This is a genomic window from Neisseria sp. P0001.S007, from assembly GCF_051963655.1.
GTDB classification, from domain to species: Bacteria; Pseudomonadota; Gammaproteobacteria; order Burkholderiales; family Neisseriaceae; genus Neisseria; species Neisseria subflava_A.
In genome coordinates this window covers 1-56,966 of sequence record NZ_JBQCUB010000003.1, presented here as the reverse complement: position 1 = coordinate 56,966, position 56,966 = coordinate 1, and the positions used below count along the sequence as shown (strand labels likewise).

The 56,966-nt window shown below is 51.1% G+C and carries 52 protein-coding genes, 2 tRNA genes, 1 pseudogene and 1 riboswitch (1 of these 56 running past the window's edge); of the genes and pseudogenes, 33 read left to right on the top strand and 22 right to left on the bottom strand.

Annotation, left to right across the window (positions count from 1 at the left end):
- Positions 1-303, bottom strand: the 5' portion of a protein-coding gene (queD, locus tag ACTHRE_RS04345; RefSeq protein ID WP_377073651.1) for a 6-carboxytetrahydropterin synthase QueD. 120 nt of this gene lie to the left of the window's left edge; 303 of the gene's 423 nt are visible here — the first part of the coding sequence; it begins with the start codon at positions 301-303; its stop codon lies off the left edge, out of view.
- Positions 304-366: 63 nt separating this feature from the next.
- The gene (gene orn, locus ACTHRE_RS04340; RefSeq protein ID WP_293203717.1) at positions 367-924 is read right to left on the bottom strand and encodes an oligoribonuclease; all 558 of its coding nucleotides are present in this window, start codon (positions 922-924) and stop codon (positions 367-369) included.
- A gap of 133 nt (positions 925-1,057) precedes the next feature.
- Between orn and dxs the strand changes: the two genes are divergently transcribed.
- From dxs to ACTHRE_RS04325, 3 genes are read left to right on the top strand one after another with little or no spacing between them, the layout of a single operon-like run.
- Positions 1,058-2,947 (top strand): 1-deoxy-D-xylulose-5-phosphate synthase, encoded by a 1,890-nt coding sequence (gene dxs / locus ACTHRE_RS04335; protein ID WP_377073650.1) that lies wholly within the window; start codon positions 1,058-1,060, stop codon positions 2,945-2,947.
- A gap of 35 nt (positions 2,948-2,982) precedes the next feature.
- The gene (locus ACTHRE_RS04330) at positions 2,983-3,993 is read left to right on the top strand and encodes a glycosyltransferase family 2 protein (RefSeq protein WP_285071403.1); all 1,011 of its coding nucleotides are present in this window, start codon (positions 2,983-2,985) and stop codon (positions 3,991-3,993) included.
- A 35-nt stretch (positions 3,994-4,028) separates the two neighbouring features.
- Entirely contained in the window at positions 4,029-5,429 is a 1,401-nt protein-coding gene (locus ACTHRE_RS04325) for an L-serine ammonia-lyase (protein WP_377073649.1), read from the top strand.
- 80 nt (positions 5,430-5,509) lie between these two features.
- Here ACTHRE_RS04325 and ACTHRE_RS04320 read toward each other — a convergent pair whose 3' ends face one another.
- Positions 5,510-5,731 carry a hypothetical protein gene (locus ACTHRE_RS04320; RefSeq protein ID WP_004519529.1) on the bottom strand — a complete coding sequence of 74 codons (222 nt, stop codon included), beginning with the start codon at positions 5,729-5,731 and terminating at the stop codon, positions 5,510-5,512.
- An 8-nt stretch (positions 5,732-5,739) separates the two neighbouring features.
- Positions 5,740-6,369 carry a C40 family peptidase gene (locus ACTHRE_RS04315; RefSeq protein WP_070646619.1) on the bottom strand — a complete coding sequence of 210 codons (630 nt, stop codon included), beginning with the start codon at positions 6,367-6,369 and terminating at the stop codon, positions 5,740-5,742.
- A 260-nt stretch (positions 6,370-6,629) separates the two neighbouring features.
- On the opposite strand from ACTHRE_RS04315, the gene hslO reads away from it, so the two are divergent.
- Positions 6,630-7,526: an Hsp33 family molecular chaperone HslO gene (gene hslO, locus ACTHRE_RS04310; protein WP_440344869.1), complete on the top strand. Its 897-nt coding sequence runs from the start codon at positions 6,630-6,632 to the stop codon at positions 7,524-7,526.
- A gap of 172 nt (positions 7,527-7,698) precedes the next feature.
- Here hslO and tyrS read toward each other — a convergent pair whose 3' ends face one another.
- The 5 genes from tyrS to ppc form a co-directional block, all read right to left on the bottom strand.
- On the bottom strand, positions 7,699-8,994 hold the full coding sequence (gene tyrS, locus ACTHRE_RS04305) for a tyrosine--tRNA ligase (protein WP_440344870.1): 1,296 nt from the start codon (positions 8,992-8,994) through the stop codon (positions 7,699-7,701).
- Positions 8,995-9,069: 75 nt separating this feature from the next.
- Positions 9,070-10,929: an acyltransferase family protein gene (locus ACTHRE_RS04300; RefSeq protein ID WP_314575960.1), complete on the bottom strand. Its 1,860-nt coding sequence runs from the start codon at positions 10,927-10,929 to the stop codon at positions 9,070-9,072.
- Between the two features lie 485 nt (positions 10,930-11,414).
- Positions 11,415-12,506: a redox-regulated ATPase YchF gene (gene ychF, locus ACTHRE_RS04295; RefSeq protein ID WP_049330669.1), complete on the bottom strand. Its 1,092-nt coding sequence runs from the start codon at positions 12,504-12,506 to the stop codon at positions 11,415-11,417.
- 124 nt (positions 12,507-12,630) lie between these two features.
- Positions 12,631-13,020, bottom strand: a complete 390-nt coding sequence (locus ACTHRE_RS04290) for a hypothetical protein (RefSeq protein ID WP_377073645.1) — start codon at positions 13,018-13,020, stop codon at positions 12,631-12,633.
- Between the two features lie 353 nt (positions 13,021-13,373).
- On the bottom strand, positions 13,374-16,076 hold the full coding sequence (ppc, locus tag ACTHRE_RS04285; RefSeq protein ID WP_377073644.1) for a phosphoenolpyruvate carboxylase: 2,703 nt from the start codon (positions 16,074-16,076) through the stop codon (positions 13,374-13,376).
- 187 nt (positions 16,077-16,263) lie between these two features.
- Between ppc and ACTHRE_RS04280 the strand changes: the two genes are divergently transcribed.
- From ACTHRE_RS04280 to ACTHRE_RS04255, 6 genes are all read left to right on the top strand, one after another.
- Complete coding sequence (locus ACTHRE_RS04280; protein WP_377073643.1) at positions 16,264-16,728, top strand: cyclic pyranopterin monophosphate synthase MoaC; 465 nt, start codon at positions 16,264-16,266, stop codon at positions 16,726-16,728.
- 49 nt (positions 16,729-16,777) lie between these two features.
- On the top strand, positions 16,778-17,524 hold the full coding sequence (locus ACTHRE_RS04275) for a HesA/MoeB/ThiF family protein (RefSeq protein WP_377073727.1): 747 nt from the start codon (positions 16,778-16,780) through the stop codon (positions 17,522-17,524).
- Between the two features lie 185 nt (positions 17,525-17,709).
- Complete coding sequence (locus ACTHRE_RS04270) at positions 17,710-18,054, top strand: CidA/LrgA family protein (protein WP_107848900.1); 345 nt, start codon at positions 17,710-17,712, stop codon at positions 18,052-18,054.
- Positions 18,054-18,752: an LrgB family protein gene (locus tag ACTHRE_RS04265; protein WP_070460368.1), complete on the top strand. Its 699-nt coding sequence runs from the start codon at positions 18,054-18,056 to the stop codon at positions 18,750-18,752. Before ACTHRE_RS04270 ends, ACTHRE_RS04265 begins: the two co-directional genes overlap by 1 nt.
- A gap of 43 nt (positions 18,753-18,795) precedes the next feature.
- On the top strand, positions 18,796-20,016 hold the full coding sequence (gene argJ / locus ACTHRE_RS04260; RefSeq protein ID WP_377073642.1) for a bifunctional glutamate N-acetyltransferase/amino-acid acetyltransferase ArgJ: 1,221 nt from the start codon (positions 18,796-18,798) through the stop codon (positions 20,014-20,016).
- A 77-nt stretch (positions 20,017-20,093) separates the two neighbouring features.
- Positions 20,094-21,464 carry a chloride channel protein gene (locus ACTHRE_RS04255; RefSeq protein WP_377073726.1) on the top strand — a complete coding sequence of 457 codons (1,371 nt, stop codon included), beginning with the start codon at positions 20,094-20,096 and terminating at the stop codon, positions 21,462-21,464.
- 74 nt (positions 21,465-21,538) lie between these two features.
- On the opposite strand, the gene ubiB is transcribed toward ACTHRE_RS04255, so the two are convergent.
- The gene (gene ubiB / locus ACTHRE_RS04250) at positions 21,539-23,050 is read right to left on the bottom strand and encodes a ubiquinone biosynthesis regulatory protein kinase UbiB (protein WP_070649421.1); all 1,512 of its coding nucleotides are present in this window, start codon (positions 23,048-23,050) and stop codon (positions 21,539-21,541) included.
- A gap of 206 nt (positions 23,051-23,256) precedes the next feature.
- Positions 23,257-23,354: riboswitch (glycine riboswitch) on the top strand.
- 210 nt (positions 23,355-23,564) lie between these two features.
- Between ubiB and gcvT the strand changes: the two genes are divergently transcribed.
- The 15 genes from gcvT to ACTHRE_RS04175 all read left to right on the top strand — a co-directional run bounded on the left by gcvT (position 23,565) and on the right by ACTHRE_RS04175 (position 39,101).
- A complete protein-coding gene (gcvT, locus tag ACTHRE_RS04245; RefSeq protein WP_440344871.1) occupies positions 23,565-24,665 on the top strand; it encodes a glycine cleavage system aminomethyltransferase GcvT in 1,101 nt (366 codons plus the stop codon).
- Between the two features lie 133 nt (positions 24,666-24,798).
- Positions 24,799-25,197 carry a glycine cleavage system protein GcvH gene (gene gcvH, locus ACTHRE_RS04240; RefSeq protein WP_070713536.1) on the top strand — a complete coding sequence of 133 codons (399 nt, stop codon included), beginning with the start codon at positions 24,799-24,801 and terminating at the stop codon, positions 25,195-25,197.
- Between the two features lie 107 nt (positions 25,198-25,304).
- Positions 25,305-25,856: a DNA-3-methyladenine glycosylase I gene (locus ACTHRE_RS04235; RefSeq protein ID WP_070734735.1), complete on the top strand. Its 552-nt coding sequence runs from the start codon at positions 25,305-25,307 to the stop codon at positions 25,854-25,856.
- A 55-nt stretch (positions 25,857-25,911) separates the two neighbouring features.
- Complete coding sequence (gcvP, locus tag ACTHRE_RS04230) at positions 25,912-28,764, top strand: aminomethyl-transferring glycine dehydrogenase (RefSeq protein WP_440344872.1); 2,853 nt, start codon at positions 25,912-25,914, stop codon at positions 28,762-28,764.
- 224 nt (positions 28,765-28,988) lie between these two features.
- The gene (thiD, locus tag ACTHRE_RS04225; protein ID WP_049328565.1) at positions 28,989-29,798 is read left to right on the top strand and encodes a bifunctional hydroxymethylpyrimidine kinase/phosphomethylpyrimidine kinase; all 810 of its coding nucleotides are present in this window, start codon (positions 28,989-28,991) and stop codon (positions 29,796-29,798) included.
- A gap of 111 nt (positions 29,799-29,909) precedes the next feature.
- Complete coding sequence (locus ACTHRE_RS04220; RefSeq protein WP_003679886.1) at positions 29,910-30,329, top strand: OsmC family protein; 420 nt, start codon at positions 29,910-29,912, stop codon at positions 30,327-30,329.
- Positions 30,330-30,590: 261 nt separating this feature from the next.
- Complete coding sequence (locus ACTHRE_RS04215) at positions 30,591-31,304, top strand: GntR family transcriptional regulator (protein ID WP_107810448.1); 714 nt, start codon at positions 30,591-30,593, stop codon at positions 31,302-31,304.
- 72 nt (positions 31,305-31,376) lie between these two features.
- Positions 31,377-32,156, top strand: a complete 780-nt coding sequence (locus ACTHRE_RS04210) for a DeoR/GlpR family DNA-binding transcription regulator (RefSeq protein WP_377073640.1) — start codon at positions 31,377-31,379, stop codon at positions 32,154-32,156.
- Positions 32,157-32,261: 105 nt separating this feature from the next.
- Positions 32,262-33,950, top strand: coding sequence for a glutamine--tRNA ligase/YqeY domain fusion protein (locus ACTHRE_RS04205; RefSeq protein WP_440344873.1), 1,689 nt, complete (start codon positions 32,262-32,264; stop codon positions 33,948-33,950).
- A gap of 82 nt (positions 33,951-34,032) precedes the next feature.
- Positions 34,033-34,935: a DMT family transporter gene (locus tag ACTHRE_RS04200; RefSeq protein WP_377073638.1), complete on the top strand. Its 903-nt coding sequence runs from the start codon at positions 34,033-34,035 to the stop codon at positions 34,933-34,935.
- Between the two features lie 245 nt (positions 34,936-35,180).
- Positions 35,181-36,440: a transcription termination factor Rho gene (gene rho, locus ACTHRE_RS04195; RefSeq protein WP_003680905.1), complete on the top strand. Its 1,260-nt coding sequence runs from the start codon at positions 35,181-35,183 to the stop codon at positions 36,438-36,440.
- Positions 36,441-36,496: 56 nt separating this feature from the next.
- Positions 36,497-37,855, top strand: coding sequence for a deoxyguanosinetriphosphate triphosphohydrolase (locus ACTHRE_RS04190; protein ID WP_377073637.1), 1,359 nt, complete (start codon positions 36,497-36,499; stop codon positions 37,853-37,855).
- Positions 37,856-37,987: 132 nt separating this feature from the next.
- Positions 37,988-38,064: transfer RNA gene (locus tag ACTHRE_RS04185), tRNA-Arg, on the top strand.
- Positions 38,065-38,076: 12 nt separating this feature from the next.
- Positions 38,077-38,151: transfer RNA gene (locus ACTHRE_RS04180), tRNA-Glu, on the top strand.
- Positions 38,152-38,543: 392 nt separating this feature from the next.
- Positions 38,544-39,101 carry a hypothetical protein gene (locus ACTHRE_RS04175; protein ID WP_070646681.1) on the top strand — a complete coding sequence of 186 codons (558 nt, stop codon included), beginning with the start codon at positions 38,544-38,546 and terminating at the stop codon, positions 39,099-39,101.
- A gap of 83 nt (positions 39,102-39,184) precedes the next feature.
- Here the strand turns inward: ACTHRE_RS04175 and ACTHRE_RS04170 are convergent, their stop codons facing one another.
- The 3 genes from ACTHRE_RS04170 to ACTHRE_RS04160 form a co-directional block, all read right to left on the bottom strand.
- Complete coding sequence (locus ACTHRE_RS04170; protein WP_377073636.1) at positions 39,185-40,495, bottom strand: NCS2 family permease; 1,311 nt, start codon at positions 40,493-40,495, stop codon at positions 39,185-39,187.
- A gap of 227 nt (positions 40,496-40,722) precedes the next feature.
- Positions 40,723-42,045, bottom strand: coding sequence for a tRNA (N6-isopentenyl adenosine(37)-C2)-methylthiotransferase MiaB (miaB, locus tag ACTHRE_RS04165; protein ID WP_107792313.1), 1,323 nt, complete (start codon positions 42,043-42,045; stop codon positions 40,723-40,725).
- Between the two features lie 71 nt (positions 42,046-42,116).
- Positions 42,117-42,512, bottom strand: coding sequence for a hypothetical protein (locus ACTHRE_RS04160; RefSeq protein ID WP_070646639.1), 396 nt, complete (start codon positions 42,510-42,512; stop codon positions 42,117-42,119).
- Between the two features lie 198 nt (positions 42,513-42,710).
- Here ACTHRE_RS04160 and hemL point away from each other — a divergent pair, with 198 nt between their 5' ends.
- A complete protein-coding gene (gene hemL / locus ACTHRE_RS04155) occupies positions 42,711-43,994 on the top strand; it encodes a glutamate-1-semialdehyde 2,1-aminomutase (RefSeq protein WP_070646640.1) in 1,284 nt (427 codons plus the stop codon).
- A 78-nt stretch (positions 43,995-44,072) separates the two neighbouring features.
- Here hemL and ACTHRE_RS04150 read toward each other — a convergent pair whose 3' ends face one another.
- Positions 44,073-44,537, bottom strand: a complete 465-nt coding sequence (locus ACTHRE_RS04150; RefSeq protein WP_003680896.1) for a universal stress protein — start codon at positions 44,535-44,537, stop codon at positions 44,073-44,075.
- A 186-nt stretch (positions 44,538-44,723) separates the two neighbouring features.
- On the opposite strand from ACTHRE_RS04150, the gene ACTHRE_RS04145 reads away from it, so the two are divergent.
- The 6 genes from ACTHRE_RS04145 to rpmG all read left to right on the top strand — a co-directional run bounded on the left by ACTHRE_RS04145 (position 44,724) and on the right by rpmG (position 48,970).
- On the top strand, positions 44,724-45,500 hold the full coding sequence (locus tag ACTHRE_RS04145) for a tRNA threonylcarbamoyladenosine dehydratase (protein ID WP_003748819.1): 777 nt from the start codon (positions 44,724-44,726) through the stop codon (positions 45,498-45,500).
- Positions 45,501-45,513: 13 nt separating this feature from the next.
- Positions 45,514-45,981 (top strand): hypothetical protein, encoded by a 468-nt coding sequence (locus ACTHRE_RS04140; RefSeq protein ID WP_070460336.1) that lies wholly within the window; start codon positions 45,514-45,516, stop codon positions 45,979-45,981.
- A gap of 92 nt (positions 45,982-46,073) precedes the next feature.
- Positions 46,074-46,970, top strand: coding sequence for a segregation and condensation protein A (locus ACTHRE_RS04135; RefSeq protein WP_377073632.1), 897 nt, complete (start codon positions 46,074-46,076; stop codon positions 46,968-46,970).
- A gap of 1 nt (position 46,971) precedes the next feature.
- Positions 46,972-48,300, top strand: coding sequence for a branched-chain amino acid transport system II carrier protein (gene brnQ, locus ACTHRE_RS04130; protein ID WP_377073630.1), 1,329 nt, complete (start codon positions 46,972-46,974; stop codon positions 48,298-48,300).
- Between the two features lie 250 nt (positions 48,301-48,550).
- Positions 48,551-48,784, top strand: coding sequence for a 50S ribosomal protein L28 (gene rpmB / locus ACTHRE_RS04125; RefSeq protein ID WP_002216391.1), 234 nt, complete (start codon positions 48,551-48,553; stop codon positions 48,782-48,784).
- A 30-nt stretch (positions 48,785-48,814) separates the two neighbouring features.
- On the top strand, positions 48,815-48,970 hold the full coding sequence (gene rpmG / locus ACTHRE_RS04120) for a 50S ribosomal protein L33 (RefSeq protein ID WP_003684373.1): 156 nt from the start codon (positions 48,815-48,817) through the stop codon (positions 48,968-48,970).
- A 222-nt stretch (positions 48,971-49,192) separates the two neighbouring features.
- Here rpmG and nqrM read toward each other — a convergent pair whose 3' ends face one another.
- From nqrM to ACTHRE_RS04080, 8 genes are all read right to left on the bottom strand, one after another.
- On the bottom strand, positions 49,193-49,414 hold the full coding sequence (nqrM, locus tag ACTHRE_RS04115) for a (Na+)-NQR maturation NqrM (protein ID WP_003680888.1): 222 nt from the start codon (positions 49,412-49,414) through the stop codon (positions 49,193-49,195).
- Between the two features lie 17 nt (positions 49,415-49,431).
- On the bottom strand, positions 49,432-50,502 hold the full coding sequence (locus ACTHRE_RS04110) for an FAD:protein FMN transferase (RefSeq protein WP_377073628.1): 1,071 nt from the start codon (positions 50,500-50,502) through the stop codon (positions 49,432-49,434).
- 132 nt (positions 50,503-50,634) lie between these two features.
- Positions 50,635-51,852, bottom strand: coding sequence for an NADH:ubiquinone reductase (Na(+)-transporting) subunit F (gene nqrF, locus ACTHRE_RS04105; RefSeq protein WP_003748808.1), 1,218 nt, complete (start codon positions 51,850-51,852; stop codon positions 50,635-50,637).
- A gap of 13 nt (positions 51,853-51,865) precedes the next feature.
- Positions 51,866-52,459, bottom strand: a complete 594-nt coding sequence (gene nqrE, locus ACTHRE_RS04100; protein WP_003684365.1) for an NADH:ubiquinone reductase (Na(+)-transporting) subunit E — start codon at positions 52,457-52,459, stop codon at positions 51,866-51,868.
- A gap of 3 nt (positions 52,460-52,462) precedes the next feature.
- On the bottom strand, positions 52,463-53,089 hold the full coding sequence (locus ACTHRE_RS04095) for an NADH:ubiquinone reductase (Na(+)-transporting) subunit D (RefSeq protein ID WP_003684313.1): 627 nt from the start codon (positions 53,087-53,089) through the stop codon (positions 52,463-52,465).
- Positions 53,089-53,865: a Na(+)-translocating NADH-quinone reductase subunit C gene (locus tag ACTHRE_RS04090; RefSeq protein WP_003748805.1), complete on the bottom strand. Its 777-nt coding sequence runs from the start codon at positions 53,863-53,865 to the stop codon at positions 53,089-53,091. Before ACTHRE_RS04090 ends, ACTHRE_RS04095 begins: the two co-directional genes overlap by 1 nt.
- Positions 53,858-55,090 (bottom strand): NADH:ubiquinone reductase (Na(+)-transporting) subunit B, encoded by a 1,233-nt coding sequence (locus tag ACTHRE_RS04085; protein WP_377073625.1) that lies wholly within the window; start codon positions 55,088-55,090, stop codon positions 53,858-53,860. Before ACTHRE_RS04085 ends, ACTHRE_RS04090 begins: the two co-directional genes overlap by 8 nt.
- A gap of 2 nt (positions 55,091-55,092) precedes the next feature.
- Positions 55,093-56,436, bottom strand: coding sequence for a Na(+)-translocating NADH-quinone reductase subunit A (locus tag ACTHRE_RS04080; protein ID WP_440344874.1), 1,344 nt, complete (start codon positions 56,434-56,436; stop codon positions 55,093-55,095).
- A 328-nt stretch (positions 56,437-56,764) separates the two neighbouring features.
- Here ACTHRE_RS04080 and ACTHRE_RS04075 point away from each other — a divergent pair.
- Positions 56,765-56,966 (top strand): annotated as a pseudogene (locus ACTHRE_RS04075) (IS5/IS1182 family transposase); the annotation flags it as partial.

The window sequence follows — 56,966 nt, the reverse complement described above, 5'->3', positions numbered from 1 at the left end:
GCGGCAGGGCAGGCGCAGGGTTTTCATGTTCCAGCCTTCCAAAAGCGCGGCGATTTGGCTTTCGCGTTCGTTGTTGCCGTGATAGATGAAGGCATGGTCGAACGGGTCGGTAATGTGTTGTTTGACGATGGCTTTCAGGTCGGTAAAGTCCATCACCATGCCGTCTTTTGCGCCGCCTTGGATAACGGGTGCGGAGACGGTGATTTCGAGTTTGTAGGTGTGGCCGTGAAGGTTTTGGCACTTGCCGTCATGCCCGTCGAGCATGTGCGAGGAATCGAAGGTAAAGATTTTGGTGATTTTCATGAGATGAAGGAAGCCGATGAGGCCGTCTGAACGGTGTAAAACCTGTTTCAGACGGCCTTAAGATTATTGTTCGGAAGGGAGTTTGAGGAAATGCTCACGATAATGGCGCATTTCTTCAATGCTTTCGAGAATGTCGTCCAATGCCTTGTGAGAACCGCGTTTGACCACGCTTTTGGCAACGGCCGGATTCCAGCGTTTGGCCAATTCTTTCAGCGTGGATACGTCTAAGTTACGGTAGTGGAAATAGGTTTCCAAACGCGGCATGTATTTGACCATGAAGCGGCGGTCTTGATGGATGGAGTTGCCGCACATGGGCGTGGATTTCTCGGGTATCCATGCGGACATGAAGTCCAACAGGTTTTGCTCGACTTCGGCTTCGGTCAGTTTGGATTCGCGCACGCGTTGGGTCAGGCCGGTGCGGCCGTGGGTGGCGGTGTTCCACTCGTCCATGCCGTCGAGCAACTCGTCGCTTTGATGGATGACGTAAACGTCCGACTGCGCCAGTACGTTCAAATCGGAATCGGTAATGATCATGGCGACTTCGATAATGCGGTCGTGTTCCGGGTTGAGGCCGGTCATTTCCATATCGATCCAGCAGAGATTGTTTGCGTTTTGGGTCATTTCAGACGGCCTTGTGTTTTCAGTTGGCAGTATTATAAAGGATAAAGGTTCGGGCCGTCTGAAAGCATTTGTAACAAGTTGTGCAATCTCTTGATATAATCGTCCGTTACACAAAAATTCACCGCCAAAAATCATGAACCCAAGCCCTTTGCTCGATATTATCGATACGCCTCAGGATTTGCGCCGTCTGGAGAAAAAACAGCTGCCGCAAGTCGCCGCCGAATTGCGCGAATTTCTGTTGGATTCCGTCGGTAAGACGGGCGGCCATTTCGCCAGTAACTTGGGCGCGGTCGAGCTGACGGTGGCACTGCATTATGTGTACGACACGCCCGAAGACCATCTGGTCTGGGATGTCGGCCATCAAAGCTATCCGCACAAAATCCTAACCGGCCGCAAAAATCAAATGCACACCATGCGCCAATACGGCGGTTTGGCGGGTTTTCCGAAACGCAGCGAGTCGGAATACGACGCGTTCGGCGTAGGACATTCTTCCACATCCATCGGCGCGGCATTGGGTATGGCCGTTGCCGACAAACAGTTGGGCAACAACCGCCACAGCGTCGCCATCATCGGCGATGGAGCCATGACGGCAGGTCAGGCGTTTGAAGCCCTGAACTGCGCAGGCGATATGGATGTCGATTTGCTGGTCATCCTCAACGACAACGAAATGTCGATTTCCCCCAATGTCGGCGCGCTGCCGAAATATCTTGCCAGCAACGTCGTGCGCGATATGCACGGCCTATTGAGCACCATCAAAGCCCAATCGAGCAAAGTATTGGATAAATTGCCCGGCGCGATGGAGCTTGCCCAAAAAGTCGAAAACAAAATCAAAACCTTGGCAGGAGAAGCGGAACACGCCAAACAGTCGCTGTCTTTGTTTGAAAACTTCGGTTTCCGTTACACCGGCCCGGTTGACGGCCACAACGTTGAAAATCTGGTGGACGTATTAAAAGACTTGCGTGGCCGCAAAGGCCCTCAGTTGCTGCACGTCATCACCAAAAAAGGCAACGGCTACAAATTCGCCGAAAACGATCCTGTCAAATACCACGCTGTCGCCAAGCTGCCGAGCGAAGTGCCTGCCCCGGAAGTGAAACCTGCCGCGGCCAAACCGACTTATACGCAAGTATTCGGCCAATGGCTGTGCGACCAAGCGGCGGCTGACGAGCGTTTGGTTGCCATCACGCCTGCCATGCGCGAGGGTAGCGGCTTGGTTGAGTTTGAACAGCAATTCCCCGACCGCTATTTCGACGTCGGAATCGCCGAGCAACACGCCGTTACCTTTGCGGGCGGTTTGGCATGTGAAGGCATCAAGCCCGTCGTGGCGATTTACTCCACTTTCCTGCAACGCGCTTACGACCAGTTGGTACACGACGTTGCCTTGCAAAACCTGCCTGTTTTGTTCGCTATCGACCGTGCAGGTATTGTCGGTGCAGACGGCCCGACCCATGCCGGTTTGTACGACTTGAGCTTTTTGCGTTGCGTGCCGAACATGATTATTGCCGCACCAAGCGACGAAAACGAATGCCGCCTGCTGCTCTCAACCTGCTATCAGGCAAATTCGCCGTCCGCCGTCCGTTATCCGCGCGGTACAGGTATGGGTGCAACCGTTTCAGACGGCCTGGAAACCGTTGAAATCGGCAAAGGCATCATCCGTCGCGAAGGCGAGAAAATTGCCGTTATCGCCTTTGGCAGCATGGTTACCCCATCATTGGCCGCTGCCGACAAGCTGAACGCGACCGTTGCCGATATGCGCTTTGTCAAACCGATAGACGAAGAACTGATCGTCCGTCTCGCCCGAAGCCATGACTACATCGTTACTGTCGAAGAAAATGCCGAACAAGGTGGCGCAGGCAGCGCGGTGTTGGAAGTGTTGGCGAAACATGGCATCTGCAAACCGGTATTGCTGCTGGGTGTAGAAGACAAAGTTACCGAACACGGCGACCCGAAAAAACTCTTAGCCGATTTGGGGCTGAATGCCGAATCCGTTGAAAAACGGATTGCCGGTTGGATAGAGGCCGTCTGAAAAATATTAAAATATCTCAATACATTGCGTAATTTATGGGAAAAAAATTAATCAGCATCAGTATGGTGCGCAACGAAAACGACGTTATCGAATCGTTTGTCCGTCATAATCTCGAGCTGATGGATGAAATGCACATCATCGATCATGGCAGCAGCGATGGCACAAGGGAAATCCTGATTCAATTGAAAGAAGAAGGTTTACCGGTATTTATCTATCAATATCAAGCGCTCAAGTTCAATCAAGACCAATTGGTAAACCTGCTTATGAAGCAGCTTGTAGCAAAAGATGAAGCGATAGATTTCGTTTTTCCGCTGGATGCGGACGAATTTATTTCATGTCCTAGCCGTACCATGCTGGAACAACTCTTGGATGTCATCGGTGAATACAAGATCGGCATGTATCTTTGGCGCGGCTATTTGCCGACATCGTTGCAATACAACCCTGATTTCACCACTCAATTTACCGAGCAACGCCTCGAAACGCTCTTTACCCCTAAAGTCATTATTCCCAGATGGGCTGCCGAATCTTGCAGCGTGATTATCGGCTGCCATTACATGTTGGATAAAGATGGCAACAAGGTTGAATCAACCCTGTTTCATTCGCCGAATTATCGAGGTTTACATTCCTGGTTTATCGAGCAGTTTTCCGCACAATTTGCAGAGACCGATTTGTTGTGGCTGGGGCATTTCCCAATCCGCTCCTTGAACCAGCACATCAAAAAAATCCTCGAAAAGTCCATCTTGATTGCCATTAAAGACGGAAGCAACGATATTGCCTGGGAAAACCAGTTGCGCGAATTGTTGGATAACGGCATGAAGATGGACTTGAACGATTTACGGCTGTTGGCATACAGATACCGCTCCGGCTCTACAAGTTTGGAAGACCCGCATTGTAAAGTCAGCCGTTACGAACCCTTGCGTAAAAAACCGCTGATGCTGAAATACACCTCGCCGGAAGCAGGTGATCCTTTGATGACTGTCGGACATCTGGTACTTGCATTGGCAAGCGGCGCACAAGATTCCTCTTTAGGCCTTAAGGCCGTCTGAAAAACACAGACCGCACACACAATAATAGGAAAATTATGATCAGCATCTTTGATATTTTCAAAATCGGCATCGGCCCGTCCAGCTCGCACACCGTTGGCCCGATGAAGGCCGCGGCCGCTTTTGCCGATTTGCTGAATGCCGAAAACTTGGATACACAAGTGGCGCGCATTGTCATTGAAGTGTACGGCTCGCTTGCTTTAACCGGTATCGGACACGGTACATTCGATGCATTATTGCTTGGTTTGGAAGGCAGCCTGCCGCACGATATTCCGCTGGCAGACATCCCTCAACGCTTGGAACGCATCCGCACACAACACGTTTTAAAACTCAACGGCCGCGAAATGGCCTTCAATCCTGAAAAAGATTTGGATATCCGCGGCGACAAAGTGTTGCCTAAACATCCGAACGGCCTGAACTTTATCGCCTATAATTCAGACGGCCTGAAGCTGAAAGAGCAGATCTATTATTCGGTCGGCGGCGGTTTTATCGTAACAGACGAAGGGTTTGCACAAGAAGCGCAGGAAAATTCAGACGTGCCATATCCTTACAAAAACTGCGACGAGCTGCTGGCACAATGCCGTCTGAACCAGTTGAATATTTCCGAAGTCGTGTTGGCCAATGAAGCGGCGTTGGCAGGTTGCGATGAAGCGGAAGTACGCCGCCGTGTGGCTGCCGTGGCCGATGTGATGGAAAACTGCATCAAGCGCGGCTTGGGTGCGGAAGGGCAGCTGCCGGGCGGCTTGAACGTCCGCCGCCGCGCGCCGCAGTTGGCGGCCAAACTCAAAGTCCTGCGTGAGAGCGAAATCGTCAATACCCAACTTTGGCCGATGGTGTACGCCATGGCGGTTAATGAAGAAAACGCCGCCGGCGGCCGTGTTGTAACTGCACCCACCAACGGCGCGGCAGGCATCATTCCTGCCGTTTTGCACTATTTCCGCAAATTTAATCCGCACGCCAACCAATCGCGTGTCGAGGATTTCCTGCTGACTGCCGGTGCCATCGGTATTTTGTATAAAACCAATGCGTCGATTTCTGGTGCGGACGTTGGTTGCCAAGGCGAAGTCGGCGTGGCATGTTCCATGGCTGCGGGCGCATACGCCGAAGTCATCGGCGGCACGCCCAAACAAGTGGAAAACGCCGCCGAAATGGCGATGGAACACCATTTGGGCCTGACCTGCGACCCTGTCGGTGGCTTGGTGCAAATCCCCTGTATCGAGCGCAACGGCATCGCCGCCGAAAAAGCCCTCAAACTCGCCACCCTCGCGCTTTTGGAAGATGGTACAGACAAAAAAGTTTCACTTGATGAAGTGATTCAAACCATGTTGCAAACCGGCCGCGATATGAAGGCAACCTACAAAGAAACCTCACTCGCCGGTCTAGCAATTACCTTGCAGAAAAAAGCCATACCGGTATCCGTGCGCGTTGTGGAATGTTAGCAATAGGGTAAGGGATCGGCACGATAAAAAAAGGCCGTCTGAAAAACTTTCAGACGGCCTTTTTTGTATGGATCGAATAACTAACCGTTTTTTTGATAAGGGTTTTCCAGTCCGGCCATTAAGTCGCGGAAGTATTCGCGCAACTGTTTTTCGGAGCAACCCATCAGCAGCGCGTCTTCAAATGCGTCCTGCGCTATTTGGTACAGTTCGTTTAAGTTTTCGGTCATGACTTTGACTTTTTCGGTGCAGGAAACAATCTGACCGTCGTCGTCATACCATTTGGGCATTTGCGGCATCGCCATCGTGCACCTCAATTCAAGAAACGGGATGGATCGTTTTTCTTCACGCGGCGGGCAAAGGCGTATTTTCCGTTCCAATATTTGTGGCCGAGGCTGGTAATTTCGATACGTTTGCCCGTTCTCGGCGCGTGAATGAAATTGTTGTTGCCGATGTAAAGGCCGACGTGGGAAATACGGCCGCGACCCATGGTGCGGAAAAAGACCATGTCGCCCGGCTGCAACTCGGAACGGTTCACGGCAACGCCCATTTGTGCCTGTTCGGCAGAGGTGCGCGGCAGGTTTACACCCATGGCGCGTTTAAAGATGTGTTGCATGAAGCCGCTGCAGTCAAAGCCGGTAGAGGCTGATGTGCCGCCGTAGCGGTAGGCCACGCCGAGCAAGCCCATGGCGCTGCCGATCAATTCGTCTGAATTACCTGAAGGTGCGCGCGTATTGTTGCTTGGGGCTGGACGTGTATTGACGGGGTGGACAGGGGTTGCCTGACGCGTATTGCCGTAAACGTTGGCGTTGTCGTTGAATTGGTTTAAAACATGCTGACGGGTGGTAATCAGGTTTTCCAAATCATCGGCGTAAGAAAAATTGACGCTCGCGAGCATGGCGACCGAAGTCCAAACTGCTGCGAGCCGGAGTAAAAAATTCATTATAAAAACTTCCGTTTCAGAAGGCATTCCCTGCCGATTGCAGGCACATTGCCGGTTTCTGAGATGTTATCCCGTATCATTCTCTTGTTATCTGCTTGATTGTATTCAAAAACCGTCTTTTTGGCAAAAAAACTGCTGTTATTTTGCGTTAAACCCTTGTTTCCAAACAAACTAGAAAAACATTAAACGCGGTTTCGCTTGATTTATCCGCCGCTGCAACCATATAAGTGGCATTCATTGATTTATTTTCAGAGACTGACATGACACAAAATCACAGCGATATCCGTACACGCTTTATCTTTGACGATATGCCTATCCGCGGTATGCACATCCGCCTCGAAAAAGTTTGGCACCACATCGTCAACCAAAAACATTATCCTGTCGCTATCCGTCGCGCATTGGGCGAATTGTTGGCCGCCGGTTCTTTATTGTCTGCCAACCTTAAAAATGAAGGCACGCTGATTGTTCAGGTTCAAGGTCAGGGCCGTCTGAAAATGTTGGTGGTGGAAGCGACTTCTGAAAATACTGTCCGTGCTACCGCGCGTTGGGACGAAACTGCTGAAATTCGTGATGATGAAAGCCTGACTGCGCTGTTGGGCGAAAACAGCGTGTTCGTTTTGACCCATCAGCCTAAAGATGCCGACCCATGGCAAGGTGTTGTCCCTCTAGAAGGCGACAGCATTGCGCAAATGCTGGTTAACTATATGAAACGTTCCGAGCAGCTCGATACCTATATTACGCTTGCTGCCGATGACCAAGCCGCAGGTGCATTATTGTTGCAACGTCTGCCGGAAGAAGAATTGGATGATGTCGCGTGGGAACATGTGACCACGCTTGCGCAAACGCTTACTCCGCAAGAATTGACCGGTTTGGACGCGCATCACGCCCTTTACCGTCTTTACCATGAAACCCCGCCCCGCGTTTTTGAGCCGGAAGCCATTGAATTTGCCTGCACCTGTTCCCGCGGCAAAGTCAGCGATATGCTGTTGATGCTTGGCGGTCAGGAAGTCGGCGGCGTGGTGGCAGAACAAGGCAGCATTCAAATCGATTGCGATTTCTGCCATAGCAAGTATGTGTTTGATGAAACCGATGTCAACGCTTTGTTTGGCGCGGATGTGGTGAATGCCGTACGCCAAGAAAATGAGCGTTTGCAGTAATCACGGGATAAAAGTTTCTTAAAGAAATTGGCTTAATAGAAGGGCAGGTGTAATACCTGTCCTTTCTTTTTGGGAAAACTGAATATCATCAATAGAAAATGCCGTCTGAAAAAAGCGTGGGCTGATTTCAGACGGCATGATTATTTTAAACGATGCGTTTAATGTTTAAAGATTATTTCCAAACCAACAAAGCGTGGTTGCGTTTGCCGCGGCGGACGATGGTGTATTTGCCGAAACGTTTGTGTTCGTCGGTCAGCATATAGGCATCGTCAGGTTTTTCAGCGGCATGGTTCGGATTGTTGGCTTCAGCAGGTTTGCCGTTGAGCAAAACCGCTTTGCTGTTGACAAAACCGCGCGCTTCTTTGTTGGAAGACGCCAAACCGGTTTTCACCAAAGTCTCAACCACGTTGAGGCTCTCGGAAACTTCAAAAGTCGGCAGGCCGTCGAGAGCGAGCTGTTCAAAGTCGCTTTCGGTCAGGCTGCTTTGGTCTTCGGCAAACAGACTTTCGGAAATGCGCTGCGCGGCTTTCAGGGCGGCTTTGCCGTGAACCAGGCGGGTCATTTCTTCGGCAAGGATGCGTTGCGCTTCGGGCTTGGTACCGCTGGCTTTGTCTTTGGCTTCGATGGCGTCGATTTTTTTGATAGACAGGAAGGTGAAGTATTTCAGGAATTTATACACATCGGCATCGGCGACTTTCAGCCAGAATTGGTAGAACTGATACGGTGAGGTTTTCTTCGCGTTTAACCATACTGCGCCGCCTTCGGTTTTGCCGAATTTGGTGCCGTCTGATTTGGTTACCAAAGGCAGGGTCAGGCCGAATACTTGTTTTTGATGCAGACGGCGGGTTAAGTCGATACCGGCAATGATGTTGCCCCATTGGTCGGAGCCGCCAATTTCCAAAACCGCGCCATGACGTTTGTTCAATTCGGCAAAGTCGTAGCCTTGCAGCAGGGAGTAGGCGAACTCGGTGAAGGAAATGCCCACGTCGTCGCGCTCGATACGCTGTTTTACGGACTCTTTGTTCAGCATGGCATTGACGGAGAAATGCTTGCCGATGTCGCGCAGGAAGTCGAGGCAGTTCATGCTGCCGAACCAGTCGGCATTGTTCGCCATAATGGCGGCGTTTTTGCCTGTAAAGTTCAAAAACGGTTTCAGTTGGTTGCGGATACTTTCTACCCAGCCGGCAACGGTTTCGGCGGAATTCAAGCTGCGTTCTACCGCTTTGAAGCTGGGGTCACCGATCATGCCGGTCGCGCCGCCCACCAAAGCAATCGGCGTATGTCCTGCCTTTTGGAAACGGCGCAATGCCAACACGGGCAGCAAGTGGCCGATGTGCAGGCTGTCTGCTGTCGGGTCAAAACCGCAATAGAGGGAAATTTTTTGTTCGTTTAGCAAAGCGTCTAAGGCTTCGATGTCGGTAGTTTGCGCGATTAAGCCACGCGATTGTAGGTCTTTGATGACGCTCATTGTTATCTTCCAAAAAAATTAGCAGTTTTACAAACTGCTAATTGTAACAAATTTCATCGGATGAATGGCTATGGCTTACTGAAGAAGCGTGTGTTTTTCAGAAAAACGCTTGGCCAGTTCTCTGCCGCCGTAAGGGTTGATGTGGTCTCTATCGGAATAAACCGGCAATCCATTGATTTTGAAATTTTCCGGAATATAGGTAGTGGCATCGATAATGTGTACATTGGCATATTTTTCTGCCAATTCTTTGATGCGTTCATTTCCTTTTGAAGTGACTGTTTCATCAATGGCAAGATTCTGACTAAATCCCGGTATGCGGTAAGACAGAATATAGGCGCGCAAGCCGTTGTATGACAAATTAGGGTTGTCTATCATCAGGTAAACCGCTTGTTTTTCCGAAGAAAGTTTTTGCAACATGAGGTCGAATTTTTTGAAAAAATCGGCATCGTAAGCAAGGGAATGGCTGTTTTCAGGCATTTGGCTGCCCCAGCGCATGGCTAAAAGCACTTTTGAGTATTGGGGCAGATGCTCTTTGGCATACTGATAAACGGCACGGCAGGAGGCGTTTTTCTTGAATACGGGTGCGGCATAATCTTCTACATAGGCGCAACTGTCCGCAGAAACCATCGTTGCCGACCATTTTTCTTTTTTGCCGACGGTATCAAAAAACGTTTTATATTGGTCGGCATGCGAATCGCCTAGAATCAGTAATTCCGGCTGTTTGTCTGTATCGCCCCAAATACACTGTTTGTCGGTATTGTTGTGACAAGAAGTGTAGGAACGTGCCAATCCCATACGGTCGTATTGCTGCATAAACGGGAGCTTCATGGCAAGAAAAGGCGTAATGGCCAAAACAAGCATGGGGACGGCATAAACCCATGTCACAGATTGTGCAAAAGAGCCTTTCCAGTTTTTAAACGGCTTCTCGACAAAATAATAAGAAAGCAGGGAGAGTGCAAACATTAAGACAATCGCGGCTGCAGTCGAATACGAAGGCAGATTGTTTGAACCGATGTATCTCATAAAAGCCAATACAGGCCAATGCCACAGATACAGTGAATAGGAAATCAAGCCTATACCGACAGTAATCTTCCATTGGAAAAATTTTTTCAGCCGGTGTTCAAATTGATTGAAATAAATGAATGCGGCAGCGGCCAAACAAGGAATGATGGCGGCAGGCCCTGGAAAATAGGCAGTTTTTTCCGTATAGGTAAACAGGCAGGCAAACAGTACGCATACGGAAAGTAATGCGCCTGCCGCTGCATATTGTTTGCCGGTATCCAGCCCTTGTTGTTGCCGATATTGCATCCATACTGCCGTCAGCGAGCCGATCAGCATTTCGCAGGCGCGCAGATGGGGAAGGTAATATTTATCCAGTGCAGTTGGCATAAAAGAAGCCAAAATGCTGAATACGCATAGCGTGATGAGGAAGGCAAACTGAGTGCGCCAGCTTTTGCGGACTACCAGTAACAGCAATATCGGGAAGACGAAATAATATTGTTCTTCGACCGATAAAGACCAAATGTGAAGCAAAGGTTTTTCTTCTTGTATGGGATCGAAATAGCCCTGACCCTTGGCAAAAAAGATATTGGAGATGAACCCCAAGGTGGACAGAGCTGTCCTCCATAAAAGGAAGAAATCATCTTTGGTGAATAAAAGAAAGCCGCATATCAACGTTACCGTCAAGACGGTAAAAAATGCGGGCAGTATCCGCTTGATACGGCGGATGTAAAATTTTTTGAACGAGAAAATCCCGCTACTCATTTCACGATGAATAATCATCGTGATCAGAAAGCCGGAAATGACAAAAAAGATATCAACACCAAGAAAGCCGCCAGGCAGCCAGTTTTTTTCAATATGGAAAACGACAACGGATAGAACAGCAACGGCACGCAATGTATCAATATCTGGGCGGTAAGATAAAACTTTGCTCATAATATTTTGATTTTAATTAGTTTATTTTAATGGCGTCGTCTGAAAAGTGATTCCTGCCGAGAGTGGGGGCATTTCGGAGGTCGGCCATCGTTTGTCAGTACTGGGCAGTTTGTTTGCCTTCTTAGAATGATTGCTGATGATATGCGTTTGAATAGTAATAGATTAGAGTAGGAATACGGTTAATAGTTTCAACATAATGTTTAATATGTTGTTTTTATAATGAATCAATACGATGTGGTATTGTTTAATTATTTATTGTCATATCAGTGGTATTGTTATTGATGATGTAATCTTGCGCTATTTTTAGGTAAGGCGTCGACAAGAAATGAGAGATTTTAAGAAAGAAAAATTACGGGCTATGCCCGCATTTATTATGGAGATGATGTTTTGTTTTGTTGATATTTCAAGACATAAGGCCGTCTGAAAATAAATTCAGACGGCCTTAATCTTAGAAAAGGCCGTCTGAAAAAAGCGGGACGCTGGGTTTATACGTTAAACAGGAAGTGCATCACATCGCCGTCTTGTACGACGTATTCTTTGCCTTCCACACGCATTTTACCGGCTTCTTTGGCTTTGGCTTCGCCGCCTAAAGCGATGAAATCTTCGTAGGAGATAACTTGGGCACGGATGAAGCCGCGTTCAAAGTCGGTATGAATCACGCCGGCGGCTTGTGGTGCAGTGTCGCCTTTGTGGATGGTCCAAGCGCGGACTTCTTTGACACCGGCGGTGAAGTAGGTTTGCAGGCCCAAGAGGTCGTAGCCGGCACGAATCAGGCGGTTCAGGCCCGGTTCTTCCAAGCCCATTTCGGCGAGGAATTCGGCTTTTTCGTCGTCTTCCAATTCGGCGATTTCGCTTTCCATTGCGGCGCAAACGGCCACAACCGGCGCGTTCTCTTTTGCAGCCAATTCTTTCAGGCGGTCGAGGTGTGGGTTGTTTTCAAAACCGTCTTCAGAAACGTTGCCGACGTACATGGCAGGTTTGGCGGTCAGCAGGAACAGCGGTTTGAGCATGGCAAGTTCTTCTGCGTCTAAGCCGAAGGAGCGTACAGGCTTACCTTCGTCCAGATGAGGCAGCAGTTTTTTGCACAGATCGACCAGCTTTTGCGCGTCTTTATCGCCTGAGCGTGCACGTTTTTCTTCGCGGACGATGGCTTTTTCGACGCTGGCCAAGTCAGCCAGTGCCAATTCGGTGCCGATGGTTTCGATGTCGGCAATCGGATCGACTTTGCCTGCAACGTGAACGATGTTGTCGTCGTCAAAGCAACGCACGACGTTAACAATCGCGTCAGTTTCGCGGATGTTGGCGAGGAACTGGTTGCCCAGGCCTTCGCCTTTGCTCGCACCTGCAACCAAACCGGCGATATCGACGAATTCGACGATGGCAGGCTGCATTTTTTGCGGATTGACGATTTTTGCCAATTCAGCCATACGCGGATCAGGGACTTCAACGATGCCGACGTTGGGTTCGATGGTACAGAAAGGATAGTTTGCTGCTTCGATACCCGATTGGGTCAGCGCGTTAAAGAGGGTGGATTTGCCGACGTTGGGCAAACCGACGATGCCGCATTTCAAGCTCATGGTTTTTCCTGAAAAGATAAAAGTTTAACGGCAGATTATAGCATATTGTGGAGGCACTCAAAACAGCCGCAATGCTGGTGTGTTCTTATGATAAAAGGCCGTCTGAAAAAAGAGGGGTAGGCATTCAGCTTATTGTTCTTCCGAAGAATGAGTAAATGAATAAAGCCGTTAAATAAAACAATTTTTCAGACAGGAGGCTTAAGATCAAACCCAAAAGAATGCCCAGTACCCAATAAATCATCTGCCGGTGTTTCGGGTTGGATGCGGTACGTAACATTTTGAAATACAAAACCAGACAGCCGAACATGCAGATTGTTTGAAACAGAATGAGGGGGAGGCTGTCAATGGCTCCGGAAATCGAATCATGAAGGATGATTATCCCTATGCGTATGCATAAATAAATTAAAGCCGAGCCTGCCGCCGAATGCCCAAAAGGGACGGGCGTGTCGGATGAATCGGGTGTTTTGTGGGGCTGAAGCCTGCCGAATAACAAGATAAATACAATGTCAAACATAATGATAGTTGCCTTGGTGTGAGATGTTTTTGTTTTTCAGACGGCCTCAGGGTTGTCTGAAAGCGTATTGTGCGGCGATATGCGATGGTGCCGCAGTAAGGTATGTCAGTAGGTCGACCATCCACCATGCTGAAGCAGTTGCCATACTTAAGTGAACATATTGATTTAGCAGAGGGTTATCTGCTATTTCTCCAAATAGTCTGAAATACAGGGTAAGTTAAATGAATAGGGTCAGAGTGGCAAGCAGGTTGAGAAACAGTATGGAGTTTGTGGGTAAATACTTTGCCGCGGTTCGCAGTTAGTTTAAAGGCCGTCTGAAAAACTGTTTCAGACGGCCTTTTTTCCGTACTGACTTAACCGGTATTACGCAAACCTTGCGCCACGCCGTTGATGGTCAGGTGAACCATCAGCAGTGCGTGCGGATTATCGGGCTCTTTGCGCAGGCGTTTGAGCATGGCGACTTGCAGGCCGTTGAGAGCGTTCAGGTATGGAATCCTCAAGGCAAGCGAACGGGCGAGGCTGCGGTTGTCGCGCAGGAGCTCTTCGGTTTGCAGCAAGTCGAGCAGTGCTTTGCGGCTGCGTTGGTATTCTTCTTTGATCATGCCGAAGATGACTTTTGCTTTATCGGGCGATTCGCTCAAGCCGGCATAGTTTTCCGCCAAGGTGATGTCGGTTTTCGCCATCACTTGCTCCATATTGGAGAGCATGGCTTGGAAGAACGGGTTGCTTTGGGCATGTTCGCGCAGGGCGGCCAGTGTGTCGGGTTTGCCTTCGCACAAGGTTTCCACTGCGCTGCCGAAACCGTACCAAGCCGGCAGCATGAGGCGGTTTTGCATCCATGAGAATACCCACGGAATCGCGCGCAAGTCCTGAATCCGTGCCAAGGTTTTGCGGCTGGCAGGACGGCTGCCGAGGTTGAGGGTGGCGATTTCCTGAATCGGGCTGGTTTGCAGGAAGTAGTCGATGAAGTCGGGGTGGGTAATCAGTTCGCGGTAGTATTTGAACGATACGTCCGACAAATCCTGCATCAGTTTGGCATCAGGGTCTTTTTTATCCGGCAGGATGCTGGCTTCCAAAGTCGCGGCAACCAAGGTTTCCAAGTTGCGTTGGGCATTGCCCGGGTCGGCGTATTTGGCGGTAATGACTTCGCCTTGCTCGGTAATGCGGATTTGTCCGGCAACGCTGCCTGCAGGTTGCGCCAAAATGGCTTGGTAAGAAGGGCCGCCGCCGCGACCTACGCTGCCGCCGCGGCCGTGGAACAGGCGCATGCGGACATCGTATTTTTTGAAGAGTTCGACCAAGCCCAATTCGGCCTGATACAGACACCATGAGCTGGTAACGTAGCCGCCGTCTTTGTTGGAGTCGGAGTAGCCGAGCATGATTTCTTGGATATTGCCGCGGCTTTCGAGTAGGGCATCATACCAGTCGAGGCGGAACATGGTTTCCATGACAGGACAGGCGTTTTCGAGTGCTTCGATGGTTTCAAACAGAGGCACGATATTGATGCGGCTGTGCGGTTTGCCGTTTTCCACCACCAACAGGCCGCTTTCTTTCAGCAGCAATGCCAAGGCGAGCAGGTCGCTGGGTTGTTCGCAGTTGGAAATAATGCTTTGTGTAACGGCATCTTCGCCAAATTCGTCTTTGATTTTGCGCGCTTCGTTGAAAATTGCCAGTTCGTGGCGGGTATGGTCGCTGTATGTGATGAACGGGCTGTACAGCGGACGTTGATGGCTCAATTCGCGCAACAGGGCGGCTTGTTTTTGCTCTTCGTTCAGGCTGTTGTAGTCTTCCAAGCCTGCGTGTTGGAAAAGCTCGGCAACCACATCGGCGTGTTTGCCTGCGTGTTGGCGCAGGTCGAGCGGCATCATGTGGAAGCCAAACACGGATACGCTGCGGATAATGTCGGCCAGACGGCCTTCTGCCAGCAGTTGGCTGCCGTTTTCGTGGAGCGAGCGTTGCAGTTTTTTCAGGTCGTTGAGGAACTCTTCGACTGTGGCATAAGGCTCGAGGAAGCCGAATTTGCAGCCCATGCCCAAACCGAGTGAGCGTGCCTTGCCCATGGCGCGTGCCATGATGTAGGCGATGGCGCGGCGGTAGGGTTCTTCGGTACGGGCGATTTCTTCGTCAGGCGAGAGGGCGGCCAATGCCATCACATCGTCGTTGACTTTGACGCGGCGGATGGAGAGCGGCAATTCGCGGTAGAGTTTGTCGAGTTCGCCACGATAGAAACGGAACACTGCGTCGGCATGCCGTCTGAACGCAAAACGCAAGGTTTCGGCAGAAACGAACGGGTTGCCGTCGCGGTCGCCGCCGATCCAGCCGCCGATTTTAAGGATATTCGGAACGCGGACGCCGGGATAGGCCGTCTGAAAATCACGTTCCATTGTGCGGTAGAGTTTGGGCAGGGCTTCAAAGAAGCTCATTGGGAAGATGGATACACCGTTGTTGATCTCGTCGTTGACGCTGAGTTTGTGGCGGCGCGTTTCGCTGGTCTGCCACAAGCCCAAAAGGACTGTGTCGATTTCGCGGCGCAACTGAGCCAGTGCTTCGGGGTTGGTACAGCGTTCGCGTTGCGGCAGCAGCGCGCGGATGCGGCGGTTGAAGCTTAAGACGGTTTGGCGTTGCACTTCGGTCGGGTGCGCGGTCAAAACGGCGGTAACGACTGTATTGTCCAGTTGTTGTTGCAACGCTTTGCCGTTGACTTTTCCGGCTTTGAGCTTGCGCACGGTTTCCGTCAGGCTGCCTTCTGCTGCGCTGTGGCCGGCATCTTCGTGGATTTGGCGGCGGCGTTCGTGGTGCACGTCTTCGGCGATGTTCAAAATCTGCGCGAACAGGCCGCAGGCCAAGGTTAAATCGTGGGTTTGTTGTTCGTCCAATTGCGGCAACACCTTTTCAATCAAGGCAGCGCTGTCGTCTGAAGTCGATAATAACTTAACGGTTTCGACCACCAAAGGCGACGCTTCCTCATGCAGCAGATTGAAAAGAGACTGTTTTAAAAATTCCGCATCCGCTGCCAAAGCGGCATCTTTGGGATTATTTAAGATATGCAGTTGCATGATTTTTCTCTTATTTAAATGTTAATTTGGGTTTGTCCCGAATCCATTGTATAGCAAATTTTTGTAAACTGCCAATGCTGCCGTCCGATACATTTCAAACCAGAAAACAGCCGTCCGTATCCGCCGCGTGGTCGCTGTCTGTAAAATGCCGTAAAATATTGCCCATCAAAACAGAGGCGAGAAACCCATGATTGAATTTCCCAACCAGCCCGATTTTCCTGAGCAACACACCGCCGTCGCTGTCGGCACCGTCAACATGAGCCAGCAGGCGATACGGGTGTTGATAGAGAATGCCACCGAAAAGGCAAGTATCCTGACCATCGCCCGCGTTGCCGCCATTCAGAGCATCAAACAGACCGCCAACCTGATTCCGCTGCACCTGCCCGGCCGTATCATCGGCGTGCAGGTTGATTTCGATATTAACGTTGAGCTGGCCTGCCTGAAGGCCACGCTGACCGTCCAAGCGAACAGCAACGGCAGCATTGCCACCGAAGCCCTGACCGGCCTTAATTTGGCGCTCTTGAGCGTTTACGACATGATGAAAGACGTTGACCGCAATATGATGCTCAGCGGCATCCGCCTCGAATCCGAAACCAGCAACGAAGGCCGTCCTTTCCTGTTTGACAACGCATACGAAAATATTAATTTCTAAATCACTCAGGCCGTCTGAACATTGGGTTTCAGACGGCCTTATCATTATGATGAACGATCAACAACTCCTGCGGTTCAGCCGCCATATCCTGCTTGACGAAATCGGTATCGAAGGCCAAGAAAAACTTTTGGCCGCCCATGTGCTTGTTGTCGGTTGCGGCGGGCTGGGTGCGGCGGCCTTGCCGTATCTTGCTGCCGCCGGCATCGGCCACCTGACGATTGCCGATGCCGATACCATCGACGAGACCAACCTTCAACGCCAAATCACGTTTACCGAAGCCGACATCGGCAAAAACAAGGCTTTGGTCATGCAAGGCCGTCTGAAACAGATCAACAGCCAAACACACATTACAGCCATTGCCGAATTTCTCGATGAAGCCAAGCTTGTCGAATTGGCAAACGCCGCGGACATCATCCTCGATTGTTCCGACAATTATCCCACACGCCAGGCGGTCAACCGCGCCGCCGTTGCCACGCACACGCCTTTGGTTTCAGCCGCAGCCGTCGGCTTTGATGGACAAATTGCCGTGTACCGTCCCGATCTTCCCGATACGCCCTGCTATGCCTGCCTGTTTGACGGCGAACAAGCCAGCGACGGCGCTTGTGCATTGTTCGGCGTTTTTTCGCCCTTGGTCGGTGTTATCGGGACGACCCAAGCCGCCGAAGCGCTCAAAGTACTGATTGGTATCGGTGCGCCGTCGCACGGCAAACTTTCTACCTACAACGCGTTGAGCGGAAAATGGCAGCAATACGGGGTGAGACACAATCCCGAATGCCCGGTTTGCAGCGGCCGTTAAAGACAAAAAGCAGGGTGGGGTTTCAATATTGCCTAAGCCAATCCGCTAGAGTAATCATACTTATCTTTCATTAAACTTGAAGGAAGGCGTTTCTTCCCTTTTCAGACGGCCTGTGGCACGATATGATTCAATGATTAATAAATTTTTTGAGGCCGTCTGAAAAAGGATAAGGAGAAACCGGCTTAATGAATATTATTCGTGCCTTATTGGTAGTATTGGGTTGCCTGGCTTTGGGCGAGGCAACCGTTTGGATTTTGGGTTTGAAGCTGCCGGGCAGCATTGTCGGCATGGGTTTGCTATTTGCCGCACTTCAGGCAGGCTGGGTTAAATTGTCTTGGGTGGGGGAACTGGCAGATATTTTGATGGCAAACCTGACTTTATTTTTGGTGCCACCTTGCGTGGCCGTCATCAGCTATTTGGATGTGATTGCAAACGACTGGTTTTCGATTTTGACGGCCACAATCGGCAGTACGATCTGCGTATTGTTGGTGACAGGCAAAGTGCATGAGTGGGTCAGGAGGCGGATGTGATGAACATAGACGGGCTGTTGCGCATGCCCTCGGTCATGCTGTTCCTGACTTTGGCCGTGTATGCTTTGGCGGTGCAGATTCGGGCGCGCACGGGGAATGTGCTGTGTAATCCGGTATTGATCAGTACGCTGGTATTGATGGGGTATTTGAAAGTATTTGCCATCGATTACGAGCTGTATCACTCTGCCTCGCACTTTATTGATTTTTGGTTGAAACCGGCAGTCGTGTTGTTGGCCGTGCCGCTTTATCGAAATTGGGACCGTATCCGCAGCCAGTGGTTGCCGGTGGTGTTGTCGCAGTTGGCAGGCAGCGTGACAGGCATTGTTACGGGCGTGTATTTTGCCAAATGGCTGGGCGCTTCGCGCGAAGTGATTTTGTCGCTGGCTTCCAAATCCGTGACCAACCCGATTGCGATCGAAATCACGGCGTCTATCGGCGGTATTCCGGCGATTACGGCGGCAACGGTGATTATTGCCGGACTTTTTGGACAGATGGCCGGATATAAAGTGTTGAAAGGGACGTTATATATGCCTTCTTCAGTGGGAATGTCTTTGGGTACGGCCTCGCATGCGATGGGTATTGCAGCGTCTTTGGAATACGGCCGCCGTATGGCTGCATATGCCGGCTTGGGCTTGACGCTCAACGGCGTATTGACGGCGGTATTGGTGCCTATCTTGATTCCCTTATTGGGCGTATAGCGTTTAGGCCGTCTGAAAATAGTGTAAAACAGGAGAAAATGATATGGCTGTAAATTTGACTGAAAAACGTGCAGACGAATTGTTGGAAATCGACGGCATCCGTCTGTTTACAGGTCGTGCCGGCATCAAGCAACAAGACCGCGACGATTTGACACTAATGGTGTTGGGCGGCGGACATACAGTGGGCGCGGTGTTTACGCAAAACCGTTTCTGCGCCGCGCCGGTGCATATTGCCAAGTCGCATCTGTTTGACCAAGACGGCGTATGTGCCTTAGTCGTCAATACGGGCAATGCCAATGCAGGTACCGGCGCACAAGGCCGTCTGGACGCGATTAAAGTGTGCGCGGCGGCGGCGGAACAGGTCGGCTGCCAATCCAATCAGATTATGCCGTTTTCGACCGGCGTGATTTTAGAGCCGCTGCCTGTGGATAAAATCGTGGCCGCTTTGCCGCAAGTGCGCCCTGCATTTTGGTCGGACGCGGCCCGTGCCATCATGACGACGGATACTGTACCGAAAGCTGCTTCACGCACAGGCCTGGTTGGCGAAAAACACACAGTCCGCGCTACCGGCATCGCCAAAGGCTCGGGCATGATTCATCCGAATATGGCAACCATGTTGTCGTTTATCGCTACCGATGCCAAAGTGTCCCAACCGATTTTGCAGCTGATGACGCAAGAAATCGCAGACGAAAGTTTCAATACGATTACCGTGGACGGCGATACCAGCACCAACGACAGCTTCGTGATTATGGCGACAGGCCGTTGCGGTCAGAGCGAAATCGACAATACCGCCGATCCGCGCTATGCGCAGCTCAAAGCCTTGCTTGGTTCGCTGGCTTTGGAACTGGCGCAGGCGATTGTCCGTGATGGCGAGGGTGCGACCAAGTTCATCACGATTGAAGTGCAAAACGCGAAAACCCGCGAAGAAGCGCGCAAAGTGGCTTATGCCGTCGCCCATTCGCCTTTGGTGAAAACCGCTTTCTTTGCCTCCGACCCGAACCTGGGCCGTCTGTTGGCAGCTGTCGGCTATGCCGGTATTGAAGACTTGGACGTCGATGCTTTGAAAATGTGGCTGGATGATGTGTTGGTGGCTGAAAATGGCGGCCGCGCGGAAAGCTATACCGAAGAGGCTGGACAAGCCGTGATGAACCGTCCGGAAATCACCGTCCGCATCGATTTGCAACGCGGCGATACGACGGCGGCTGTCTATACCTGCGATTTGTCGCACGAGTATGTGTCGATTAACGCGGATTACCGTTCTTAAAAACCTTTATTCTTGTTTTCAGACGGCCTTTGAGAAAAGTATCAAGGCCGTCTGAAAACATTGACTGCGTGTTTATGATGAAATTTCCCCAAACTTGGGCAGCGCGTCTCGCCCACAAAATCCGCCAAACCAAACGCCTGTCGAAAAAGAGCATTGCCTTTCTGTTTTTGCTGGTAGGCTCGGCACTGGTTGCCCTGACGGCTTTGATGTTTGCGTACTTGGCGGATTTGGCTTTGGAATGGAACGCTTTGTTGGTGGGAAAATATCCGTGGTTCGCATGGGTGGCTTTGCCGCTGGGTTTGCCGCTTTTGGCGTGGTTTACGCGCAAATTTGCGCCGTACACTTCCGGCAGCGGTATTCCGCAGGTCATCGCTTCTTTGTCTTTGCCTTATGGTGCGCAGAAAACCCGTTTGATTCGTCTGGGCGAAACCTTTTTTAAGATTCCGCTGACGTTTTTGGGCATGATTTTGGGGGCGTCGATCGGCAGGGAAGGACCGTCTGTACAAGTGGGCGCGGCGGTGATGAACGCTTGGGGCGCGTGGTGTAAAAAGCACGGGCTGGCGTTTAGGGGCATGCAGGAAAACGATTTGATTGCCGCAGGCGCGGCAGGCGGTTTGGCGGCGGCGTTTAACGCGCCTTTGGCAGGCGTGGTGTTTGCCATCGAAGAATTGGGGCGCGGCGTGATTTTGCGTTGGGAGCGCCAAATCCTGATGGGCGTGTTGGCGGCCGGTTTCATTCAAGTGGCGATACAGGGCAATAACCCGTATTTCTCAGGTTTTCAAGGGCATGAGCTGCCAAACATGCTGATGTGGGCTGCGGTGTCGGGCATTATCTGTGGCGTGGCTGGCGGATTGTTCGGCAGCTTTTTGTATCGCGGCGCGGCGGCATTCGCACCGGTGCGCTGGCGCAGTTTCATCCGCCGTCATTTGTTGGTGGTCGCCTTTGTGATGGGTATCTTGCTGGCGCTGCTCGGTACGTTTTATCAAGGTAAAACCTATGGCACGGGCTATCACGAAGCCGCAGCCGCACTTAAAGGTGCGTATGAAGCGCCGTTCGGCTTGGCTGCCGCAAAATGGGCGGCGACCGTGTTCAGCTACTGGGCAGGCATTCCCGGCGGTATCTTCACGCCGTCATTAACCATCGGCGCGATGATAGGCGAACACATGGCTTCTTTCGCGCAACTGGGCGACGCGTCCAATGTCGCGGTTTTGCTTTGCATGGCCGCATTCCTTGCCGCCGCGACCCAATCGCCGTTGACCGCCGCTGTGGTGGTAATGGAAATGACAGGCGGACAAAATTTACTGTTTTGGATGCTGCTGACTTGCATCTTCGCTTCGCAAGTCTCGCGCCAATTCTCGCCGCATCCGTTTTACCATGCCGCAGGTTTGCGCTTCAGACGGCATATCGAAGCTGAAAGCGGACATGTTCAGCACGAGAAAAAAGAATAGGTCGGCATATAAAAGGCCGTCTGAAAATTGATTTCAGACGGCCTTTATTATGTCGTTTAAAGTTGTATTACGGTTTACTTAAACAGCAAAATCAGCAGCAAAACAACCGCAATCACACCCAGCCACAGGCTTTGGCGTTGCTGTACTTTGACCAGATGCACATAGGCATCGCGCATTTCCTGTTGGCGGTTTTCATCAACCAGCGCACTGATTTTACGCGGCAGGGAAGGGATGATTTGCGCCCAGTCGGGGGCTTCGTTTTTGAGGTTGCGCCAGAGGGCTTTGGGGCCGACCTGTTCGTTCATCCAGCGCACCAAAAACGGTTTGGCGGTTTTCCACAAGTCCAAATCGGGATCGAGTTGGCGGCCCAAGCCTTCGATGTTGAGCAGCGTTTTTTGCAGCAATACCAGCTGCGGTTGGATTTCGACATTGAAGCGGCGGCTGACTTCAAACAGGCGCATCAGCACCAAGCCGAAGGAAATCTGCGAAATCGGTTTATTGAACACAGGCTCGCATACGGCGCGGACGGCGGCTTCCAATTCTTCCGCACGCGTGTCGGCAGGCACCCAACCCGATTCGATGTGGGCGGTAGCGACGCGGTGGTAATCGCGGTTGAAGAAGGCGAGGAAGTTGATGGCAAGATAGCGCTTGTCGTAATCGGTCAGCGTGCCGACGATGCCGAAGTCAAGGGCGATGTAGCGGTTGTCGGCGGCGACCAAAATGTTGCCGGGGTGCATATCCGCATGGAAAAAGCCGTCGCGGAAAACTTGCGTGAAGAAGATTTCCACGCCGTAATCGGCAAGTTTGTGCAAATCAATGCCGTCGGCTTTGAGTTTGGCGATATCGGATACCGGCGTGCCGTCCATCCATTCGATGGTCAGCACGTCGCTGGTGCAGTAGTCGTAAAACACCTTCGGCACAATCAGCATATCGCTGTTTTGAAAATTGCGACCGAGCTGGCTGGCATTGGCGGCTTCGCGCATCAAATCCAATTCATCGTGCAGGTATTTGTCAAATTCGGCCACCACTTCGCGCGGCTTTAAACGCTTGCCGTCTGAAAACAAACGTTCTACCCAGCCTGCACCAAAGCGCATCAGCGACAAATCCTGTTCGATAACGGGCAAAAGGTTGGGGCGCAAGACTTTCACGGCGACTTGTTCGCCCGAATGCAGGCGGGCTTTGTGTACCTGGGCGATGGATGCGCTGGCGACCGGCTCTGTTTCAAATTCCGCGTATAAAGTGTCGATGGATTGTCCCAGTGATTTTTCGATTTGCGAACGCGAAAGCTGCGCGTCAAACGGCGGCACTTTGTCTTGCAGCCTTGCCAGTTCGACCGCGTAATCGTGCGGAATCAAATCGGGGCGCGTGGACAATACCTGTCCGAATTTGATGAAAATCGGCCCCAGGCTTTCCAACGCCAAACGCAGGCGCACGGCAGGCATCTCGTGTTTGAACTTGGACGACTGCGGCAGCATATTGAGGAAAGTCCGCGCCCAACCCGGACGGACCAGCGAGGCAATCAGTTCGGCAAGGCGGTAGCGGTAGAGCGTGCAGAGGATGGTTTTAATGCGTTTGAGGCGGTTCATGATGGACGCAGATAAATCGAAAAAACAGAATTATATAGGAAAAACGGGTAAGGGCTTCAGACGGCCTGAGACTTTTGCAAAAACATTTGCCGCATAGCCAATAATTTGATAAAGGCTAAGGTTTTGCCGCCTCAATAAAAAGACGAATATTCGCATCATAAATATTCATCGGCTACTTGCCCAAACCGCCGATTCAAGACATAATCGGGAAATGTGCAGGAGAGTGTTACACCCAACTACAATGTAACCACCGAAGGCGCAGACACCCTTAAATCGCTCAGGTATCAGGGACTGCACATTGAAACAAACAATCTGGAGAGCGGCGTTAGAATAACGTCCACCGAAGGGGAGAAGGCCGTCTGAACCACCATTCAGACAACCGCGCAAAGCAGTGAGCAGACTGGTTTGCCATCATGCGGATACGGCCGAAAATCTCAGGTTCAAGGACAGATAGGGTCATCCGCGCATAGGTGCGCGGGCGGCATCTGAACAAAAAATCCGGAGAAACTTGAGAATGACTGCTCTGAAAACCACCCCATTTCATCAAGCCCATCAAGATGCAGGCGCGAAGCTGGTAGATTTTGCCGGCTGGGAGCTGCCCATCCATTATGGTTCACAAATCGCCGAACACGAAGCCGTGCGCACCGACGCCGGTATGTTTGACGTATCCCATATGCTCGTTACCGACGTAGCAGGCGCAAATGCCAAAGCCTTTTTCCGCAAATTGATTGCCAACGATGTCGCCAAACTCGCTTTTGTCGGCAAAGCCCTTTATTCCGCTTTGCTCAACGACAACGGCGGCGTGATTGACGACTTGATCGTTTACCGCACCAATGAAGCCGAAACCCAATACCGCATCGTGTCCAACGGCGCGACCCGCGAAAAAGACACGGCGCAATTCCACAAAGTCGGACAAGAGTTCGGCGTTGCCTTCAATCCGCGCTACGACCTCGGCATGCTTGCCGTACAAGGCCCGAAAGCCATCGAAAAACTCCTGACCGTCAAACCTGAATGGGCGGACGTGATTCACGGCCTCAAACCGTTCCAAGGTGCAGACTTGGGCAACGACTGGTTTGTCGCCCGTACAGGCTATACCGGCGAAGACGGCGTTGAAGTGATTCTGCCGGGTACTGAAGCCGTCGCATTCTTCAAAGCCCTGCAAGCAGCAGGCGTACAGCCTTGCGGCCTCGGCGCACGCGACACCTTGCGCATGGAAGCCGGTATGAACCTCTACGGCAACGATATGGACGACAATACCAGCCCGCTCGAAGCAGGCATGGGTTGGACCGTTGACTTGAAAGATGAAAGCCGCGATTTCGTCGGTAAAGCCGCATTGGTGGCATTGAAAGAAAAAGGCGTTGCCGTCAAACAGGTTGGCTTGTTGCTCGATAAAGGCGGCATCCTGCGCGCGCATATGGAAGTGTTGACCGACAAAGGTCAAGGCGAAACCACCAGCGGCGTATTCTCCCCAAGCCTGAAACAATCCATCGCCATCGCCCGCGTACCGAAAGATTTTGACGGCGATACCGCCAAAGTGCTGATGCGCGGTAAGGAAGTGGACGTGCGCGTACTGAAGCTGCCGTTTGTCCGCAACGGTCAAAAACAGTTTGATTAATATCGGTTCAGACGGCCTTTATTTGTTAAGGGCCGTCTGGAAGCAGGTTTTAATTGTCGTCCGATACGGACGTTTGTAGAAAGCATTGAACAAGGCATCTATGAAGATGCCGTCTGAAAATAACCCCCTATCAATGGAGTATCAAACCATGAGCAACATCCCAGCAGAACTGAAATACGTTGCCAGCCACGAATGGCTGCGCCTTGAAGAAGACGGTACCATCACCGTCGGCATTACCCATCACGCGCAAGAGCTGTTGGGCGACATCGTGTTTGTCGAGCTGCCAGAAGTCGGCGCAAACCTTGCCGCCGAAGAGCAAGCCGGTGTGGTTGAGTCTGTAAAAGCCGCATCTGACGTATACGCGCCGATTGCAGGTGAAATCGTTGCCGTCAACGAAGATTTGCCAAGCGCTCCGGAAACTGCCAACAGCGACCCTTACGGCGCAGGCTGGTTCTTCAAAATCGAACCTGCCAACCCTGCCGATTACGACGGTCTGCTGACTGCCGAACAATACGCAGGCGAAGTAGCTTGATTTTTGCAAACATCCAAACAGGTTTTTCATCTGTTTGATATTGCAGGTCTTAGGTCGTCTGAAAAATGCTTTCAGACGGCCTTTGTTTCAATTTTTCCTCAGCAAACATGAATTACTGCGAATTTGTCGCCACGCTTCCTGACGATACGGACAACCCCAACAAACATTATCACGACACGCAATACGGTTTTCCGATTGAGGACGACAATGAATTGTTTGAGCGGCTGGTGTTGGAAATCAATCAGGCAGGATTAAGCTGGACGCTGATGCTGAAGAAGCAGCAGGCATTTCAGACGGCATTTAAAGGTTTCGACATCGATACGGTCGCCGCATTTGACGAAACCGATATTGAGCGACTGCTTGCCGATGCAGGCATCGTCCGCAACCGCCTGAAAATCAACGCAGCCATTTATAACGCGCGACAAATCAAACAAATACAGCAAGAATACGGCTCATTCAAAAACTGGCTCGATGCGAACCATCCGCTCGACAAGGCTGAATGGGTGAAACTGTTTAAAAAACATTTCAAATTTGTCGGCGGCGAAATCGTCGGCGAATTTTTAATGAGTACCGGCTACCTGCCCGGCGCGCATGTGGAAACCTGTCCGGTTTATAGGGAAATATTGGCATGTCGTCCAAAATGGGCGGAGGCCGTCTGAAACAACATCTGCAAGAAAAAACAGTGTTGATATCGATAACACCGAAGGAGTAGAAATGAAACTATCTGAATTGTTCAACCCGAACGAATTTGCCGCGCGCCATTTGAGTTTTGGCGACGAGGCTGCGCTTTTGGAAGCGCTCGGCGAGAAGAGCATGGACGAATTTGTCGGCAATACCGTGCCGCAAAGCATCCGTATGCCGTCCGAACTCGATTTGCCCGAGGCTTTGACCGAGGCGGACGCGTTGGCGAAATTGAAAGGCATCGCGTCGAAAAACGTGATCAACAAATCCTATATCGGTTTGGGCTATTACCCGACCCGCGTGCCGAACGTGATTTTGCGCAACGTATTGGAAAATCCGGGTTGGTACACCGCCTACACCCCGTATCAGGCGGAAATTGCCCAGGGTCGTTTGGAAGCTTTGTTGAACTTCCAACAAGTGTGTATCGATTTGACCGGTTTCCCTGTGGCAGGCGCGTCTTTGCTGGATGAGGCGACTGCTGCCGCCGAAGCGATGGCGATGGCGCACCGCGTGGGTAAAGTGAAATCCGAGCGTTTCTTTGTGGATGCGCGCGTGTATCCGCAAACTTTGGATGTGATGAAAACCCGCGCTAAATATTTCGGTTTTGAACTGGTGGTCGGCGATTTTGCCCAAGCGGATGAAGGCGAATACTTCGGTGCGCTGTTCCAATACGTCGGCAAAGACGGCGATGTGCAAGACTTGCAGGACGTTATCGGCCGTCTGAAAGCAAAAGGCACGATCGTTGCTGTTGCCGCCGACATCATGAGCTTGGTTTTGCTGAAATCGCCGGCCGAGTTGGGCGCAGATATTGCTTTGGGCAATACCCAACGCTTCGGTGTGCCGATGGGCTTCGGTGGTCCGCACGCTGCTTATTTCGCGTTTAAAGACGAGTTCAAACGTTCTGCCCCGGGCCGTATCATCGGCGTATCCAAAGACGCATCGGGCAAACCTGCCTTGCGCATGGCTTTGTCCACCCGCGAGCAACACATCCGCCGCGAAAAAGCGACATCCAATATTTGTACGGCACAAGCATTGCTGGCGAACTTGGCCGGTATGTATGCCGTTTACCACGGCCCTGAAGGCGTGAAACGCATTGCCAACCGCATTCATGCACTGGCTTCTGCCTTTGCCGATGCGCTGGTTTCAGACGGCCTGAATGTGGTTCACAAGGTCTTCTTCGATACCGTTACCGTCGATTTTGGCAGCAAAGAGAAAGCAGGCCAAGTGTTTGCTGCTGCTTTGGAGTCGGGTTACAACCTGCGCCGCGTCAACGATACTCAAGTTGCGGCTGCATTCCATGAAACGTCGGCATACGAAGATTTGGTCGATTTGTACCGCGCGTTTACCGGCAAAGATACGTTCACATTTGCCGATGACGTCAAAGGCCGTCTGAATGCCGAATTGCTGCGTCAGGACGACATTTTGCAACACCCTGTGTTCAACAGTTACCATACCGAACACGAAATGCTGCGCTATCTGAAGAAACTCGAAGACCGCGACTTGGCGATGAACCGCAGCATGATTTCATTGGGCAGCTGTACCATGAAGCTCAATGCGACTGCGGAAATGTTGCCGATTACTTGGGCAGAGTTCACCGACATCCACCCCTACGCCCCCAAAGACCAAGCCGCAGGCTACCACGCGCTTTTGACCGACATGGAAAACAGCCTGAAAGCCATCACCGGCTTTGACGCGATTTCCTTCCAGCCCAACTCCGGCGCGCAGGGCGAATACAGTGGCATGCTCTCCATCCGCCGCTATCAAGAAGCCAACGGCGAGGGACACCGCAACATCTGTCTGATTCCCAAATCCGCCCACGGCACCAACCCTGCGACTGCGGCCATGCTGGGTTTGAAAGTCGTCGTTGTCGATACCGACGAACACGGCAACGTCAACATCGACGATTTGAAAGCCAAAGCCGAGCAACACCGCGACGCTTTGTCCGCCATCATGATTACTTACCCGTCCACCCACGGCGTGTACGAAGAAGGCATCCGCGACATCTGCCGCATCATCCATGAAAACGGCGGACAGGTTTACATGGACGGCGCCAACCTCAACGCCCAAATCGGCATCATGCAGCCTGCCGAAGTCGGTGCGGACGTATTGCACATGAACCTGCACAAAACCTTCTGTATCCCTCACGGCGGCGGCGGTCCGGGCGTCGGCCCTATCGGTTTGAAAGCCCACCTTGCCCCGTTTGCACCGGGACACGCTTTGACCGACACCCACAGCGCCAGTGCCGACCAAACCGCCGTTGCTGCTGCGGCCTTCGGTTCTGCGTCTATCCTGCCGATTACTTGGATGTACCTGACCATGATGGGCAAACAAGGTATGGAGCAGGCAACACGCTGGGCATTGCTCAACGCCAACTACGTTGCCAAACGCCTGAGCGAAGACTATCCGATTCTGTATACAGGCAAAAACGGCCGCGTCGCGCACGAATGTATCGTCGATTTGCGTCCACTTAAAGCCGAAAGCGGTATCACCGAAACCGATATCGCCAAACGCCTGATGGACTACGGCTTCCACGCGCCGACGGTTTCCTTCCCTGTGGCCGGTACGCTGATGATCGAGCCGACCGAGAGCGAAAGCAAAGCCGAACTCGACCGCTTCATCGCCGCCCTGAAACAAATCAAACAGGAAGTGCTGAAAGTCGAGCGCGGCGAATGGCCGAAAGAGGACAATCCGCTGGTCAACGCTCCGCATACCGCCGCAGATGTAACCGGCGAATGGGCGCATCCGTACTCCCGCGAAGAAGCTGTCTTCCCGTTGCCGTTTGTCCGCGAACACAAATTCTGGCCGAGCGTCAAACGGGTAGATGAAGTGTATGGCGACCGCAATCTGGTTTGCTCCTGCTTGCCGATTGACGCATACGAAGATTAAGCCTGAATAGGTTTAAAATTGAACAGGCCGTCTGAAAATGAAAATAGTTTTCAGACGGCCTTTTGTTTGTTAAGATATTTCGCCCGAGAACATACATTTGTTTTTGGTAAAACAACAGATAAGGCATTCGGAAAAATAGACGGCGAATGCCTTTGTTTGCGGATAAAACCAAACTGCTCTCAACAACGATAAACACAAGGCCGTCTGAAAAACAGGAGGATACGATGGACGAACTTTTTATTCAAACGCTGACGATTGCCGGCTCCGATTCCGGCGGCGGCGCGGGCATACAGGCGGATTTGAAGACATTTCAGATGCGCGGCGTGTTCGGCACCAGCGTACTGACTGCGGTTACCGCACAAAATACTTTGGGCGTATCGGCAGTGCATCCGATACCGACCGACATGATTGCCGCGCAAATTGCCGCAATTCAGGAGGATTTCCAAATCCGCGCCTATAAAATCGGCATGCTGGGTACGGCGGAAATCATCGAATGCGTGGCGGAACAAACTGCCGAATGCGACTTCGGCAAACGCGTGTTGGATCCGGTCATGATTGCCAAAGGCGGCGCGCCGTTGTTGGAAAATTCAGCCGTCGAAGCCATGAAACGCCTGCTGTTGCCGCATACGGACGTATTGACCCCCAATCTGCCCGAAGCGCAGGCATTGACGGGTATCAATATTGAAAACCGCCAAGATGCGGAACGCGCCGCCAAAATTCTTCAGGATTGGGGCGTGAAAAATGTGGTGATTAAAGGCGGCCATCTTGCCGACAGCCAAAGCGAATATTGCACCGACTGGCTGTTTACGCCATACGAGACCATCGAGCTGAATAGCAAACGTTTCCCGACGCCGCATACGCATGGCACGGGTTGCACATTTTCTGCCTGCATCACTGCCGAGTTGGCAAAAGGGTTTAGCGTGTCCGAGGCGGTTCAAACGGCAAAAAACTATATTGCCGCCGCCATTTCCCATCCTTTGGGCATTGGGGCAGGGCACGGGCCGGTCAATCATTGGGCGTATCGGGACGAATAATGCGTTCAGACCAATTGTAATTGATTGTATTTTTCAGACGGCCTGACTAGGTTTATCACTTGAAATTGTTTACAATATCGGATTAATGCTTTTACGGATAAAAAAGACACCATGCAAGTTACCTCAAAATGGATAGACGGAATGTGCTTCGTCGGTACAACGGCAAACGGACACAGCGTTGTGATGGAAGGCGCGGCGGCTGAAGGCGAAGTCAAACGCGGCCCCAGCCCGATGGAAATGCTGTTGTTGGGTGTAGCAGGCTGTTCCAGCATCGATGTCGTGATGATTGCCGAGAAACAACGCCAAAAAATCACCGACTGCCGTGCCGAAGTGACTGCCAAACGCGCCGACACCGCGCCGCGCGTGTTTACCGAAATCCATATCCACTTCAAAGTGTATGGTCGGGATTTGCAGGAAAGCGCGATTGAACGCGCAGTACAGATGTCTGCCGAAAAATATTGCTCCGCATCGATTATGCTGGGCAAAGCGGCAAAAATGAGCCACAGCTTCGAGATCGTCGAAACAGAATAGGGCAGTTTCAGGGTGGGAGTATCGGAGCGTGAACCGGCTACCCACAAAAAAAGCAGATATATTCACGCATTAACATGAATATATCTGCTTGCTTTTTATTCCTTTTTCTCTCTCTCTATCAGCCTTTATAACTTGGCTTGTTGATCTCATTGTGCAAGTTTCGTTTAACATTGTCAACAATTTTTAATTATATTTTAAACAACCCCGAAAGCTGCAGGTTTGTAAACGCTTGCGCCTTAATACGGATACTGGGGAAACAGTATGGATTACGAAAATAATACCAACATTGCGCCTGCAACTTCATCGCTTATTTTGGAAGAGCGTCACGATTCGGAACTCTTCCGAGTGTACGCATTGATTTTGGACGGCATTACCGACCATCTGCTGTTGCCGGGCAAAAAACTGACCGAGTCCGAGCTTTGCCGGCAAATGGTTTGCTCGCGCAATACCGTGCGTGGCGCATTGTCACTTTTGGCGCACGATAAAATCGTCGATTTGCAGCCCAACCGCGGCGCATTTGTCCATGTGCCGGACTTGAAAGAAATGAAAGACGTGTTCAACACGCGTATCGAAATGGAAAGCATGATTTTGAGCGTCCTTATCGATATGCCTGATTTGGAAACGCGTCTGCAACCGCTTTACGCCATGATTGAGCAAGAGGGTGCAGCCTCCGAAAGCGGCGACCGCGTGGGTTGGAACCGCCTGTCCAATGCCTTCCATGTCGAATTGGCGCGGCTGCTGGACAACGATGTCCTGTTTGAAATCATGAATACCTTGTGCGCGCGCTCTTCATTGATTGTGGCCGTTTCCGATCCGCTTCGCAAAGAAAAGCGCAACATCGATTCCAATTCGCACCATGAACACCGAGAAATCCTCGATTTGTTGTTGGCAGGCAAGCGCAACCGTGTGACCAAAGTCATGCGCCGCCACTTGGGCGCGTGTATGGAACGCTTGGAACAAAAACTCGAGATGTAATCGGTTTGACAATAAAAAGGCCGTCTGAAATATTCAGACGGCCATTGGTTTATCCCTACAAAGCGAAACGCTATGAAACCCAAAATCCAAAGACACGAACATATCCTCACCCTTGTCCGCGAACATAACTTCATGACGGTGGAAGAGTTGGCGGCGAATTTGGATGTTACGCCGCAAACCATACGCCGCGATGTGCAGGAGTTGAGCGAGACCGGACAGCTCAAACGCTATCACGGCGGCGCATCTTTGGGCGACGTTTCAGTCGTAACGGCAGGGCAGGAGCGGCGCAACCATCAGCAGCAGGAAAAAAACGCCATTGCCCAATTGATCGCTTCCACCATTCCCGACAATGCCTCGCTCTTTATCAGCATCGGCACCACCATGGAAGCCGTTGCCGCCGAGTTGGTCAGACAGCGTAAAAACCTGCGGATTATCACCAACAATATCTACGCCGCCTCCATCACTGCGGCGCGTACCGACTACACGGTCATCATCGCTTCCGGCGTGGTCCGCCCATTGGATGGTGGTATTACCGGCGTGGCAACCGTCGATTTCATCAACCAATTCAAAGTCGACTATGCCATCATGAGTACCCACGGCATAGAAAACGACGGCTCGCTTTTAGATGACGATTACAAGGAAGTCAGCGTCATGCAGGCAATGGTGAACAATGCCCGCGTGCGCTATCTTGGCGTAGACCACAGCAAGTTCAACAGCAATGCCTTGGTCAGACTGGGCGATATCGGCGCATTTGATAAGCTGTTTACCGACCGCCCGCCATCTGCCGCCATGCAGAAAACCCTAAACGAACGCGGCGTGGCGTGGCAGGTTGCCGACCCTGTATCAAAGTAGCCAAGTCGGGTACAATTGAGCCATCATTCCATTCCTTTCAGACGGCCTGATTGAATATTTAGGCCGTCTGAAAACAGAAAATCATTTTCCTATCAAAGAAATATTATGTTGAATAAAGACCAATTCGCGGACAACCACTTTATCCGCACCATTATCGATGAAGACCTCAAAAGCGGTAAACATACAGCCATCCAAACCCGTTTCCCGCCCGAGCCGAATGGCTATTTGCACATCGGCCACGCTAAATCCATCTGCTTGAACTTCGGTTTGGCTTATATTTACGACGGCTTGTGCAACCTGCGTTTTGACGATACCAACCCTGAAAAAGAAAACGACGAATACGTCAACGCCATCAAAGAAGACGTCGAGTGGCTCGGTTTCCATTGGGCGGGCGAGCCGCGTTTCGCTTCCAACTATTTCGACCAGCTCTATGACTACGCCGTCGGTTTGATCAAAGATGGCAAAGCGTATGTCGATGATTTAACGCCTGAAGAAATGCGCGAATACCGCGGTACGCTGACCGAAGCGGGTAAAAACAGCCCTTACCGCGACCGCAGTGTCGAAGAAAACCTCGACCTGTTCACACGCATGAAAAACGGCGAGTTCCCCGACGGCAGCAAAACCCTGCGCCTGAAAATCGACATGGCTTCAGGCAACATCAATATGCGCGACCCCGTCATCTACCGTATCCGCCGCGCCCATCACCACAACACCGGCGACAAATGGTGCATTTATCCGATGTACGACTACACGCATTGCATTTCCGATGCCATCGAAGGCATCACGCACTCCCTGTGTACGCTCGAATTTGAAGCACATCGTCCGTTGTATGACTGGGTGTTGGACAACATTCCTGCGCCGCACGCCACCCGTCCGCGCCAATACGAATTTTCCCGTTTGGAGCTTCTGTATTCCATCACGTCCAAACGCAAGCTGAACCAACTGGTTTCAGACGGCCACGTTGCCGGCTGGGATGATCCGCGTATGCCGACCATTTCGGGTATGCGTCGCCGCGGCTACACGCCCGAAGGCCTGCGCTTGTTTGCCAAACGCGCCGGTATTTCCAAATCTGAAAACATCGTCGACATGAGCGTGTTGGAAGGCGCGATTCGTGAAGAGCTGGAAAACTCCGCTCCTCGCCTGATGGCGGTGTTGAACCCGCTCAAAGTGACCCTGACCAACTTTGAAGCCGGTAAAACCCAAAGCCGCCGTGCCGCGTTCCATCCGAACCACGAAGAAATGGGCGATCGAGAAGTACCTATTTCCCAAACCATCTACATCGAAGCCGACGACTTTGCCGAAAATCCGCCCAAAGGCTTCAAACGCCTGATTCCCGGCGGAGAAGTGCGTTTGCGCCACGGCTATGTGATTAAGTGTGATGAAGTAGTCAAAGATGAGGCAGGCAATGTGGTTGAACTCAAATGCAGCATCGACCACGATACCTTGGGCAAAAATCCCGAAGGCAGAAAAGTCAAAGGCGTGATTCATTGGGTTTCTGCCGAACACGCAGCCGAAATCAAAGTCCGCCTGTATGACCGCCTCTTTACCGTCGAGCGTCCCGATGCCGTGCGCGGCGAAGACGGCAATTACCTGCCGTTTACCGATTTCCTCAATCCAGAATCCATTAAGGAAATCACTGCTTACGCCGAACCTGTCGCAAAAAATTTGCCGGCAGAAAGCCGTTGGCAGTTCGAGCGTATCGGCTACTTCGTCACCGACCGCAAAGACCACAGCCCCGAGCATCCCGTGTTCAACCGCACGGTCACGCTGAAAGATTCTTGGCAGCCTAAGTAATCTGTTTGCAGTCGCTATATTGAAGGCCGTCTGAAAACTTGAAATCTGGTTTTCAGACGGCCTCTGTCGATAAAGGGATGAGATGGAACGTTATTCTGTACATTTGAAACTGCTGGGAATGGCGGTGTTGTGGGGCGCGTCCTGGCCGATGGGGCGGATGCTGGGGCAGTCGCTGCCGCCGCTGACGGGCGGGGCGGTTCGGTTTGTCTTGGCTTCGGTTTTGTTGTTGGGCTGGTTGTTTGTGCGCAGCAGGTTTGCGACTTTGGCGGCTTTATCGGCGCGGCAATGGCTGGGCTTGACTGCAGCCGCTTCCGTCGGCGTGTGCGGCTATGCGGTGTTTTTTATGCTGGGTTTGCAGACTATGCCGGCAGGCAAGGCGGCGGTGGTCGTGGCGGTAAATCCCGTGCTGACGCTGCTGATGGCGACTTGGTTTTTCGGCGAGCGTTTAAACGCGAAGATTTTGGCGGGTATGCTGCTGGCGGTTGGTGGTGCCATTATGGTGGTAACGCAAGGGCAGCCGTTGACAGTGTTATCGGGCGGCATCAAGGCAGGAGAGTGGCTGATTTTCGGTTGCGTGGTCTGTTGGGCGGCTTATACCTTAATCGGTCGCGCGGTTTTGCGCGGGATAGACGCGTTGACGGTAACAACGGCAACGTCGTTCATCGGCGCGCTGATGTTGTCGGTGGTGGCATTGTGGACGGACGGATTGCCTTTTGAGGCAATAGCGGCAATGGATGGACGCGGTTGGACAGCCTTGGCGTGGCTGGTCATCGGTGCGACGGTATTGGCCTATGCGTGGTATTTTGAAGGCGTGAAGACTTTGGGTGCAGGCAGCGCGGCGGCGTATATTACGCTCGTGCCGATTTTTGGCGTGCTGTCTTCGGCGTGGTTTTTGGACGAACCGCTGCATATTTCACTGGTCGCAGGTTGTGCGGCGGCGGTTGGTGGCATGACGCTGATGCGGTATGGGCAAAAGGCCGTCTGAAGTTGGGCAAATACTCGGATTTTTGATGATAAGATTGCGGTTGCCACGTTACTTCCAGCCGTAATCTTATTGAAGGATAAGACCAAGGTCTCGGCCTCAGTGTTCGATTTAAAAATTTGACACCCTGCCTCCAACTGCCTAAAATTCAACTTTCTCAAAAATCTACCGTATCCTGCGGCACGATTTCATCCTTTCAGACGGCCTTTGTGCCATCTCTCTGATACCATTCAAAATATATCAATACTATGCACGTTTCAGAACTCCAAACCCTCCACATTTCCAAACTCTTGGAAATGGCAGAAGAACATGGCATTGAAAACGCCAACCGTTTCCGCAAACAAGACCTCGTTTTTGCCATCGTCCGCCAGATGATGAAGCAGAATGTCAGCTTCACCTGCTCCGGTACACTTGAAATCCTGCCTGACGGCTTCGGTTTCTTGCGCAGCGCAGATACTTCTTACCTTGCCGGCCCTGACGATATTTATGTTTCGCCCACGCAAATCCGCCGCTTCAATCTGCACACCGGCGACACCATCGAAGGCAGCGTGCGCGTACCTAAAGACAACGAGCGGTATTTCGCGCTTGTCCGCCTTGATACCATCAACGGCGATCAGCCCGAAGTCTGCAAACACAAAATCCTTTTTGAAAACCTCACGCCTTTATTCCCAACCGAACAATTCAAACTCGAGCGCGACATCAAAGCCGAAGAGAATCTGACCGGCCGCGCCATCGACTTGGTTTCCCCAATCGGTAAAGGCCAACGTGCATTGTTGGTGGCGCCGCCTAAAACCGGTAAAACCGTGATGTTGCAAAACATTGCCCATGCCATTACCGCCAATTATCCCGATGTCGAACTGATTGTCCTGTTGATTGACGAGCGTCCGGAGGAAGTGACCGAAATGAGCCGTTCTGTACGCGGCGAAGTGGTTTCCTCTACGTTTGACGAACCTGCGCAACGCCATGTACAAGTGGCTGAGATGGTGATTGAAAAAGCCAAACGCATGGTCGAACACAAAAAAGACGTGGTCATCCTGCTGGATTCGATTACCCGTTTGGCGCGCGCCTACAATACCGTCGTGCCGACTTCGGGCAAAATTCTGACCGGCGGTGTCGATGCCAACGCTTTGCACCGTCCGAAACGCTTTTTCGGCGCAGCGCGTAATGTGGAAGAGGGCGGTTCGCTTACCATTATTGCGACAGCGCTTGTTGAAACCGGCAGCCGCATGGACGACGTGATTTACGAAGAGTTCAAAGGTACGGGCAATATGGAATTGCACCTTGACCGCCGCATGGCAGAAAAACGCCTGTTCCCGGCCATCAGCATCAATAAATCTGGTACGCGCCGCGAAGAATTGCTGGTGCCGAACGATCAGTTGCAACGTATGTGGCTCTTGCGCAAATTCCTGCATCCTATGGACGAAATCGAAGCAACCGAGTTTTTGGTGGGCAAACTCAAAGACTCTAAAAACAATGACGATTTCTTTGAATTGATGCGCGGTAAATAAGCATAGGGCCGTCTGAATATGTTTCAGACGGCCTTTACTTTGCTTGAGGAATCTTTATGACCATCCGAATGAATTGGCAAAACTTATTGTCCACCCAACGCTTCCGTACCAAAAACGGCGAAATCGTGCCGACCGTTACCCCTTCGACTCAGGAAGGTGCCGATGCCTTGCGTACGGATTTTCACATCGATTACGACCGGGTCGTTTTTTCCGGAGCCTTCCGCCGCCTTGGCCGTAAAACGCAGGTACATCCGTTGGCGCAACATGACTTGACGCACAACCGCCTGACGCACAGCGTTGAAGTTGCCAGCGTGGGCAGGAGCTTGGGCAACCGCGTGGGCGTGATGTTGCACAACGGCGGTTTTCTGCCGCAGGGCAATACGCCCAGCGATATTGGTGCCGTGGTGCAGGTTGCCTGTTTGGCACATGACTTGGGCAATCCGCCGTTTGGCCATACCGGCGAAGATGCTTTGCGTGATTGGTTCAGACGACCTGAACATCAAATTTATCTGAACACATTAAACGAAGCGGAACGCAACGACATTCAAACCTATGAAGGCAATGCGCATAGCCTGCGTATCGTCGCCAGTCTTGAAATGTATCCGGAGGCGGGCGGAATGCGCCTGACTGCGGCAGCCATCGGCGCATTGCTGAAGTATCCGTGGACAACGCAACATCCGAACGGCAGAAAGAAATTCAATATTTATCAAACCGAGTTGCCGTTTATCCGTCAAGTTGCTGACGAATTGGGGCTGGTTTCCGCAGGAGCAGACAGCTGGGCGCGCCATCCTTTGTCTTATTTGATGGAGGCTGCCGACGATATTTGTTACGCCTTGCTGGACTTGGAAGATGCCGTCGAATTGGATTTACTCATGGATACGGAAGTGGAGAGTATCTTGTCCGAGCTGACCTTTGCCGAAAGCGCGTGGCACGCCAGCTCCAGTCGTCAGCGTTGCGCCATGTTGCGAGGTATTGCGATTGGCAAGGCGATTGATGATGTTGCGCAAACCTTTATGCTGCATCAGTCCGATTTGTTGGACGGAACATTCAAAGGCAAAGACTTGCTTGCTCTGTGTAGCCCGCAAGTGCAAAACACTTTGGCAAAAGCGAAAGAATTGGCGCAAACACGGATTTTTCGTCATCACACCAAGCTCTTGACCGAGATTGCCACGTTCCCATGCTTAGGCTCCATTTTGGATTTGCTCGTCCCTGCCGCCTATGCCCTGATTGCAGAAAAACAGTTGGCAACGCGTCAGTCTTTGGCGTTGGAGTTGTTGAAAAAGCACAATCCGATTCTTCCTGAAGACAGTCTGTATCAGGCCTATATGAAAATTTTGGATTTTGTCGGCGGTATGACCGATAATTCCGCCGCCAAAATGGCGCAGGATTTGTCAGGAGTAGGGATTTTACGTTAATTTTATATTGTTTAATTTCAATTAGTTAAATAAAAATATAAAAAATTTCTGTGAAAAAAGTAGACAGGTTTCAGTAAAGCCTATATTATTCGGTCTTCTTGATTCACAACGCACTTGCGAGGTGATGAGGATGCACCCGTAGCTCAGTTGGATAGAGTATCTGGCTACGAACCAGAGGGTCGGGCGTTCGAATCGCTCCGGGTGCGCCACAAGATTTATCCGCGCCCATCGTCTAGCGGTTAGGACATCGCCCTTTCACGGCGGTAACCGGGGTTCGATTCCCCGTGGGCGTGCCAGTTTCCAAAAAACGCAATCTGTTTCAGATTGCGTTTTTTTATTGCATTTACTGTTTGTATTCTAAGGCTGTCTGAAACGCTCAGCAACTCAAGAGACAGAAGTATGTAAAATAAATTGCCCAGACTTTTGTCATCTATATGCGCTTTTCAATCTCATTTTACCATTGTCAACCCCCAATTTATTGACAACAGTATTCATCTTAAAAATTCCCAAACCTGAATTTACATGATTTCATATTTATAATTTATTGATTTTAGAAGATAAAAATATACATTTAAACTTTTCTTAAAAAATGCCGTCTGAGATAAAGACAAGACGGAATATCTCTGTTAATGTGTAAATGTCAGCCGGCCTTTGCTGGTTTTTTATTGAAACCATTTGGGAGTCAATTATGAATATGAATGTTAAATTAATCGTTCCTGCCGTTTTGGCGGCTGTTGCCCTGACTGCATGTAGCAGCGGTTCTAAAGCCAAACCTGAAGCTAAAGCTGCGCCTACTGCGCAACAACAAACCCAAGCTCAGGCTCAACAAGCTCAAGCTCCAGTACCTAATACTTTGAAAGTAGACTCTATCGACGGTAAAAAAGAAGTTCACTACAAATGCGGTAAAGACGGCAAAGAGCCTTTGAGCGTAATGTACGGCTTCAAAGGCAACGAAGTTGTTGCCGCCCAAGTAAAATACAAAGGCCAATTAACTGAAAACCTGTTCCGTATCACTGACAGCAGCAAAGATGTAAACGCATTCTGGGGCGGTAATGTCGCTTGGGTTGCTGAAGCAGCCACTGCAGCCAACGTAGACAAAGTTGACGGCAACATGCTGACTATCCGCGGTACTACCGAAGTAAACGGCAAACAAGAAGTGGTTGATCAAATCGTTACCCGCTTCTGCGCATTGGACAAAGGCGCGAAAGCTGCCGTTAAACCTGCTGCTAAAAAAGCGAAAAAATAATCTTTTACCGACAGCTTTAAACGCTGGGTAAAATAAAACAGGCCGTCTGAAAAGTTTTCAGACGGCCTGTTCTTTTGAGTGGTTTAACCCAAGAACCAGAATTTCAGTGCCCACAACACGGCGACGATCCATACCATAGGCGGTACGTCTTGAGTGCGGTTGCACAAGAGTTTGATGAGTGCGTAGCTGATAAAGCCGAATGCAATACCGTCGGCAATCGAGTAGGTAAACGGCATGAAGACGATGGTCAGGAATGCCGGCGCGGCTTCGGACATGTCGTCCCAATCGATTTCGCGCGCGCTACGCAACATTTGCGCGCCAACATAGAGCAGGGCGGGTGCGGTAGCGAATGCAGGGATACTTTGAACCAGTGGGGAGAAAATCAGACAGGCCAACATCAGTACGCCGACGGTAACGGCAGTCAGGCCGGTACGGCCGCCGGCAGAAACGCCTGCCGCGCTTTCAACGTAAGGAGTAGTAGAAGAAGTACCCAAGGCGGCGCCTGCGATAATGGCGGTAGAGTCGGCAAGCAAGGCACGTTTCAAACGCGGCAGTTTGCCGTCTTGCAACAGGCCTGCGCGGTGGGAAACGCCGACCAATGTGCCGGTAGAGTCAAACAGGTCAACCAGGAAGAATACAAAAATCACACTGACCATGCTGACGGTGAACAAGCCTTTGAAGTCCATCTGCATGAAGGTTGGCGCAATGCTCGGAACTTCGCCGACCACGCCTTTGAACTCGCTCAAGCCCAAGATGGTGGAGATGGCGGTCAGCGTCAGAATAGTAATGATGATGGAGCCTTTGACGCGGAAGTGGCCAAGTGCAACCACCATCACGAAGCCTGCCATTGCCAGCAGGGCGGTAGGCTGGTGGATGTCGCCCAAACCGACCAATGTGGCAGGATTAGCCACAATCACGCCTGCGCCTTTGAGTGCAATCAATGCCAAGAAGAGGCCGATACCTGCGGCAATCGACATTTTCAAGCCCATAGGCAGGGCGTTGACCAGCATTTCGCGCACTTTAAAGAAGCTGAAAAGGATGAAAATAATGCCGGAGATGAAGACGGCACCCAAAGCCACACGCCAGTCCACGCCCATGCCTTTGACGACGGCAAAGGTAAAGTAGGCGTTCAAACCCATGCCCGGAGCGAGGGCGATCGGGTAGTTACCGACAAAGCCCATCACGAAACAGCCGATGGCGGAGGCGATACAGGTGGCCACAAATACTGCGCCCATATCCATGCCGGTTTCGCCCAAAATCAGGGGATTGACGATGATGATGTAGCACATGGCGAGGAAGGTTGTCACACCGGCCATAATTTCCGTGCGCACGTTGGTCTGATTGGCGTTGAGGTTGAATAATCTTTCCAAAACGCTTTGATTTGAAGAACTCATTCGAGATATTCCTTTTGGGAAAGCCGTTCGAGGACGGCATCAGCGGGTTTAACTGCCGGAAGCTCGGATTTTGGCCTTAACTTCTAAACAGATAAGGGAATTTTCGGGCGGTATTATACTGAAAAGCCTTTTGTTCGGGTAATAAAAATACATGAATCAGATAATGCCGGGCCGAACCAAGATAAAGGCCGTCTGAACAGTTTCAGACGGCCTTTGTTTGTGTGTGCTTATACCGGTTTGCCTTTCAGGGAGAAGGTGTAGGCTTCGGTGATTTCCAAATCGATCATTTGGTTGATCATGTCGGGTGTGCCGGTAAAGTTGACCACACGGTTGTTGGCGGTACGGGCTTGCAGTTGGTCAGGGTCTTTTTTGGAGATACCTTCAACCAAGCAGCGTTGAACCGTGCCGACCATGGTTTGGTTGATGCGCGCGGTTTCGGCTTCGATGACTTCGTTCAAAGCTTCGAGGCGGCGCACTTTTTCTTCGTGCGGCGTGTCGTCGTGCAGGTTGGCGGCAGGCGTGCCAGGGCGCGGACTGTAAATAAAGACGAAGCTCAAGTCGAAGGCAATGTCTTTGACCAGTTTCAAGGTTTGCTCGAACTCGCGCTCGGTCTCGCCCGGGAAGCCGACGATAAAGTCGGAGCTGAGGCACAGGTCAGGACGGATGGAGCGCAGTTTGCGGATGATGGATTTGTATTCCAAGGCGGTGTAGCCACGTTTCATCGCGCTCAATACGCGGTCGGAACCGCTTTGAATCGGCAGGTGCAGGTGTGAAACCAGCTTCGGCAGGTCGCGGTAGCACTCGATAATCGCGTCGGTAAATTCGCGCGGATGGCTGGTGGTAAAGCGCAGGCGTTCGATGCCGGGGATTTCGTGGACGATGCGCAACAAAGTGGCAAAGTCGCAGATTTCGCCGTTTTCCATTTCGCCGCGATAGGCATTGACGTTTTGGCCTAGGAGGTTGATTTCTTTAACGCCTTGTTGCGCCAAACCGGCAATCTCGGTCAATACGTCGTTGAGCGGGCGGGAGAATTCTTCGCCGCGGGTGTAAGGGACGACGCAGTAAGAGCAGTATTTAGAACAGCCTTCCATGATGGAAATGAACGCCGAACCGCCTTCTACGCGTGCAGGCGGCAGGTGGTCGAATTTCTCGATTTCGGGGAAGGAAATATCGATTTGCGACAGGCCGGTGGTTTCTTTGTCAACGATGAGTTTGGGCAGGCGGTGCAGCGTTTGCGGGCCGAAAACCACGTCCACATACGGAGCGCGTTTGACGATGTTTTCGCCTTCTTGAGAGGCAACGCAGCCGGCAACGCCGATGATGAGGTCGGGATTTTTTTCTTTGAGCGGACGTACGCGGCCTAAGTCGGAGAAGACTTTCTCTTGCGCTTTTTCACGCACGGAGCAGGTGTTGAACAAGATGATGTCGGCGTCGTCAGGTTGGGTAACTTGTTCGATACCGCCGTGTTCTTCGGCGAGGACGGACAGCATTTTTTCGCTGTCGTACTCGTTCATTTGGCACCCGAAGGTGCGGATAAATACTTTTTTCATGGTTTGTTTTGATTGATTTGCTTGTTGTAAAAGGGTTCAGACGGCCTTTGAATACCAGGGCCGTCTGAAAGTTATTCTTCCGCCTTTTTCTGCTTTTGGGCGTGTTCGATGAACCTGTCGGCTTCGGCGTCGGTCAAAATCCAGATTTCGCGGACGAGGTGGCTTTCTTCGTTGTATTTGAACGCGACGGCTTTGCCGGTTTGATTCAGCAGGCGGCCCATGGGGATGAAACGGTCGTTTTCATCGTGGATTTTGGTGAAGCGGGTGATTTGCAGTTTGGCTGCGTTGCCGTCAACAATGCCCAAGGTCAGCAGGCGCGTCCAAGAAAAACCGCCTTTGCTGACTTTCAGATAAGGCAAATCGACAGTCTTTAAGACGGCCACGTCCATATCGTCAGGCAGGCTGCGTTGTGCATGGACGAGGGAGGACGCCAAAAGGGCGAGGCTGAGTATGAATCCGCGTAACATGATGCTTTTCTTTTATTGTTTCAATAGGTCGCGGATTATAGCACAAGCAGGAAAAATGTGGATAGAGTGTTTGTTTTTAAAGAATAATTTTGATTTTGCGCCCGATTCTTATTTTGAAGCTTGGGCCGTCTGAAAAGGATTTGGTGTTAAAATGGCTCCGATTTGATTTTCAGACGACCTCTTACGAAAGAATTGACCATGAACCGTAATGAAAGCTTGTTCAACCGCGCCAAAGCCATTATTCCCGGCGGCGTAAACTCTCCTGTGCGCGCATTCGGCAGCGTCGGCGGCGTACCGCGCTTTATCAAAAAGGCAGAAGGCGCGTATGTTTGGGACGAAAACGGCACGCGTTATACCGACTATGTCGGCTCTTGGGGCCCTGCGATTGTCGGCCACGCCCATCCTGAAGTCACTGAAGCCGTGCGCGAAGCAGCATTGGGCGGTTTGTCGTTTGGTGCGCCGACTGAAGGCGAAATTGTCATTGCCGAAGAAATCGCCAAAATCATGCCGTCAGTCGAGCAGCTGCGCCTTGTCAGCTCCGGTACGGAAGCAACGATGACCGCCATCCGTCTGGCACGCGGTTTTACCGGCCGCGACAAAATCATCAAGTTTGAAGGCTGCTACCACGGCCATTCCGACAGCCTGTTGGTGAAAGCAGGTAGCGGCCTGTTGACGTTTGGCAATCCTTCTTCTGCCGGCGTGCCTGCCGACTTTACCAAACATACTTTGGTACTCGAATACAACAATATCGCCCAACTGGAAGAAGCCTTTGCCCAAAGCGGCAATGACATTGCCTGTGTGATTTTGGAGCCTTTTGTCGGCAATATGAATCTGGTTAGGCCGTCTGAAGCCTTTGTCAAAGCCTTGCGCGAATTGACTGAAAAACACGGTGCCGTGTTGATTTACGACGAAGTGATGACCGGTTTCCGCGTGGCGCTGGGCGGTGCGCAATCTTTGCACGGCATCAAGCCTGATTTGACCACCATGGGCAAAGTGATCGGCGGCGGTATGCCTTTGGCGGCGTTTGGCGGCCGTAAAGACATTATGGAATGTATTTCCCCGTTGGGCGGCGTGTATCAGGCAGGTACATTGTCCGGCAATCCGATTGCGGTTGCAGCCGGTTTGAAAACGCTGGAAATCATTCAGCGCGAAGGCTTCTATGAAAACCTGACTGCCTTGACCCAACGCCTCGCCAACGGTATTGCCGACGCGGCTAAAGCACATGGCGTTGAATTTACGGCGGACAGCGTGGGCGGCATGTTTGGTTTGTATTTTGCCAGCCATACGCCGCAAAACTATGCCGACATGGCGCGTTCCAATATCGACGGTTTCAAACATTTCTTCCACGGTATGCTCGACCGCAATGTCGCATTCGGCCCGTCTGCTTACGAAGCCGGTTTTGTTTCCGCCGCGCATACGCCTGAGCTGATTGACGAAACCATTGCTGTGGCACACGAAGTGTTCAAAGAAATGGCAAAATAAAAGCTTAAGCTGTCATGTGAAAAAAGGCCGTCTGAAAAATATTCAGACGGCCTTTCGCTATTTTAAATAAATGCTTGATTATGCTTCTTCAGCTTTGCTGCGGATAATCAGCAGAGGCAGGTGGCTTTGACGCATTACGGTTTCGGCGAAGCTGCCCATCAGCAGGTGCATCAGGCCGGTGCGGCCGTGTGTGCCGAGTACCAACAGGTCTGCGCCGTTGTTGTCGGCGTAGTCAACCAAGTCTTGCGCCATTTCTCGAGCGCCTTTGTTGGCAACCAACAGGTGTTTCACGATGTTTTCAACGCCGCTTTCACGCGCTGTTTTTTCTGCGAAATCCAAAACTTCGTTACCTTGAGCCACTGCGGCGGCTTCGTAGCTTTCGTGTTGCAGGAATTCAGGAGCCAAAGCCATGTATTCGGCAGGGTTGGCAACGTGAACCAAAGTCAGTTGGGCTTTGTTGAGGCTTGCCAGTTCGGCGGCGTGTTTCAATGCATTGAGGGAAGTCTCGCTACCGTCAACGGCTACAACCAGATGTTTGTACATATTTATTCTCCTTTTGCGCCGAGTAGCGGCACTTTCGTTTAATATGAAATCAGAACTTGTCTGAATGTGAAACGATTATAAACTCTTTCGGGCGGGTACAACAGCCCATCTGCTTTCAAGTATAATATCGGTCCGATTCGCCTGTGGCGTTTTTCATTAATTTATTGATATATCACAAGGTTACTTATGCAAGACGCCGCTTTTCTTTCTTCGCGCCGCTTTGGCGGCATTGCCAGACTTTACGGAGACGAAGCACTGGCACGCTTTTCGCGTGCGCATGTGTGCGTGGTCGGCGTCGGCGGCGTCGGTTCGTGGGCGGTGGAGGCTTTGGCGAGGAGCGGTATCGGTCGTTTAACGCTGATTGATTTGGACAACGTTGCCGAGTCTAATGTCAACCGCCAGTTGCACGCTTTGACCGATGATTTCGGTAAGGCAAAAGTTACTGCTTTGCGCGAACGCATCGCCCAAATCAATCCGCAATGCGAAGTGACGGAAATCGAAGATTTTGTGACCGAAGACAATCTAGACGAACTTTTCAGACGGCCTTTTGACTTTGTCATCGACGCCATCGACCAAATCCGTGTCAAAGCGGCGATGGCGGCGTATTTCGTGCAACATAAACAACCGTTTATTATCAGCGGCGGCGCGGGCGGACAGAAAAATCCGGCTTTAATCCAAACCGCCGATTTGAGCCGCGTTACCCACGACCCTCTGCTTTCCAATTTGCGCTATACCTTGCGCAAACGCTACGGCTTCAGCCGCGATACCAAAGAAAAAATGCGCGTGCCTTGCGTCTATTCAACCGAGAATATTACGCCGCCGCAATCCGGCGAAGCGTGTTCGACCGATGCCGCACCGCAAGGTTTGTCCTGCGCGGGCTACGGCGCGAGTATGCTGGTAACGGCTTCGTTTGGATTGTATTGTGCACAGGCTGCGGTGGAGCATATCGCGGGGCGGAAGTGAGGGGTAGGGGAAGATGGTTAAGAACCGATTTTTTAAAGCCTACTTTATCGCCAGCCTGATTTATGCGGTATGGTTCGGCGTATTGATGTATGCTGTCGATCCGATGTTTCTCGATGTGATGGAATGCAATACGCTGCCGGGCGATTATTTGTGTGTGCAAAGCGGTTATAACCGCCCGTTCACCACTTTTCTTTATCCGTTTCTGTCCGTCGTGATATTCAGCCTTTTACACGCCGGTATCATGAAATGGCGCAAACGCCGTTCGGTTAAAATGATTTGGCTTTTGGTCGGCTGCGAAAGTTTGCTGTTGTTGGCTTTGATGGTGGCGATGCTTGCGAGGGATGGTTTTGTGTTTTCTCGCGATATTGGCTCGGTACTGACGGGTACGGTTTTCGCCAGCCTGCCGCTGTTGGGTATGGCCTTGGCCCAGACCTTTGCCGTCGCCATTGTTTCTTTGCAAATCAATCGTAAAAACCGCTGATTTTTATATTAAAAACGGGTTGTCCTTGTTTCAGACGGCCTTTTGTTGATGAAACTTCTTACTAAACTTAAAAAGAAAAAGACCCTTTAACCATGCCTTCAGAACACCTTATTTCTTCCACTGCCGCAACGCCGTCTGAACATACCGTTGCGTGGGTGTTCGGTCAGCCTGTCACCGATGTGCCTCAGGATTTGTTTATTCCGCCTGATGCGTTGAAGGTGGTATTGAGCAGCTTCCAAGGGCCGTTGGATTTGTTGCTGTACCTTATCCGCAAGCAAAATATCGATGTCCTCGATATTCCGATGGTGAAGATTACCGAGCAGTATCTGCACTATATTGCCCAAATGGAAGCGTATCAGTTTGATTTAGCGGCGGAATACCTGCTGATGGCGGCGATGTTGATTGAAATTAAATCGCGCCTGCTGTTGCCGCGTCCTGAAGAAGTTGAGGATGAAGAGGCGGATCCGCGTGCCGAGCTGGTGCGCCGTCTGTTGGCTTACGAACAGATGAAACTGGCGGCTCAGGGTTTGGATGCGTTGCCGCGTGCCGGACGTGATTTTGCTTGGGCGTATTTGCCGCTGGAAATTGCGGTCGAAGCGAAGTTGCCGGAAGTGTACGTTGCCGATTTGACGCAGGCTTGGTTGGGTATTTTGTCGCGTGCCAAGCATACGCGCAGTCATGAAGTGGTGCGGGAAACCATTTCCGTGCGTGCGCAGATGACGGCGATTTTGCGTCGTTTGAACGAAAGCGGTATCAGTAAGTTCAGCGATTTGTTTAAGCCGGAGCAGGGCGCGACATATGTGGTGGTCAATTTTATTGCATTGCTGGAATTGGCTAAAGAAGGCTTGGTGCGTATCGTGCAGCCTGAAAATTATGGTGAAATCGAAATCAGCCTGAAAGACGGTTTGGAAATAAACGAAGCCGAAATGCTTTCAGACGGCCTTGAAGCCGATGAAACTGATAACGAAAATTTGAATAAAGAGAACTAAAATGAATTCGACGACAAGTCATAACAAAGCTTCTTTATGGGCGGTGGGCTTAATGCTGTTTGCCCTGTTTTTTGGGGCGGGGAACCTGATTTTTCCTGCTTTTTTGGGACAGCAGGCCGGTGAAAACTGGCTTTCGGCGATGTTTGGCTTTTTGCTGACGGGCGCAGGTTTGCCATTATTGGGCGTGATTGCCGTCGGCTATTCCGGCTCGCGCGATGTGGAGGCATTGGCTTCCCGTGTTGCGCCTTGGCACGGCGTGACTTTTGCCACCGCGCTCTATCTGGCAATCGGCCCTCTGTTTGCCATGCCGCGTACGGCGACAGTGTCTTTTGAAACCGCGATTTCCCCTTTCATTGATGAATCTTGGAAAAACATCGCATTGGCCGTGTTCAGCCTGGTGTTTTTCGGCATGACTTATTGGCTGTCGATTTCCCCGGGGAAGCTGGTTGACCGTATCGGTAAAATCCTCACGCCTGTTTTGTTGCTGTCAATTGCGATATTGGTCGGCTATGCCGCCATTAATCCAATGGGCGTGCCGCAGGCGGCGCAAGGCGATTTTGCCACTCATCCGTTGGTTAAAGGCATTTTGGAAGGCTATGGCACCATGGACGCGCTAGCTTCGCTGGTGTTTGCCATTATCGTCATCGATGCCGTTCGCGCCATGGGCGTGGACAACCGTGCGGACTTGCTGAAGACCACGACGATTTCCGGTGTGTTGGCGGCTTCTTGTTTGGCAGTGGTTTACCTGTTTATCGGCTATATGGGTGCGACAGGTGTGGCCGGTATCGGTTTGCAGGAAAACGGCGCGTCGGTTTTGTCTAAAACCGCACAGCACTATTTCGGTACGGCCGGTATTGTGTTGCTTGGTGTCATGGTGCTGCTTGCCTGTCTGAGTACGGCGGTTGGCTTGATTACTTCATGCGCCGAATATTTCAACCGTCTTTGCCCGGGTATTTCTTATAAAGTTTTTGTGATACTGAATACAGTGGTGTCTATCCTGTTGGCCAACAAAGGCCTGTCAGCGATTTTGCAGTTTTCCATCCCTATGTTGATGCTGTTGTATCCGCTGACTATCGTCATCATTTTGCTGGCTTTGACAGATAAACTGTTTGGCGGCGGCCGTATTGTCTATTTCTGTACCATGATGGCGGCCCTTATGGTCGGCTTGCTCGATGCCTATAAGGCCGCGTTTGGATTTGATGCCGATACCGCAGCTGCCATCGAGCGCGCATTGCCGTTTTACAATATCGGTTTAGGGTGGGTTGTTCCCTCTTTAGCCTGCTTTATACTCGGCTGTATTTTGAATGCGGCGTTGAAGAAAAAAGCATGATGATAAACAGGCCGTCTGAAATGTTCAGACGGCCTGTTTATTTCGCCGACCACGCAAACGACAGATGATTTTTTTAAAGAAATCCGTTATAATTGAAAAGTTAAGGCTTTGCGGAATACCGTTTCGCAGATGCAACATATTGAGAAGATTTATTTCCACAAATCCCGTTTTTTCAGCAAACGACTTGAACTGAAGGCGGATTTCGTGGTATAAATCGCGTTTTACTATTTTAGAAGTTTGGAGACTAACCATGGCACGAGTTTGCAAAGTGACCGGTAAGCGCCCGATGTCTGGCAATAACGTATCACACGCCAACAACAAAACCAAACGTCGTTTTTTGCCTAACTTGCAATCACGTCGTTTCTGGGTAGAAAGTGAAAACCGCTGGGTTCGCCTGCGCGTTTCTAACGCTGCATTGCGCACCATCGATAAAGTAGGCATTGATGTCGTATTGGCTGATTTGCGTGCTCGCGGCGAAGCTTAATTTAAACACCATTAATTAAGGATTACTGCAATGCGCGATAAAATCAAACTGGAGTCCAGTGCTGGTACTGGTCACTTCTACACAACTACTAAAAACAAACGTACGATGCCTGGCAAACTGGAAATCAAAAAATTTGACCCAGTAGCCCGTAAACACGTTATTTACAAAGAAACTAAATTGAAATAATCCGGTTTCTTCCAAGAAAAAGCTCCTGTTTTTCAGGAGCTTTTCTTTTTTCTCGATTGGTTTGGAGTGTTTTGTTTTAAACGGGTGTGCAAGATGGTTGGATTGCTTTGGAAGAGGCAAAATAAAAGAGCGTGTATCCATTGGGATTACGCTCTTTTATTTTTCAGACGGCCTGATAGGGGATAAGCATCCTTACATCACTAATAAACATTCAACAACGACTTAATGATCGACCTTGATGCCTTGATTGTCGGAATGTTGTTTTTTATCCAGTTCTTTTTGCAAGGTATCGCATGGCGTGTCACAATCGCACATTTTCTTCATGCCGAGAGAGGAAATGCCGCCGCAGCTGCCTTTGATAGTGCGTTTGGAGAAAATATAGCCGACTGCCATGCCGAGGATGACGATGATAAAGATGCCGAAAGTCAGAAGGAGGGTTTTCATGTGTGTATTCCTGAAGGTTAGTTTAATAATTTCTTGAATGCGCTGGACATTTTAGTATGGTAGCCGCCTTGCGGGGTTCGGATGATAAGGAAAACGGCGAGATTTTCTTGCTCGGCAAGTTTAAGCGCTTCGGTTTCTCCAAGGACGAACAATCCGGTGGAAAGGCCGTCTGCAAGTGTGGCGTTTTCTGCTACTACGCTGATGGAAGCAAGGTTGTGGCTGATGGGTTGTTTGGTTTTGGGGTTGATGATATGGGAAAGGCGACGGCCTGACTTATCGACATGGAAAATGCGGTAGTCGCCGGACGTGGCCAGTGATTTATTGTCCAATGGAATGGTAATTTGAGTGGCACCGCCTTGAACGATATTGGGTTGCTCGATGCCGATACGCCAAGGGTTGCCTTGCGCATTGCGGCCTTTGCCATGCAACTCGCCGCCGATTTCTACCAAATAATTGCCGATATTGAGTTTTTCAAGTTCGGCGGCGGTTTTATCTACACCAAAGCCTTTGGCGATGGAGGATAGGTCTAAATAGACTTCGGGATGGGTTTTGGCAAGTGTGGGCTGCTGTCCGTCTTGGGAAAATTTGAGTTTGTCCGTACCGACCATTTCTGAAGCATGTTGGATTTCTTGTGCGGTTGGTTCGTGTGTGATTTCTTTTTGCGGGCCGAATCCCCAAAGGTTGACCAAAGGGCCGACGGTTACGTCCAGTGCGCCGTGCGTCAGTTTGTTTAAACGCAAGGCTTCGCCGGTCACATAGGCAAAGTCTTGGGAAATGGGCATGGCCTGATTGACGGTACGCAGTTGGTTGAATTGGCTGATTTCGGAATCAGTCTGGTAGGTAGACATTTGCCGATTGACTTCTTTAAGCGCGTCATCAATGCGTTTTTGTATTTCGGCAGGGGAGGGGAGTTTGTCTTGGCCGTCTGAAAGATATTTGACGGTATAGGTCGTGCCCATGGTCTCGCCTTGCAGGGTGATGGTTTGTTGTTGTTTTTCAGGTTGGCAGGCAGAGAGTGTAAATGCGGAAAAGATGGCAACGGTGCAACCGATTATCGGACGGTAAAACGAATTGGAAAGAAACGGCATAAGGGATTTGCGGATTATTTTTTGAAGCCTTTATTGTATCGTAAAAGAAAGGTTCAGGCCGTCTGAAAGTATGATTTTCAGACGGCCTGGCAATAAAAAAGGAAGAAACCGAAGTTTCTTCCTTTTTGTTGGTTAGCCGCCGAAATCGTCCAAGAGGATGTTTTCGTCTTCCACACCCAAGTCTTTGAGCATTTTGATCACGGACTGGTTCATGATTGGAGGGCCGCACATGTAGAATTCGCAGTCTTCCGGTGCTTCATGGTTTTTCAGGTGGTTTTCGTAAACCACGTTGTGGATGAAGCCTGTGTAACCGTCCCAGTTGTCTTCAGGCAATGGGTCGGACAGGGCGACGTGCCATGTGAAGTTCGGGTACTCTGCCGCGAGTTGGTCGAAGTCTTCGACATAGAACATCTCGCGTTTAGAACGGGCACCATACCAGAAGGTAATCTTACGTTTGGAGTTCAAACGTTTCAGCTGGTCGAAAATGTGGGAACGCATCGGTGCCATACCTGCACCGCCGCCGATAAATACCATTTCGGCATCGGTATCTTTGGCAAAGAATTCGCCGAACGGGCCGGAGATGGTTACTTTGTCGCCGGGTTTGAGCGACCAGATGTAGGACGACATTTGTCCCGGAGGCGCATCTGGTACGCGCGGAGGCGGTGTGGCGATACGCACGTTCAGCATAATGATGCCTTTTTCTTCTGGATATGAAGCCATAGAGTAGGCACGCAAAATCGGCTCGTCCACTTTGGAAACGTATTGCCACAGATTGTATTTGTCCCAGTCTTCGTGGTATTCCTTAGGAATGTCGAAGTCTTTGTAGGCAACGGTGTGCGGCGGGGCTTCGATTTGAATGTAGCCGCCGGCGCGGAAAGGAACTTCTTCGCCTTCGGGAATGGCAAGCTTGAGTTCTTTAATGAACGTGGCTTTGTTGTCATTGGAGATGACGGTGCATTCCCATTTTTTCACGCCGAACACTTCTTCCGGTACTTCGATGTCCATGTCGGTTTTGACGTTGACCTGACAAGACAGACGGCAGCCTTCGCGTGCTTCGCGTTTGCTGATGTGGGACAACTCGGTCGGCAGAATGTCGCCGCCGCCGCTTTTCACGACAACGCGGCATTGTCCGCATGAGCCGCCGCCACCGCAGGCGGAGGGTACGAAGATGCCTTGGCTGGCAAGCGCACCCAGCAGTTTGCCGCCGGCAGGCATCGTCAGCTCTTTTTCGTTATTGACTTTGATGGTGATGTCGCCTTCGCTCACCAACTTGGATTTGGCAAACAGAATCATCAGTGCCAAAACCAAGACGATGACGGTAAACATCACAATACCTAAAATAATCTCCATGCCGATTCCTTTCTTATAACTGGATGCCGGAGAACGACATAAACGCCATTGCCATCAGGCCGGCGGCAATAAAGGTAATGCCCAAGCCTTTGAGGCCTTTAGGGACGTCCGAATATTTCATTTTTTCGGTGATGCCCGCCAAAGCGACAATAGCCAAAAGCCAACCCAAGCCTGCGCCGAAACCGTATACAACGGACTCGCCGAAGTTGTATTCGCGTTGCGCCATAAACGATACGGCACCGAAAATCGCGCAGTTTACGGTAATCAGAGGCAGGTAGATACCCAATGCGTTGTAGAGGGCAGGGACGAATTTGTCCAAGAACATTTCCAAAATCTGCACCAAAGCGGCAATCACGCCGATGAAGGTGATGAATTTCAGGAAGGTCAAATCCACGCCTTCAACCAGCGCGCCGTCTTTCAGCAGCGAGTAAACAAGTTGGTTGGCAGGGACGGACAGGCCGAGTACGAAAGTAACGGCAACGCCCAAACCAAATGCGGTGGATACTTTTTTAGATACCGCCAAAAATGTACACATCCCCAAGAAGAAGGAAAGTGCCATGTTTTCCAGAAAGACGGATTTTACAAAGAGGCTTAAGTAATGTTCCATGTGTTATTTCTCCGCCTGTTCAGGTTTCCAAGTGCGCAGACCCCATACCAAGAAACCGATGATGAAGAACGCGCTGGGAGCAAGCAGGAACAAGCCGTTGGTTTGATACCAGCCGCCATCTTGTACGGTTTGGAAAATGGTGTAGCCAAAGAGCTTGCCAGAGCCGATCAGTTCGCGGATGGTTGCGATGATGATCAACATCATGCCGTAACCTGCGCCGTTGCCGATACCGTCAACCAAGCTTTCCAGCGGCGGCTCTTTCATGGCGAATGCTTCGGCACGACCCATCACGATACAGTTGGTAATAATCAGGCCGACAAATACGGAGAGCTGTTTGGACAGCTCATAGGCAAAGGCTTGGAGCAGTTGGTCAACCAGCGTTACCAAGGAAGCAACAATCGCCATTTGCACAATAATACGGATGCTGTTGGGGATGTAGTTGCGTACCAATGAAATGAAGAAGCTGGAAAAACCGGTTACCAAAGCTACGGAAATACCCATTACGATGGCTGTCTGAAGCTTGGTGGTAACCGCCAAAGCCGAACAAATACCCAAAACCTGCAAGGCAATCGGGTTGTTGTCGATAAAGGGTGAAAACATCAAATATTTCAAGCGTTTCATGTCAGCCATTATTGTGCTCCTGCTGATTTCAATTTGTTCAGGTAGGGGATATAGCCGTTTTCGCCGAACCAGTAGGCGAACGAACCTTGCACGCCTTTAGATGTCAGCGATGCGCCGGAGAGGGCATCTACGCCGTGTTCTTTGTCCGAACTTGCGCCTTTGCCGACATGTAGGGCGAGTTTGCCTTGTTCGTCAAACAGTTTTTTGCCGACGAATTTTTGTTGCCACAACGGATTGCCGATTTCGCCGCCCAAGCCCGGGGTTTCGCCTTGGTCGTAGTAAGTGATGCCGTTGATGGTGTTGCCGTCGGGTTGGATGGCGACAAAGCCGTACATAACAGACCACAAGCCGTTGCCGTGCATAGGCAGGATGATTTGGCTGACTTTGCCGTCATCGCCTTTGACCAGATAAACCTCGGTGTATTTGGCACGGCTCTTGATACCGGCCAAATCGTCTTCGGGTTTGATTTGGATGCTTTGGGCAGGGTCTTTGCCTGCGATGCGCGCGCTGAAGTCTTTCGGCGCATCTTTCACGTATTCGCCGGTTGCCAAATCGACAACGCGTTGCTCGATACGCTCGGCAAAGGTTTTGCTGATGTCGGTGTTTTTATCCATCAAACCGGCTACACTCAAGATATAGCCTTGTTTGTCTTGGAGTTTTTGTTTCTCTTGGATGGGTTTCAAGCCGACGACTGCACCGGCAACGATGATGGAACAAATCAGGCTGACAACCAATACCACAATCAGCGTGCCGCTGAAGCTGTCTTTATCGAATTTCTTAGCCATTGCTGCGCGCCTTTCTGCGTTTGATGTTCGCTTGTGCGACGAAATAGTCGAAAATCGGGGCAAACAGGTTGGCAAACAAAATCGCCAACATCATGCCTTCGGGGTAAGCAGGGTTGACCACGCGGATCAACACGCACATTACACCGATAAGCGCGCCGTACCACCATTTGCCGACATTGGTAAAGGAAGCGGAAACCGGGTCGGTCGCCATAAACAGCATACCGATGGCGAAGCCGCCGACTACCAAGTGCCAGTACCAAGGCATGGAGAACATGGCGTTGGTGTCCGAACCGATGAAGTTAAACAGCGAAGACATGGCAATCATACCGATCATCACGCCGGCGATAATGCGCCAAGAGGCAATACGAGTGAACACGATAAACGCGCCGCCGATTAAGAGCGCCAAAGTGGATACTTCGCCGATTGAGCCGGGCACGTTACCGATAAACGCATCCATCCAAGAGATGTTTTGACCAGTTACAGCGTTTTTCAGGCCGTCTGCACCGTGTGCCGCCCATTGCGCCAAAGCAGTAGCACCGGAATAGCCGTCAACCGCAGTCCAAATGGTATCGCCGGTAATGTTGGCAGGGTAGGCAAAGAACAGGAACGCACGGCCTGCCAGAGCTGGGTTCATGAAGTTTTTACCTGTACCGCCGAATACTTCTTTCGCAACCACAACGCCGAAAGAAATACCTAAAGCCGCTTGCCACAAAGGCAGGGTAGGAGGAACGATCAAAGCAAACAGAATCGAAGTCACGAAGAAACCTTCGTTGATTTCGTGTTTGCGCACAGTGGCGAACAAAACTTCCCAGAAGCCGCCCACGACAAATACAGTCGTGTAAATCGGCAGGAAGAAAATCGCGCCGAACAGCATTTTGCTCAATACGCCCGCTTCAGACGACATATTGATGCCCAAAGCGTTGGCAAGGGCGTAATGCCAGTCGTTGGCGATATTTTGTTGCAGCAAATCAGGCGTTAACGCACCGAATGCCTGTACGCCGACGTTGTACATACCGTAGAACATGGCAGGGAACAAAGCCAGCCACACCAAAATCATCATGCGTTTGGAGTCGAGCGCGTCGCGGACGTGTGCCGCTTTGCGCGTTACCGCGCCGGATGTGTAGAAAATCGTCGCCGCAGCTTCATAGAGGGCATACCATTTTTCATGTTTGCCGCCCGGCAGGAAGTGCGGTTCGATTTTTTCAAGAAAATGTTTCAAGCCCATAATCAGCCTTCCTTCTCAATGGTTTCCAGCACCTTGCGCAACAGCGGGCCGTATTCGTATTTGCCCGGGCAGACGAAGCTGCACAAAGCGAGGTCTTCTTCGTCCAATTCCAAGCAACCCAATGCCTGAGCGCTGTCGGTATCGCCGACGATTAAATCGCGCAGGAGCAGGGTAGGCAGGATATCCAAGGGCATTACGCGCTCGTAAGTGCCGATCGGTACCATGGCGCGGTCGCCGCCGTTGACGGCTGTGTTGAACTTGAAGAGTTTGTTTTTCAGGAAATGGCCGAGGGTTGTGCGCGTGATGGAGTATTTATCCGGTTGTGGCGCAACCCAGCCGAACAGCTCTTTGCTGCGGCCTTCTTCGATAACGGAAATCTGATTGTGGTAGCGGCCGAGGTAATCGTGCGCGCCTTGTGCAATCGCGCCGTTCAATACCGAGCCGGAAATCACGCGGTTGTCTGCGTCAACCAATTCGCCCGCAGTAATTTGCGATACTTTCGCACCCAAAACGGTACGCAAGAGGCGCGGTTTGTTGACTTGAGAACCTCCCAAGGCAATTACGCGCTCGGTGTTCAGACGGCCTGTTGTAAACAAACGGCCAATGGCAATCACATCTTGATAATTGATTGTCCAAACAGTTTTGTTCGCACCGACTGGCTCGATGAAATGAATGTGCGTGCTGCTCAAACCGGCAGGATGCGGGCCGCCAAATTCATGTGTTTCGATGTTGGCAGCGTTTTCAGACGGCACGTCTGCGCCGGCTGCTTTACACACATGGATTTTACGCTCGGTCAGGCGGCTCAATACCAACAGGCCGCGTTTGAAGTCTTCGGCAGCTTCTTTGATGATGACCGTAGGATCGGCAGCCAGCGGATTGGTGTCCATCGCATTGACGAAGATGGCGAACGGTTCGGCATCAACGGCAGGAATTTTGCTGAACGGACGGGTGCGCAGCGCAGTCCACAAACCGGATTGGATCAGGTTGCGGCGCACTTCTTCGCTGCTCAATTTTGCCAGCGCTTCAGGTGCGTAGCGATCGAACTCGATTTCGTCGTTGCCTTCAACGGCAATCACGACTGACTGAAGTACGCGCTTTTCGCCACGGTGAATAGCGGCGATTTTGCCTGAAGTCGGAGCAGTAAATACTACGCCCGGATTCTTTTTGTCTTCAAACAGCACTTGGCCTTTTTTGACGGCTTCGCCTTCCTTGATTTTCATCGAGGGGCGCATGCCGACATATTCTTCGCCAAGCAACGCGACTTCGGTAATGGCCGGGCCGTCATAAATGACTTGCTCCGGTCTGCCTGCGATAGGCAGGTCTAAGCCTTTTTTTATCTTAATCATAAGGATGCGTTACTTTTTGGTGGGTTGAGATTCGGATGTCGGATTGTTTTTTCAGACGGCATGTAATGCTTTGAAACAAAGGATGGGCCGTCTGAAAAAAGCAGAGGTTTGCTATAAAAACAACGAATAAACGCAAACAACAAAGCTTTAGATTTTATCAGGTATAGGCTGCTTTATGTCAGTTTTACGCTTATTTTTACGGGAAAAGTGGGAAAAAAGTAGGAATGTGTAATCGAGTGTTAAGGGGAATAAATTTTAACTGATTGAGACCTTTGCAAAATTCCCCAAAATCCCCTAAATTCCCACCAAGACATTTAGGAGATTTTCCATGAGCACCTTCTTTCAGCAAACCGCCCAAGCCATGATCGCCAAACACATCGACCGTTTCCCACTATTGAAGTTGGATCAAGTGATTGATTGGCAACCGATCGAACAATACCTGAATCGTCAAAAAACCCGTTACCTTCGAGACCACCGCGGCCGTCCCGCCTATCCCCTGTTGTCCATGTTCAAAGCCGTCCTGCTCGGAC

Excerpts from the sequence above, each read along its gene's own strand:
- ACTHRE_RS04235 (WP_070734735.1), top strand. The coding sequence starts at position 25,305 with ATGAATTACTGCGAATTTGTCGCCACGCTTCCTGACGATACGGACAAC.
- ACTHRE_RS04135 (WP_377073632.1), top strand. The coding sequence starts at position 46,074 with ATGCCTTCAGAACACCTTATTTCTTCCACTGCCGCAACGCCGTCTGAA.
- ACTHRE_RS04255 (WP_377073726.1), top strand. The coding sequence starts at position 20,094 with ATGAAATTTCCCCAAACTTGGGCAGCGCGTCTCGCCCACAAAATCCGC.
- ACTHRE_RS04290 (WP_377073645.1), bottom strand. The coding sequence starts at position 13,020 with ATGTTTGACATTGTATTTATCTTGTTATTCGGCAGGCTTCAGCCCCAC.
- tyrS (WP_440344870.1), bottom strand. The coding sequence starts at position 8,994 with ATGAGCGTCATCAAAGACCTACAATCGCGTGGCTTAATCGCGCAAACT.
- orn (WP_293203717.1), bottom strand. The coding sequence starts at position 924 with ATGACCCAAAACGCAAACAATCTCTGCTGGATCGATATGGAAATGACC.
- ubiB (WP_070649421.1), bottom strand. The coding sequence starts at position 23,050 with ATGAACCGCCTCAAACGCATTAAAACCATCCTCTGCACGCTCTACCGC.
- ACTHRE_RS04085 (WP_377073625.1), bottom strand. The coding sequence starts at position 55,090 with ATGGGCTTGAAACATTTTCTTGAAAAAATCGAACCGCACTTCCTGCCG.
- ACTHRE_RS04210 (WP_377073640.1), top strand. The coding sequence starts at position 31,377 with ATGAAACCCAAAATCCAAAGACACGAACATATCCTCACCCTTGTCCGC.
- ACTHRE_RS04280 (WP_377073643.1), top strand. The coding sequence starts at position 16,264 with ATGATTGAATTTCCCAACCAGCCCGATTTTCCTGAGCAACACACCGCC.
- ACTHRE_RS04095 (WP_003684313.1), bottom strand. The coding sequence starts at position 53,089 with ATGGCTGACATGAAACGCTTGAAATATTTGATGTTTTCACCCTTTATC.
- ACTHRE_RS04330 (WP_285071403.1), top strand. The coding sequence starts at position 2,983 with ATGGGAAAAAAATTAATCAGCATCAGTATGGTGCGCAACGAAAACGAC.
- ACTHRE_RS04160 (WP_070646639.1), bottom strand. The coding sequence starts at position 42,512 with ATGTTACGCGGATTCATACTCAGCCTCGCCCTTTTGGCGTCCTCCCTC.
- gcvT (WP_440344871.1), top strand. The coding sequence starts at position 23,565 with ATGACTGCTCTGAAAACCACCCCATTTCATCAAGCCCATCAAGATGCA.
- ACTHRE_RS04090 (WP_003748805.1), bottom strand. The coding sequence starts at position 53,865 with ATGGCTAAGAAATTCGATAAAGACAGCTTCAGCGGCACGCTGATTGTG.
- hslO (WP_440344869.1), top strand. The coding sequence starts at position 6,630 with ATGACACAAAATCACAGCGATATCCGTACACGCTTTATCTTTGACGAT.
- ACTHRE_RS04265 (WP_070460368.1), top strand. The coding sequence starts at position 18,054 with ATGAACATAGACGGGCTGTTGCGCATGCCCTCGGTCATGCTGTTCCTG.
- miaB (WP_107792313.1), bottom strand. The coding sequence starts at position 42,045 with ATGAAAAAAGTATTTATCCGCACCTTCGGGTGCCAAATGAACGAGTAC.
- ACTHRE_RS04145 (WP_003748819.1), top strand. The coding sequence starts at position 44,724 with ATGCAAGACGCCGCTTTTCTTTCTTCGCGCCGCTTTGGCGGCATTGCC.
- thiD (WP_049328565.1), top strand. The coding sequence starts at position 28,989 with ATGGACGAACTTTTTATTCAAACGCTGACGATTGCCGGCTCCGATTCC.
- argJ (WP_377073642.1), top strand. The coding sequence starts at position 18,796 with ATGGCTGTAAATTTGACTGAAAAACGTGCAGACGAATTGTTGGAAATC.
- ACTHRE_RS04320 (WP_004519529.1), bottom strand. The coding sequence starts at position 5,731 with ATGGCGATGCCGCAAATGCCCAAATGGTATGACGACGACGGTCAGATT.
- nqrE (WP_003684365.1), bottom strand. The coding sequence starts at position 52,459 with ATGGAACATTACTTAAGCCTCTTTGTAAAATCCGTCTTTCTGGAAAAC.
- ACTHRE_RS04325 (WP_377073649.1), top strand. The coding sequence starts at position 4,029 with ATGATCAGCATCTTTGATATTTTCAAAATCGGCATCGGCCCGTCCAGC.
- ACTHRE_RS04270 (WP_107848900.1), top strand. The coding sequence starts at position 17,710 with ATGAATATTATTCGTGCCTTATTGGTAGTATTGGGTTGCCTGGCTTTG.
- ppc (WP_377073644.1), bottom strand. The coding sequence starts at position 16,076 with ATGCAACTGCATATCTTAAATAATCCCAAAGATGCCGCTTTGGCAGCG.
- ACTHRE_RS04110 (WP_377073628.1), bottom strand. The coding sequence starts at position 50,502 with ATGCCGTTTCTTTCCAATTCGTTTTACCGTCCGATAATCGGTTGCACC.
- dxs (WP_377073650.1), top strand. The coding sequence starts at position 1,058 with ATGAACCCAAGCCCTTTGCTCGATATTATCGATACGCCTCAGGATTTG.
- rpmB (WP_002216391.1), top strand. The coding sequence starts at position 48,551 with ATGGCACGAGTTTGCAAAGTGACCGGTAAGCGCCCGATGTCTGGCAAT.
- hemL (WP_070646640.1), top strand. The coding sequence starts at position 42,711 with ATGAACCGTAATGAAAGCTTGTTCAACCGCGCCAAAGCCATTATTCCC.
- ACTHRE_RS04170 (WP_377073636.1), bottom strand. The coding sequence starts at position 40,495 with ATGAGTTCTTCAAATCAAAGCGTTTTGGAAAGATTATTCAACCTCAAC.
- gcvH (WP_070713536.1), top strand. The coding sequence starts at position 24,799 with ATGGAGTATCAAACCATGAGCAACATCCCAGCAGAACTGAAATACGTT.
- ACTHRE_RS04200 (WP_377073638.1), top strand. The coding sequence starts at position 34,033 with ATGGAACGTTATTCTGTACATTTGAAACTGCTGGGAATGGCGGTGTTG.
- brnQ (WP_377073630.1), top strand. The coding sequence starts at position 46,972 with ATGAATTCGACGACAAGTCATAACAAAGCTTCTTTATGGGCGGTGGGC.
- ACTHRE_RS04190 (WP_377073637.1), top strand. The coding sequence starts at position 36,497 with ATGACCATCCGAATGAATTGGCAAAACTTATTGTCCACCCAACGCTTC.
- ychF (WP_049330669.1), bottom strand. The coding sequence starts at position 12,506 with ATGAGCTTGAAATGCGGCATCGTCGGTTTGCCCAACGTCGGCAAATCC.
- gcvP (WP_440344872.1), top strand. The coding sequence starts at position 25,912 with ATGAAACTATCTGAATTGTTCAACCCGAACGAATTTGCCGCGCGCCAT.
- ACTHRE_RS04275 (WP_377073727.1), top strand. The coding sequence starts at position 16,778 with ATGAACGATCAACAACTCCTGCGGTTCAGCCGCCATATCCTGCTTGAC.
- ACTHRE_RS04300 (WP_314575960.1), bottom strand. The coding sequence starts at position 10,929 with ATGAGCAAAGTTTTATCTTACCGCCCAGATATTGATACATTGCGTGCC.
- nqrF (WP_003748808.1), bottom strand. The coding sequence starts at position 51,852 with ATGGAGATTATTTTAGGTATTGTGATGTTTACCGTCATCGTCTTGGTT.
- nqrM (WP_003680888.1), bottom strand. The coding sequence starts at position 49,414 with ATGAAAACCCTCCTTCTGACTTTCGGCATCTTTATCATCGTCATCCTC.
- ACTHRE_RS04205 (WP_440344873.1), top strand. The coding sequence starts at position 32,262 with ATGTTGAATAAAGACCAATTCGCGGACAACCACTTTATCCGCACCATT.
- ACTHRE_RS04220 (WP_003679886.1), top strand. The coding sequence starts at position 29,910 with ATGCAAGTTACCTCAAAATGGATAGACGGAATGTGCTTCGTCGGTACA.
- ACTHRE_RS04175 (WP_070646681.1), top strand. The coding sequence starts at position 38,544 with ATGAATATGAATGTTAAATTAATCGTTCCTGCCGTTTTGGCGGCTGTT.
- ACTHRE_RS04215 (WP_107810448.1), top strand. The coding sequence starts at position 30,591 with ATGGATTACGAAAATAATACCAACATTGCGCCTGCAACTTCATCGCTT.
- ACTHRE_RS04140 (WP_070460336.1), top strand. The coding sequence starts at position 45,514 with ATGGTTAAGAACCGATTTTTTAAAGCCTACTTTATCGCCAGCCTGATT.
- rho (WP_003680905.1), top strand. The coding sequence starts at position 35,181 with ATGCACGTTTCAGAACTCCAAACCCTCCACATTTCCAAACTCTTGGAA.
- ACTHRE_RS04080 (WP_440344874.1), bottom strand. The coding sequence starts at position 56,436 with ATGATTAAGATAAAAAAAGGCTTAGACCTGCCTATCGCAGGCAGACCG.
- ACTHRE_RS04150 (WP_003680896.1), bottom strand. The coding sequence starts at position 44,537 with ATGTACAAACATCTGGTTGTAGCCGTTGACGGTAGCGAGACTTCCCTC.
- ACTHRE_RS04315 (WP_070646619.1), bottom strand. The coding sequence starts at position 6,369 with ATGAATTTTTTACTCCGGCTCGCAGCAGTTTGGACTTCGGTCGCCATG.
- rpmG (WP_003684373.1), top strand. The coding sequence starts at position 48,815 with ATGCGCGATAAAATCAAACTGGAGTCCAGTGCTGGTACTGGTCACTTC.